The organism is bacterium 336/3 (genome assembly GCA_001281695.1).
Lineage (GTDB): Bacteria > Bacteroidota > Bacteroidia > Cytophagales > Thermonemataceae > Raineya.
Window position 1 is genome coordinate 1 of the sequence record LJIE01000007.1, and the last position, 43,110, is coordinate 43,110.

A 43,110-nucleotide genomic window follows, 5' to 3' on the forward strand; every position below is an offset into this window, starting at 1 on the left:
GATGATATTGCTCATTTATATCAAAAAGATGAACCCCATTTAAAGCAAACTACTCTTCACTGGAGGATTCATCATCTTGTCGAAAAAGGGATATTCAAAATTGGAAAAAATATAGTTTTCAACCCAAACTTAGATAAGAAAACTAAAACGATTTACAATAAAATTAAGTCCTCTTTTCCTTTCATTGAATTTTGTATCTGGAACACTTCTGTATTTAACGAGTTTTCATTACATCAATCCAACAAGAATTTTACACTCATAGAGGTAGAGAAAGATAGTGCTGAATCTGTTTTTCTTTTTCTAAAGGAGCAGAATCATAAAGTTTTTTTCAATCCCAATGCAGAAATATTAGAAAGATATGTTTTTGATGCTTCAAACCCAATTATTGTCAAATTTTTAGTTTCAGAAGCACCTCTTCAAAAGATTAAAAACTACAATACCATTAGCCTTGAAAAATGTTTAGTGGACTTATATTGTGATAAAGAATTATTTAGCTTTTATCAAGGTAAAGAGAAACAAACTATTTTTAAAGAAGCCTATCATAAATATACAATTAATAACACCAAACTCTTGAGATATGCATCAAGAAGAGGAAAGAAAAAAGAAATAGAAAATTACATTCAACAAATCAATATTCAATGATACAAAAAGAGTTGACTAATATAGATTAGATAAATCAGGTAGTTAAATCTAATAACAATACCCTGATAATAAGCAATTTATTTTTAATTATTAGCATATTGTCTGGTTTTTTGTCAAAATTGTTTACCTTCCCTAAATTTCAATAGAGTCTCTTATTCTATTTTATGTTTCTTTAATAATTCTGCAAAATTTTCTCCGCCCCATCCAGTTTGTAAGCTTTTATTTCTTTTATAGATTTCAAGTATTTGTTTGTTAATACTTTTATCTTGAAAAGCAATAAGTGTTTCTGTTGCTTTCAAGTAAATATATGGATTAGTTTCTTTTTCCAGTCTGTCTAAAAGGGATGTGATAAAAACCTTCTCTTTGAGTTGTAAAGCTTTATTAGCAAATATTGGAAAGTGATGAACATTTATACCTCTGATATTTTTGTTGATTAACTCAATAGCAACAAATCTGTTCCTAGCCAAGATAGAATCAAGCATTATCTCCAACAAATCTGGAGATTTTTCATCTGTTTTATCAAGTCTTACTTTGGTATAGTAAAAATCATCTGCATTCTCGATTGTTTTTTTTGCAAGTTCAAATGCTTTTTCTGCATTTTTATAATAAAGTATCTTGAAATTTTGCAAATCTACTAGATTTTCATCCTCCCACATTCTCCAAAGCAATGGTTCATAAATAGGACTATAAAATTTTTCTAAAGCTCCAAAAATAAATTCCATATGATATTTTTGTATATGCTTATGTTTGACTTGAGTAAATGGAATCTGAAGTAATTCAAGGGCTTTATCATTTTTATAACTAGCAATTGTAGCATACATTCCTCTCCAAGCTGAGTCAAAATGATCATCACCTAATGTCTCTATTAACTTATTTTGGAGAAATGGCAGAAAATCAGGGTGAGGGAATAAAGCCATTGCTTGGTAGGTATAATAATCATTTTTGTTATTGAGTATCAAAGAAACATCTTGTTCTCTCTTATATTTGGCTATTGCCACTAAAGCAGACTGATTTTTTTCTTTTATCACCAATTCTCTTACTCTTTTGTAAAAGGATTCTGTTAATTCTGCTCTATCAATTGCATCTTCCTTAGCATATAATTGGTTAGGTGTATAAATAAGAATACTGTCTAAATATTTAGACTCAGATACTGACAACTTTCTTACATCTGAGTTAATACAATTAATAAAAAAGTCTCCTACTTTCTCTTCATCTCTAATACAACCAAATTGAGTTGATACAAATTCATCATCATCAATGTGTTTGATAATAACTGGAAGTAAATCTACAGATTGGATATAAGATAAAGCCCAAAAGGCATAACAGCGAACAACACCATTAGGATGGTTTGTTAGTTCTAATAACTCTTTTTGGGTTGCTTTATTTCTTAGTTCTATGAAGTTATCATACTGTGGAGGCTTTATTCCTTCATAATAAACTGCGTTGCCCATCACTTGATTAACATCTTTAATTCTTTTGATAATTTCTTCTATTTTCTTAGAAATTTTAGTCTTATCAAAATGATATTGCCCAAAACAGCTAGAAGTACATATTAAAGTAATGATGATAAGAATATATTTCATATGTCTATATTGACAAGTTATGAGTGGTTTATTTACAATAGACTTAATTATTTTTTTGAGGATTTAACAAATAGTCCTTACTCATTATTTTTCTTCTTTAAAAAGTTCTTCTAAAATATCCTTATAATTGGTGTATTTGTAGAGTTTTCTTTCTTTCAAAATAGAACCAAGTAATAAATCCTTCATTTCCTTTTCACTTCCATTTTCTTTGTTTAAGCAAATTAGATGTGTTAAAAGTGTTTCGTAATATTTATTCAAATAATAACCTTTGTAACTTTGCTTTCCTTTTCCCTGCTCAATGTTCATTTCAAAGTCCATAAAATAAAAGTCTGTATATTGATAATAAGTGCTTCCATTGAATGTTGGATACTTTTTTATATTATCAAATGCTTTTGTTGTGTTTGGAGGATTCGCAACATTCATATATCCCCAAACAGTCTTACCACAATAATCCATACATCGTAAAAAGAAAATGCCTTTTTCTGTATCATCTTTGAGTTTATAGTCCTTGAGTTGAAAATTAATTTTTGAGAAATCAAATGGCTGATTTTTGTTTCCAACTGCTGTAAATAACATCCCATAATAATTATCCACTAATTCATACATTGGAATATTTGCATTCATCAAACTATCAATAAGTTTATTATTATCTGCCCGATTCTCTTCATTTAGATTCAAATTAATAGCATTGATTATAAAAATTTGTTTCAAAGTTTGGTCATCAGGTCGAGACAAAAACTTTCGAGTTAAAAGTTGGTTTTTTGTTGTAATCGTTTGAATAATAAAGTCTATTCCAACTTTTAAATTTTTCGGAACATTTGCTTTAATATCCTTGAATACTTGCTTCGTTGGCTCATTACGAAACATGAAGTCTTTGTATATCTTGCTAATTTCAATAAGTTTAGTAGTATTTGTCTGACCAAAAGTAAAAACTGTCAAATAAAGTCCTAAAAGTGTTAATATTGTTTTTTTCATTGTAATATCTTGATGATTATAAACTTATTTCTTAATAATTTTAATTGAAAATGACTGCTCTTTGGTATTTGTTATTTTCATAAAATACAATCCAGTAGGCAAAGAACTTATATCAAAAGCTATTGTATTTGAATTGATGATTGTTCTATTCAATAAAGGAATTTCCACTCCTTTTGCATTGATTAGATGAATGTCAACATCCAACTGTTTCAATCCCTGAATATACACTATATCACTAGTAGGGTTTGGATATAAGAATATATCTTTTCCTTTTACTCCATCAATACTAGACAAGATAATAGAAACTGTCTGTTTTGAATTTGCAGCATTATAATTGGTATTTCCGTTTTGAAAAGCTGTAATATCTGCTATCCCTGTTCCCAAAATAGTAGCTGTATTACCTGAAATACTAATCACAGAGGTATTAGAAGAACCAAATTGAACTGGTAAACCCACTGAAGAAGTTGCTTTTAGAGTAAAACTTTCTGGTGTCCCTGAAAATGTTTTTGCTGGAATTACTTCAAAAGTGATGGTTTGATTAGCTTTATTAACCACTAGTGGCTGAATAATGTCTGTAGGATTGTAATTATCATTTTCTACTTTAGATAAAGCATATACTCCAGCATCTGGATCAAAATCCATGGTTTCTCCACCAAATAAACCTGCTATATAAATACTACCATCTGTACCATTCGCTATTGATCTACCAAGATTAGCTATACCCAATGACATAGGTCTCATAGTTTTACCCCATACCAAATTAAGGTCTTGTGCAATGATAATATTAACAGAGAATATCAAGAGAATGAGTAGAAAGATTTTTTTCATAGTGTTCATGGTTTTATAACTGTTCAAAAATAAATAAAAATATACACTTAGTCAATAAATAGCTTATAAACAAATCATTAACAACTTTTAATATTTTATTTGAGAATTTGCACCCAACCTTTGTATTCTTCTCTACTTTCTTCCCTGATAAGTCTATAATAATACAAAGCTACTGGCAATTTACCTCCATTCCAGTCATTTTTATAAGTATTATTTTCATAAACCAATAATCCTCTTCTATCATAAATTTGTAATTGCCAATTTCCTTTCTTGATGCCTTTTATATAAAAAGCATCATTGATACCATCATTATTGGGTGTAAACACATTAGGAATGAAAATACATTTTTCTTCTTTTATCTCAATGGAATCTCTGAAAACACCATAAGGGCTTGTAATTTCAGCCCAATAAATGCCTGCTTCTTTGATGGTTATTTTGTTATTGATTTCCCCTGTACTCCATTTAAGAGGGTAAGAACTCAAAAGTAATGGCAAACGTACTTCCAAAGTGATTTCTTCTTCTGTACAGGCATTAATAAATTCCCCTGTTTGATTGGAAGTGAAAATATCAAATTCACACTGTTCTAGTTTTATCTCAATGGAGTCTCTCAAGACTCCATAAGGACTTGTAACATCAACCCAGTAAATTCCTGCATTTTTTACTATTATTTGACTATTTGTTTCCCCAGTATTCCATTGATAAGTATAAAAAAGTTGAGAAGGCAATGTTTTTGCTTCTAAAGTGATTTCTTTTCCTATACAAGTATTAATATCCTCTCCCAAATCAACGGTTAATGTATTAGGTGTAGCATTAGTGGATGTTAAATCGTATGTTGAAGCAGCTCCAAAAACGATATAATCATAAGACCTAATGAAACCACCAACTTGTCTGTTTTCCATATCCAATTCATAGAGAGAAGATCCTATAAAATCTGTTGAAATTATATATGATTTTGAATAAGAACCATAGTTTATGGAAAATGTACCATACACATTATCTTCTGAAGCCATATAAAAGCGACTTTGAGATGGATTTATCATATCTATTTCTATGATACAGGAAGTAATACTTGAAGTATCCAAGCAGGCTAAAAAGAGTTTTCGGTTATAGAAAAATAAATCTCCTGCTGGAATAAAGTTTGGTGGTAATATTCCAATAGTACTAAAAACACCTGTTGTCAAATCATATTTATAGAATACACCTACATCTACTCCATTAATATATTCTGAGCCACATGCATACAGGAAATTATTGTTATCTGCTACCAAAGCATTCACAGAACCAGTGGTTGGAAATGCTCCCAAGAAACGACAACTACCATTAAATTCTTTGATATACAAATCTCCCCAAGATGACAGATAATATGTGTTACTATCTTTGTCAATTGCCATATCAGTATAAAAATCGTCTGGTATTTGGCCTAAAGAGCAATTATTTTGTAAAATTTCACTATTATTTGAAATGTCGAATTTATATACACCATTGGCAAATACATCTGAGGTGTTTACATAAAATGACTGAGAATAAGACTTAAGGGATAATAATATTAGAATGAGAATTGCTAACTTTTTCATGATTTACATAGTGTACGTATTTATCAATTTTTGACAAAGGTAACTAATAATGAATGATTTATAATTTGTATGTAAGAAAATTAAAAATTTTGAATGTAAAATTTTATAAAAATTTGATATAGTTTACATTAAAGATAGTAGCATTCCTATTAATTATAGAAATTCATTGTAAGATTTACTATATAAAGAAAGATTGTTCTGTTTAAACAGTCTAAAAAAATGGGGATTAGTAAATGTTTCTTGAGAGAAGATGAATAAGAAACAACTTTTTTATATCATCTATAGCATTTATGTACAATAAAAATGTTTCCATCATCCTACCATACATTGCCAAGCTGTTTTTTAATCTATTAATTTCCTAAAAAGTTCATCATTATTTTATTAAACTGACTTGATTGTTCTATATTAGGAAGATGTTTAGACTTTTTTATTACCTCAAGTTTGCTATTTTTTAAATGATTTTTTAATTGAGAACCAATGCTAGTTGGTATAATATCATCATACTCACCCCAAACTAATAATATAGAATGCTCAATTAAATATTCTTTTTGGGCATATAATTCAAGATTTGACTTCAGTTCTACAATTAGCCTTTCCCAATTTTCAATATTAGGCAAACACAAATTGTCATACAAAACTTTATAAATAAAATTTGGAATAAATTGTTTGAGATAATAGGCTGCTTTAAACTGCTTTTTGAAGCCTATATAATTTCTAGGTGCAAATAATTCTTCTATTTTGTTAATCTGATATACTTGACAGATTGTTTCTAAGTCATTTGTAGTGAGGTACTTTATTGGAGAGTCAATTAATATTAATTTGTTTACTATTTCTTTGTTTTGTACACAGAACTCAATTGCTATTAAGCCACCATACGAAAGACCCATCAAATCAAACTTTTGTAATCGTAATCTCTCAACTATAATTTTAACTAGATTAATTTGATCTTGAAGTTGGTATTTATTATTCTGTACCGTTTTTCCAAAATATAAGAGATTTGGAACAATGACTCTGTACTTTTGGGAAAGTATAGCAATTTGTTTATACCACTGATATTCTGTCTGAACACCAAAACCATGTAGTAAAATAATAGCCTCTGAGTCTCTATTATTATCCCAATAATCAATAACTAAATCATCTGCTTTTATATCTCTGTTTTGGAAACCATTGTCTAAAAATCTATTCCAGATAAATTTTTTAGTAAACTTAAAAATCAAACTCATTTATACATTTCTTTTAGGTGTTTTAATTGGGTACCATTTAGCATATATAAGTTTGTATCACATGGTATTTTTTATTTTATTCATTGTTTCTGTGTCAATTCCAGCAGATTCAACATAAATTTCATCAAAGCCTACTGAATCTGTTATTCCAATACCACCATTTGGTTTTAACTCAAACTTGTCCTCAAGAATAATACGAAAATTAAAATTATCAAGGTTAGAAATTCCCTGATTCTCAAAATCTTGTTGGATAGTTGTCTGATACTTTTTGTAGTTATTCTTTGCAATTAAATTACCACCAATGCTACCCATACTTTCATCAATAATTGAGAAATTTACTTCTCCAATGTTATCATTATTTACATATAAAAAACCTTTCATTATCTTAAATCATTTTATTACTTCCAATTATATCTCTTTTTGGTTTCAGTTATGTGAGAAAGATGATGGTTACAATGCCAAGCATACATACCTATATTTTCATCAACTCTAAAAGTTTTTTCATGTTCTGGATGAATAAATGTTCTTACTAATTGTTCATCCATTAAATTGTTAAGTAAAACCGTCCATCTTTCATGAATGCCTTCCATTATTTTTAATGATGATTGAATAGGCATATTTTTGGAATCTAGCAATTCAGCCCAACGTTCTTCAAAATATGGTTTTATTGTAGGTTGTTCTTCTGTTAAGGTAAGTTTTAAACGAATTAAACTGTTCATATGACTATCTGCACAATGATGAACTACTTGTCTTATTGTCCAGCCTTCAGGTCTGTATGGAGTATTGAGTTGCTCTTCTGTTAAATTAATGACTTCTTTTGAGAGTCTTTCAGGAAATGTTGAAATTTCAGCAATCCAATTATTCAATATGTCTCTGGTTATAGTTGTTGGTTTATCAAACTTTCCAATTGGGAATTTTAATTTTTCAATGTCCATTATATTTGTATTTTAGCCTGTTTCGATTAAGTTTAGCTATTCTTTTAATTGAGATTCTGCTTGTCTATAGTTGGCACTTAGCCCTTCTTTATCAACTTGTTGATTATCAAATACTAAAATTCATTGATAGATGTGCTTTGGTGTACTTTCTAAAATTTGGCTTAATACAATCAAACATCATCTTTTAAAATATTTTTGTTTGAGAATCTATTTTCTGTTCCATAATTCACTTCCCAGATAAAGCCGTTTAGTTAATAATTCTTCATAAATAGAGTTTACATTGTCTCCATTTAAAAAAATTAAATAACCATTTTTGGATTTAGGAAACCAAACTGCTAAAGTGCTTACTCCTGGGTCTTTTCCTGAATGTAATAAAGCATACTCCTCATTACTAAAATTAGTTAAAATTTCCCAACCCAGCCCAAAAAAATCATTTTCTTTTAGCTTGACTTGGTGTTTTTTCATTTCTTGATAAAGATTTTCAGAAATACCAGCTCCATTGATTACATATTCTAAAAACTTTCCATAATCTTCAACTGTAGTTAAAAGATTTGCTGCAGCATTAGCTTGATAATACTTTACTGTTTCTATTTTCTCGCCTTTTTCATTAAAGTTTTGTGCATACCTTTTTTCATCCATTTCATTTTCCCACCAAAAACGTGTATCCAACATTTTCAGAGGGTCAAATAAAAGCTCTTTTGCAAGAGTTTCTATACTTTTACCAAGTTTCTTTTCAATGGCTTTTCTTAAGTATTCAAAACCTTCACCTGAGTATTGATATTTTGTTCCAGGGTCAAATTGAAAGGATAATTTATTGGATGGATGCATATAACGCCAATTTGGAAATCCTGTTTGATGTGTTAAGATGATTCTGGGTGTCAGCTTTTTATATCTTTCATCATTTTTAATATCTTGGTCAATCCAGTATTTATGTAAAGGCTCATCTAAACCCAATAATCCTTTGTCAATCAGCTTTAATGTAATTAAAGCAAAAACTGGTTTTGTCAGAGATGCAACTTTAAAAATAGTATTATAGGGTGCTGTTTTTTGTTGATCTAAAGTTCCATAAACTTCTACTTTAGTCAATTTGCCATTTTCAATTACACCAATTCCTAGTGCAGGAACATTATTGTCTTTTAGTAGCTTTTCAATACCACTTATGTTATTCTCAACCTTTGGGTTTTGGTGATCATAACTCAAAACTGTGCTTAATTTCCAAATTTTATCATCCAAAATCCAAACACTTGTGAATTTGGCTGTACTAGTCCATAAATCTTCTTTATTTTTTTCTCTTAAATAGAAATGATGAATTCCATTTTGAATAGCACCATATAATTTACCATTGTTGTAAAGAGGAAATACCTCCAAACTATTTACATCTAACTTGCGAATAGGTTTTTTCTCTGAATTAGAACAAATGTATTTTTGAGTGTTTTCAAAGAAGATCTTTCTATCCTGAAATCCACTTTGGTCGTGGTAAAATTTTAAGTCTTTGGCTATTCTACTTTCTAAATACTGTAAATCACATCAATTAAATCCACGTTCAAAAAAGATACTATCTTCCTTTTTGAGTTCAAGAAATAATTCAGAGTGTTTATCTATTTGTCCAGAAACTTTTAAAATAGATAAAACAAAAATGGCTAGGATGGAAAAAATTTGTTTTGTCATATTGAGCATTTTTTTTCCTGCAAAGATGAGATTGATGATGATTTTATCACAAAAATCTACCCGCCAATATCCTGACAATATGCCGTCACTTTCAAAAAAAACTCATATAAGGCTGAAATTCAACTTAAAAAACAATTTTCCTTTTTTATCAATTTCTGCTGCATTCCAGAGAATGATTAAAATATTTGATAAAGCCAATAAAATCATAACAAGGAGAGTAAAATTGTTTCCAAGTGAAAGCCCTTTCTTTATAAAAATACTGAGCATGAAAATAATCACTGCTGAGATGAGCCATAGAATTTGAACAGAAACAATTTGTTTTGCCAATGGATTAAACTGCTTTTTGACAAACATTATAAGCAGAGGAATCATAATATTGGCAGGAGGGAAAACAATAAAAGGTAATGAGGAAAGATTGATGATTTTAATGAGTGTAGAGTTTATTTCAATTTCTACTTCTGTTTTCTCAAGCAACTCTTCTTCTTTTACTCCTAATGTCTTTGCTAATATTTTAAGTGTTTGACCTTTTGGCTCAATACCTGATTCAATGCGTTGTATGGTTCTTACAGAAATCCCTGATTTATCAGAAAGTTCTTCTTGAGTTAAATTGAGTTTTTCCCTAATCTTTTTCAGTTTTGACATTTGATGTTGCTTTTTTAATATTTCCTAACTTGTAAATATGCAACTAGACTTTTGATTTCTCTAATATTCTTTGATTATATTGAGTGTTGTCCTATTAATTTGTGTTCAAAAAACGGGGTTTCTTGAACTGATTTTTAAGCCCTCAAATAATTTTGTAAGCATTTAATGTTAAATGCTTTTTTCTTTTTATCTTGATTATAGTGGAGAACAATAGGTTGGTATAAAGATTAAAATAATTCAACATATTTTAAAAACAACACTTTAAAAATTACATCTTATCTATCAAATCAATAGTTTTAAACCAATAAAAAAATGCTTCAGGATTAGACTTTTTGAGTTTGTTCAGTTTATTGTACTCTGGATTTTCAATGAGCCAATCTTTCATTTGTAAAGGATTTTCAAATTTCCCAAAGATTGTTGTGTTAGATACTAACAATACTGATAAATAGGCCACTTTGGAAGCAGAAACAATTACTTTATCAATATGGTATGTCTCAGAAAAAATGAAGCCTGTAATTCGTTTAATTCCTAATTGTAACTCCTCAAAATCTCCTTTACCTAATATTCCACGACTGGTGATACAAAGAGCAGTTTGAAAAATATCATCCAATACATCATTTTCTGTTTGATGTTGTGCATTTCTATATATTAACTCTGTTTTAGCAAAGTTTTTAAAGGTTTTTCTTACTATTTCTAAATCTATACAAACATCAAATAAATTCCCAATATCATACAATTGTTTAATGATTTCCATACTCATACTATTTTCTCCCTTGTAATAGGGAATACCTGTTGTATGAGGTGCAAAAGCAGTTAATTTATCTCCCAATAAATCCTCAAAACAAGGTACTTTCACCAAAGTAGCTTGTTCTGTAGTGGGTATAAAAGTAGAGACAATAGGAGTATCCATGATTTTGCTATAAGCAATTTTTTCAAATAGAATGTCCAATAAAATATATTCTTCTTCTTTGGCTGTTTTGTGAAAGGGAGTATAAAAGAATTTGTAATGAGCTTTTTCTATATTGGAAAGATGGCTACGATTTTGTAACTCCATTCGATTAAAACCTTGTTGTTTTACAACTGTTTCCAGTATTTCATCTAAATTTTCATACGTATTTTCCACAATGATGTCAATATCTATGGATAATCGCTTTGTAGAATTGAAAAGTAGCATTAAAGATGTTCCACCCTTGAAAACAAATTCCATTTTAATTTGGGCTAATCCTTCTAAAAGGAGTAAGGCATGAATCACTTTCTCAACCAAGATTTTATCAGCATTTTGATTAGATTTAGCTACCTGATTTATCCAATCTATATTGATCAACTCTTTTTGTATCATTGAATATTGATTTGTTGAATGTAATTCTCTATTTCTTTTTTCTTCCCTCTTCTTGATGCATATCTCAAGAGTTTGGTGTTATTAATTGTATATTTATGATAGGCTTCTTTAAAAATAGTTTGTTTCTCTTTACCTTGATAAAAGCTAAATAATTCTTTATCACAATATAAGTCCACTAAACATTTTTCAAGGCTAATGGTATTGTAGTTTTTAATCTTTTGAAGAGGTGCTTCTGAAACTAAAAATTTAACAATAATTGGGTTAGAAGCATCAAAAACATATCTTTCTAAAATTTCTGCATTGGGATTGAAAAAAACTTTATGATTCTGATCTTTTAGAAAAAGAAAAACAGATTCAGCACTATCTTTCTCTACCTCTATGAGTGTAAAATGTTTGTTGGATTGATGTAATGAAAATTCGTTCAATACAGAAGTATTCCAGATACAAAATTCAATGAAAGGAAAAGAGGACTTAATTTTATTGTAAATCGTTTTAGTTTTCTTATCTAAGTTTGGGTTGAAAACTACATTTTTTCCAATTTTAAATATCCCTTTTCCAATACGTTCCAATATCCCTTTTTCAACAAGATGATGAATCCTCCAATGAAGAGTAGTTTGCTTTAAATGGGGTTCATCTTTTTGATATAAATGAGCAATATCATCTGTTTTGAAGCTTTCAATACCTTCAAAAACTGTTTTTAATTCTTGAGAATGTAATTTATCCATAGCTACTTTTTTAAATACAAATGTAGCTATATTTCGGCAATAAAGTATTTTTATTGCCGATTATTTGATTTTGAAAAACTAATAAGACATAATTTTAAGAGAAATAAATTTCACTACAATATAACACCATAAGCATGAAATGCTAACATTAGTTTGGTTATATGGCAGTTGAAGTGCTAAGAACTCCACTACAAACCTTCAATATTAAACAAAAAAACCTTCCGTAAATTTGTATCATACCTTCCGACTTCTGTATAACTAGAAAAATTACTTGTCCCTCTATCTTTGTTTCATCATTTAACAATAAAAAAATCAGATAATGGGCAAGACAATTTTAATTACAGGAGCATCATCTGGGTTTGGGCTGATGCTTGCCAATGACCTTCATCAGAAAGGTTTTACTGTAATAGGTACAAGCCGAGAACCTCAAAAGTATCAAGGAAAATTTCCTTTCAAATTATTGAAGTTAAATTTAGATGATGATGCTTCTATCAATTCATTTGGTGCAGAGCTTTTTAGTCAAGTTAAAACTTTGGATGTATTGGTAAACAATGCTGGATATATGGTAACTGGTATTGCAGAAGAAACACCCATTGAGTTAGGTAAACAGCAGTTTGAAACTAATTTTTGGGGAACAGTTAAGGTAACAAATGCTTTATTGCCTTACTTCAGAAAGCAACGATTTGGACAAATTATTACTGTTAGTTCTATTGTTGGCTTAATTGGTCATCCCAATCTTTCATTTTATTCAGCTTCAAAACATGCAATAGAGGGTTATTTTAATTCCCTACGTTTCGAATTAAATCAGTTTAATATTAAAGTAAGTATGGTTGAGCCACGTTGGTTTAAAACCAATTTAGGGCAAAGTTCTATTTCTGCTAATGGAAACATGATTGATGATTACAATACTTACCGAAAACAAGTAGATGCATTAATTCAAAATGGATTAAAGGAAGCAGAAGAACCTAATACGGTTGTAGAGAATATTACAAAACTCATCAACTCAAAAGAACCTAAGTTTAGTAATCCAATAGGTAAAATGGCAGGAATGATAGTTTTTCTAAAATCATTTGTTCCCAAAATGTTTGAGGATACAATAATAAAGAGTGTAAATACAGTAAAAATTAACTAAATAAAAAAATGAAAAAAATGAAAAATTTAACAGAAACACATTACGCAGAAATCGATAATCAAAAGATTGCTTATCGTAAAATTGGGTCAGGCTCACCCGTCATTTTAGCCAACCGTTTTCGTGGCACATTAGACACATGGGATCCTCTATTCTTGGAGCTACTTGCCAAAAATAATACAGTCATAACATTCGATTATGCAGGTATTGGATACTCAACGGGTGAATTACCACTTGATATAAAAGACGTAGCAACAGAAGTAACTAAACTGGCTGACTATCTAAAAATTGACAAGTTCAATGTAATGGGCTGGTCGTATGGTGGATGGGTAGCTCAGTATACCATGTTTATGAACCTCGAAAGGGTTTTAAAAACAGTAATTATTGGAAGCAACGCAATGGGTCATAATGAAGTACCTATTCAGCCAGCCTTTTTTGAACGGGCTTTAAAACCTGTTAATGATTTTGATGATGCAGTAGTGTTGTTTTTTGAACCAAAATTTGAAGCAAGCCTTGCAGCGGCACAAGCTTCTATGGGTAGAATTATGGCTCAGGCGGATTGGAGTAAAGTGCCAGCAACTCAAGAAGTTTTCCAACGCTATTTTGCATCAAACACAGCAATTGCTGAAGACAAAGAAAATTTCAGAGGTGCTTATGCTGAACTCAAAACACCTGTATTGGTTTTATCTGGCGATAATGATATATCATTTGCGACTGAAAACTGGTTTTCGCTATTGAAAAATGCTCCAACTGTTCAGCATGTCATTTTTCCAGCATCAGGTCATGCTCCACAATTTCAATATCCTGAGTTATCAACGTCTTACATCAATTCATTTTTAAATCAAAAATAGAAGGATATAAAAATCATAATAATCACTTTAAAAAATAAACCCATGAAAAATTTAAAATTATCAATCGCATTATTCATTGCAGTAATAGCAAACTTCAGTAACATTTTTGCTCAACAAGCAGAATCAAAAAACAAAGCGAAACAAACAATTGTAACGCATTATGCAAAAATCGATAATCAAAAGATTGCTTATCGTAAAATTGGAAAAGGGACACCTATCATTTTAGCCAATCGTTTTCGTGGCACGTTAGACACATGGGATCCTCTTTTCCTAGAATTATTAGCCAAAAATAATATAGTCATAACATTCGATTATGCAGGTATTGGATACTCAACAGGTGAATTGCCTTTAGACATTAAGGATGTCGCAGCAGAAGTAACAAAGTTGGCGGACTATCTGAAAATTGACAAATTTAATGTAATGGGTTGGTCATATGGTGGATGGGTAGCTCAATATACTATGTTTATGAACCCAAATAGAGTTTTGAAAACTGTTTTGATAGGAACCAATCCAATGGGTAAAAATGATGTTCCTTTTGAGTCAGCCTTTTTAGAAAGAGCATTAAAACCAGTAAATGATTTTGAAGATGCTGTTGTGATTTTCTTCGAACCTAAATCTGAAAAAAGTAGAGTTGCAGCAGGTGCTTCTATGGGTAGAATCATGAAACAAACTGATTGGAGCAAAGTACCATCAACACAAGAAGTTTTTCAACGTTATTTTGCATCAAACACAGCTATTGCAGAAGATAAAGAAAATTATAGAGCTGCATATGCTACATTAAAAACACCAGTACTAGTTTTATCTGCTGACCACGATATTTCATTTGCGACTGAAAACTGGTTTCCATTATTGAAAAATGCTCCAACTGTTCAACATGTCATTTTTCCAGCATCAGGACATGCTCCACAATTTCAATACCCTGATTTATCAACTACTTACATTAATTTATTCCTAAATAAATAATAAATGCGAGTTGCTTATTATGAGTGTAACGAACTCTTTAAGGGTGCGTTACACTTGTACTAAGCTACACTATTTTTTACTGTCAGATAATTTATTCTTACTCCTTAATTAACTTTATCAAATAATATAACCCAATTACAATGGAAAATAATAGATTAAAGATGTTAGAAAGCTATGTTGGAAAAACATTTGAAGGGAGTCCTTCACCATTTGCCCTTTGGCTAAAAGGCAAAGTAGTGAGTGCCAACAAGGATTCAGTTGAATTTGAGTTTACTGTTCGAAAAGAAATGACAAATCCTATTGGAATGCTTCATGGTGGCGTTATGGCATCCATGATTGATGATTGCATTGGAGTGAATTTTTTTATATTGGGATTGGAATACTTTTACCCTACTATTAATCTGAATATTGAGTATTTTAGTGGAGCAAAAGAAGGAGAAATAGTTCTAGTTAAAACAAATGTGGTAAAACAAGGTAGAACTATAATTAATTTAAGAGCTGAAGTTACTAATCAGGAAGGTAGATTGCTGGCATTTGCTACTTCTAATTTAGCTGTCAGTAATATAAAAATTTAAAGTCAATAAAGATCCATTGAAATTTATTTATAAATTTCAACATCACAATTAATTTGATTAATTATGAAACAATTCAAAACAATAACGGAACTCTATACTGCAAATGGATTTCCTCCACCAGAAAATCCATTATTGGGCATCGTAACTTATGACGAAATAAGAGGTTGTCAGTTTGCAGAAACAGAATTTACTTTTGGATTTTATAAAATATCTTTAAAGAAAATAAAGTCTGGTACAGTAATGTATGGTAGAACAAAATATGACCATGAAAATGGCTCGATGTTTTACTTAAAACCTAATCAAATTGTTAAAATGGATGACATAGAATTAATTGAAAAAGGTTTTATGATATACATTCATGAAGACTATTTAATTAAACATGATTTGCATAACGCCATTAAACAGTACGGATTCTTTGATTATGAAGCCAACGAAGCCTTGCATTTATCCCCAAATGAAGAGGAAACACTTTGGGAATTATTTAATAAAATTAAGGGAGAATATTATAACAATCAGGATGAGTATAGCAGAGATATTATTTTGACACATATTGACTCTATTTTAAAATATTCTCAACGGTTTTATAAAAGACAATTTTTAAATAGAACGGTATTATCAGGTACAACGGTCTCAAAATTTACTACAATCTTGAAACATTATTTTGAAAGTGGTAATCTTCAAAAAAACGGATTACCAACTGTACAATTCATGGCAGCAGAATTGGCATTGTCATCTAGGTATTTAAGTGACTTACTAAAACAGGAAACAGGTAAAACAGCTTTAGACCACATACATATTGCGTTGGTAAACGAAGCGAAACATATATTGATGAGTACAGATAATACAGTTTCCGAAACAGCATACCAATTGGGATTTGAAAATCCACCTTACTTTACTCGGCTTTTTAAAAAGGAAGTAGGGCTAACTCCAACTGAATATAGAGAACAGTTTTTGAATTAAAGAAAAAAATTAACAATAGCTTTGATTGTGCTGAATTCTAACTGTTTAGAAATTTATTTTACTAGATTTAAATCAACATGAACTAATTTTGAAGGAATAGATTTTAGGTCCAACGTAAATGTTGTTCAAAATGTTAAAAGTTTTTACAGAATAAAAGATGTTAATCCAAAAGTTAAAATAAATCTTGAAGAGCAAAATAACTAGTCCTAAAAAAATTACTTGATTCTTCCAGCTCGATGCACCATATCCTTGACATCATCCTTAGTGTAACCTAAAATTACAGAAATTCAATGTTTAGTATTATTATAAAAAATCATTATGGATGCCTCTAAAAATTGGTAGTTGTCTCATAAATTAGGTTTAATATTGAAAAAATAGCAAAGTAAAAAAACTTTTTATCCAGCCCTTTTTCAAGGCTGGGTTTTTATAGATGAAAAATGAGTTTAAAATTTACCTGCCTCAAAAAGACTAAAAATAGTTCAATAAAAGGAGTATTTTTTTAGACTATTTTTGATTTTTACTTTTCCTAAAATAAAAGTTTAGCAAACTGGTTTATTTTATTTGTTTAGTTATATTTGCAATATCTTTAACTTTTTTAAACTTTTCTCTATGAAAATCGGATATGCAAGAGTTTCCACTCAAGACCAAAACCTCAACCTGCAAACAGATGCTCTTAAACAAGCTGGTTGTGAAAAGATATTTGAAGAAAAAGTGTCTGGTGCCAAACAATCCAGACCTGAATTAGATAGAATGCTTGAACAACTCAGAAAAGGTGATGTTGTCATGGTTTACAAACTTGACAGATTGGGACGCTCCATCAAACATCTTTTAGAACTAGTGGAAGTTTTCAAAAATAAAGAAGTGGAATTGGTAAGTATTTCTGACAATATTGACACCTCCTCTATTCAGGGAAGGCTTGTTTTCAATATTTTTGCCTCTATTGCTGAATTTGAAAGAGATTTAATTAGAGAAAGGACGATGGCTGGGCTTCAGGCAGCCAGAAAAAGAGGAAGAATTGGAGGAAGACCCAAAGGACTTTCAGACAAAGCTCAAAGACTTGCCTTAGTTGCTGAGGCTCTTTACAAAGAAAATACTCTTTCAGTCAATGAAATTGCTAAAAATCTAGGAATCTCGAAAGCCACTCTTTACAAATATCTCAGATTTAGGGGAGTACAGATTGGAAATCCAAGTACTTAATGATAAAAGTAGTGTCCTGAGAATTTTACTTTGGACACTTTAACATCAAATCCTTTTTTAAAAAATTAGAAGAGAATGAAATTAATCACTTGGAATTGCCAAGGAGCTTTCAGAAAAAAAGCTGATATAATTCTTGTTCATGAACCAGATATTGTAGTAGTTCAAGAATGTGAAAACCCTGAAAAGTTAGTTTTTAACTCCAAAACACAAAAACCAAACGATTTTGTATGGTTTGGAGACAATCCACATAAAGGAGTTGGAATATTTTCATATAGTGATTTCAAGTTTGAGCCTCTTGAACATAACACAGACATCAAACAAATATTGCCTGTTTCAGTAAAAAATGAACAAATAGGTTTTACTCTTTTTGCAGTTTGGGCAAATCATCCCAACGACTCAGATGGAAGATATGTAGAACAAGTTTGGAAAGCTGTCAATCATTATGAGGAGCTTCTATCAGAAGGGCAAGTCATCTTAACAGGAGATTTCAATAGCAACAAAATCTGGGACAAAGAACATAAGAAAGGAAGCCACTCTGATGTAGTTAAAAAGTTAGCCGAAAAAAATATTTGGAGTGCTTATCACAAATATTTAGAGCAAGGACAAGGAAAAGAAGAACATCCTACTTTTTTCTTACACCGAAATATGGAAAAACCCTACCATCTTGACTATTGTTTCACTTCAAAAGAGCTTTATGAGAAAATAAAAAGTGTAGAAGTTGGTACTCATGAAGATTGGACTGCCCACAGCGACCATACTCCTTTAATTGTTCATTTTGATTTGTGAGGTTTTATTTCTCATCTTTCTACATCACAAAAAACTAAACTTTGGACACTTCAACATCAAATCAATTAAATGTTATAACATTTAATTTTTAAAATTTATACAATTTTTACACAAAACTTACATGCCATTTTTTATATAAAAACTATTCTATTGCAATTATTCAAACAAAATAATCTCATTTTTATTCAAAAAAATTATTTTATTACACCAACTCAAAATCAGGGATTCCCTGATGCGTAGAAATTTTTTCTTGCTTAGATTGCTAAGAAAAAAACATGAAGAAATACTTTACTCATAATGGCTCAAACGCTGAGGGTCCTTTTAGCTTAGAGGAACTCAAGCTAAAAGATTTTCATAAAGATACTCCTATTTGGTATGAGGGTTTATCCAAATGGGCTTGTGCCTCTAATATAAAAGAACTCAACGATTTTTTAGAACTTCCCTCCCTTCCTATTCACAAAAAAAGCTCAAAAACTTCAGAAAGAAATGGAAGTTTCATAGGTTTATCTATTTTACTCATTGCTCTTGTAGTTCTTGTTGCTGTTTTATACAATCATAACCAAGGAACAAAGCAAAAAAGTATCGCTCTACAAGGTCAGGTGGCTACTTATGAAGAGAAAGTAATGGATATACAAGAACAAGAAGGTGATGAACCTTCCAAATTTTTGAAACTAACATGGACTTCTGAACAAAATTTTTGGGGTGATAAAATAAGAATTACAGGAGCTATCTACAATACTGCCCAAGTAGCCACTTATAAAGATGTGGTTATCAAAGTGTATTATTACACCAAAACAGAAACCTTGCTAAAAGAAGAAAATTATACCATTTATGATTTTTTTAAAGCCAACTCTTCTAAAGATTTTCTTCTTAAAGTTAGGAATTATCAAGATGCACAATCTCTCCAATTAGAAATTGTTTCTGCTTTACCAAACTGATAAATGTATTTGTCATCTTTATGTTAATCCTCAACTACAAGGATTAAAGGGTTTTAAAAAACAGTTTCCTTCTTTATTAGGATAATTAAAAGTATATTAGTGAAGTATTTTTATAAATTTCAAGCTATTTTTTATATAAAAGTAGCCTGAAAACGCTTTTTGTATGTATATTTGCGTACAATCATCCATAGCCGTATGAAGATAATTTCTATTATCAACCACAAAGGAGGCGTAGGCAAGACGACTTCAACACTCAATTTGGGCAAAGCACTCTCTATTCTCAAAAAAAAAGTTTTATTGATAGATTTAGACCCACAAGCCAATTTATCTTTGATATGTAGCACTCATTTGGATAAAAAAAGCCAAACCATTACAGAGTCTATCGTAGACGAAAAGCCTCTGAAACCTGTTAAAGTGTCTGAAAATATGGATGTGGTGGTTTCAGAACTTGATTTAGCTTTTGCAGAAGCGAAAATATCAGGAAAATTAGATAGTTTTTTCAAATTGGATAAAGCCATCAAAAAACTCAATGCAAAATATGATTATATTTTAATAGATTGCCCTCCAAGTGTAGGGATACTGACATCCAATGCCATTATTGCAAGTACAGATATACTCATACCTGTACAAGCTCAGTTTTTGGCAGCCAACGGACTTGGCGAGATTATCAATCTTATCCAAGAAGTCGATAGTAATTTGGGTAAAAAAACGAATATTTTAGGTATTCTGATGACACAGACTCGTCATACAGTCATGTCGAAAGCCTCTGTGGAAACTGTTACTAACAAACATAAGAGCAAGGTATTCAAAACACATATCAGAGAAAATGTAACATTACAAGAGTCTTCGGCTTTGCGTCAGGATATTTTCACATACAACAAAGCTTCAAATGGAGCAGAAGATTATTTAAGTTTAGCCAACGAAATTTTAAGTATATGAGTAAGAAAAAAAGTTTGCTTTCGGGCTTTCTAAACGAAATTGTAGAACAGCAATCAGCCATAGAAAAAGAGAAGGAGATAACCATACTCGATGAACTCAAAATATTTATCAGAAGCCTTACCAAAGAAGAATATGAGCAACTGGAAGCCAATTTGATAGCTGAGGGTTGCCGAGATAACCTCATTGTTTGGAACAATGGCAAACAATTGATTCTTATAGATGGACACAACCGATACGATATTTGTACCAAACATAATATTGCTTACAAAACTACCGAAAAGCAATTTGATAATCTGGAGCAAGTAAAAGACTGGATGATTGCCAATCAGTTGGGTAAGAGGAATTTAAGTGAAGAAGAAAAAAAATATCTGAGAGGCTTACAATACAAGAGAGAAAAGAAAAAAGTAGGCGAAAATCAACATACTGGAGGAGTGGACAATTTGTCCACCCCTAAAAAAACTATCGAAAAACTGGCTGAAATGCACAAAGTTTCAGCAAAAACGATACAGAGAGATGAGAAATTTGCATTGGGTATTGATAAAATAGCCAACAACAATGCTGAAATAAAACAAAAGATTTTAAACAAAAGTGTCAAAGTCCCTCAGGAGCTTATTCAAAAGATTGCGGAAAACGATTATGATAAAAAAGCAGTCGAAAATCTGAGAAAAGCCATTTTGAAACAAGACACAATTAAAGTAAAAGAAATTTCTCAAAATCTTTTAAATATCCCATCTGAGGTTGTAGTAGATGAAGCAAGTAGTATGAAGAAAGAAATTGTAGAGAAACTAAAAAGCGTCCATGATATAAAAGTGCTTCAGAAAATTGCTAAAATTTTGAGCTAATACAAAAAATTAAAAATCAGGAATTTACATATTTAATTACGACAAAAACTCAGCTTAAGCCTAAGAAATATTTTGTAAATTAAACATGTGATTAAAAAGTGGCTAAATTTATGAGTTTAGCCACTTTTTAAATATTTATAGCTTTATAATCAATTTAAAAACAAGTATTTATATGTGTAACTACGACAAAAACTCAGACAAAAATTGATGCAGTTTATCAAAAAAAGATTACTATTTATTTTTGATTTTCAACCTTTTAAATTTATAACTACGACAAAAACTCAGACAAAACAGAAGTTTTTTGTAATTACTCAAAATCAAATATTGAAATATCTGTTAAACCTATAAATAAATGATAATGAATTATTTGAGATATTAATTACGACAAAAACTCAGGCAAGCAGTATAAAATATTTGCTAATATTTAGTCTAACTATTTGATTTGTAATTTTTTAAATAATAAACTACGACAAAAACTCAAGGTTATCCACAAATAATAAAATCAAAAATACTTTTTTAAAAAATCTTCACAATATTTGTATTATTTGTAATATATATTTGTTTATATTTGTAGCCTCCTTTAAATAAAAAACGTATCATATATAAATAAAAGATTTACAGTTTCTTATGTAATAATTTTGAGTATATAAATTTTACTAATTACGACAAAAACTCAGCTAACTACGACAAAAACTCAGCTAAACTACGACAAAAACTCAGCTAATTACGACAAAAACTCAGAGCGACTACGACAAAAACTCAAGATTATCCACATCTCCAAAATACAAGAAAATTATAGAAAGAGAGACAATCTATTACGACATAAATTTTGATTTGTCGTAATTATTTTCTATTTTTCAAAAAAATAAGGATAGTTGAGAGATGGCAAAGAACATTATTTATCAGGCAAATGCAATCACACAAGCCCGTTATGAGCTTTCAGCCTTACAAAAAAATATTCTGTATTTGGTAATGGCTCAGATAAAGAAAGATGATGCTGTGGATAAGAAATATAGAGTTTCAGTAGTTGATATGGAGCGTATTTTGGATAATCAAATTAGACCAGATGATATTCGGAAAGCAACGGCTAGTCTTGTTACGAAACTCATAGAAGTAGAAAATCCTGATGGAGAAGCAGGTTTTTTGCAGATGACTTTTTTTAGTTCTGTTTCCTATATTCAAAAATCAAGAACTATTGAGCTTGAGATTTCCCAAAGACTTAAACCTTATCTTTTTGACCTCAAAGAAAAGTTTACCACTTTTCAGTTGGATATGGCTTTAACTGTAAAGAGTAAGTACTCCAAAAGGCTCTATGAAATGCTTTCCCAGTACAAAGATACCAAAAAGATGTTTATTAAGGTTGAAGACCTTAAATACAAACTTTTTATTTTAGATGAAAAAGGAGGGGATAGTTATCCCAATTGGGCAGATTTTGAAAAAAGAATACTTAAAACGGCTCAAAAAGAGTTGGATGAGTATACTGACATTGCCTTCAGTTACAAAACCAAGAAAACAGGAAGAAAAGTGACTTCTTTAGAGTTTTTTATCTCTAAAAGGCATGTCAAGGCTACAAGTTTAGTATTACCAGAAATTGAAATATTAGGTAAAGAACAACTTTTAGAAAGACTTACTTCGCAGTTTAAACTTCGTAAAGATCAATCTCTCAAAATCTTAGAACTTTACACAGAACAAGAAATTAACAAGCGTCTCTATGAGATTAATATCTTGGTTATCAACAAACAGATTTCAAGTGTAGGAGGGTATACTGCTAAAATTTTTGGTGTGTAATTTGTGTTTATCTGAAAATGGAAGAAGGTCTTTTTCTCAAAAAACTTCTTCTACAATATAATTTTTTTGGTTGAATGAAAAACTATCTCCAATTAATTTATATAGAAGTTCTTTCCCAATGGGAGAATCAGGAGAAATGATAAAGAAAGTTGCATGTTCAATTTTCAATTGCCCCAATCCAATACTAATGAAAAATATTCCTTGATTGGTTTTGACGATAGAACCCAGACCTATTTTAGTATGTGTTTTATGGGTGTCAATACTAACCAAGATATTTTCTAAAGCTTGTGTTTCCAAAAGTCTTTTTTTGTTTGAATCAATTTCTATCTGCATCATGGCTCTAGTGGTTTCATATTTATCCCCAGCACTACTTTTGGTATCATCTCTAGATGCTTCTTGAGCCAATTCTATATTATTTTCCAAAATAGTTTTCTTGTTCTGTAACAGTTCAAGGCACTTTTCTATCAGTATTTCTTTTGTCATGATTTTTTTGTTATCTATTTTCTTGAAGGCATTCATTAAGTTTGCAAGATTACTTTTTTGCAAAACCTGAATCACAATAGAAGCAAATTTATCAGATTTGATAATATTATCCCAAGTTTTTTCTGTGGCTACAACAATATAAAAAACTTTTAATTATAAGAAAGCATTTATTACTTTTTCGTAAAATTCATCTTAAATAGCTTGTGAATGAATTTTAGTTGTATCGAAAACTGGAATTTCAAAGTCATCTTGACTTATCAAAGAAAAAAAAGGCATCAGGCTTTCAATAACATTGCTATTTTTGTTATTGCCATCAATAAATTATGTTAGACAGACTCATATTATAATTTTATACAAATGCATCAACATTTATTAATTGCTCAAATATCTCTATTTACAAAATCTTAGTGAGTCTTGAAGTTTTTGTGATAAAATGTCTATTGGATTTTCGTTATACTTGTCAATATACTTTTGAGTTGCTGACCAACTTCTTAAATAACCTAATATTTCCGAAAGCGTCACGTGCTTTTTAATAAAAAACGCTCTTCGGTTTTCAAAGAACGTTTCTACTATATTTAAGATAATAAAAAAAATAAAATCACGTTATAATTTTTTTGACAAAATTGCGTAAGTTTAAAAAATTACGCAATTAGTCTAAATTCTGCCAGCCTTTTTCAGGATGATATAAGTAAATAATAGGTTATTTTGTATTGTTTTAAGTATCGAAACGCAAATATTTATAAAAACATAGTTCTTATATAAAAATTTAAACGACTGTATTATTGAAAAGTGATTTTTTTACTTGTAACAAATTTATTAAAGACAATACCTATTAAATAATTTTAAACTCATAAAAACATGAAAAAAATAATTTTAAGTCTTGGCTTATTTTTTATTGGAATGCTTTGTCAAGCACAAACAGTAGACCAAATTATCACAAAGTATTTTGAAAATACAGGTGGTAAAGAAAAGTATGAAAAAATAAATGGTATTAAAACTACTGGAAAAGTTAAATATGGAACATTGGAATTACCATTAGAAGATGTCAGGTTAAAAGATGGTAAAACATGGTCAAAAGCAGTATTTCAAGGCATGAATTTTTACCAAAATGTATTTGATGGCTCAGTACTATGGAATACTAACCAAATGACTATGAAACCAGAAAAAGCAAATTCTGAAGCAACAGAAAATTATAAAAACGAAGTTTTATCTTTTCCTGATCCTTTTTTGAATTATAAAAAAAATGGATATTCATTAGAATATATGGGAAAAGAAAAAATTGAAGGAACAGAGTATTTTAAATTAAAATTGATTAGAAAACCGATAAAACAGAATGGTAAAGAAATAGCTAATGTAAGTTATTATTATTTTGATATGGAAAATTATGTACCAATAATTATAGAAAATGAAATAACTGAAGGGGCACAAGCGGGTAAAAAAATGCAATCTTTCCTAGGAGAATATCAAGAAGTTAACGGTATAACTCTTCCATTTTCTATAGATGTAAAAATGGATGGACAAGTTTTATCTAGCATAAAGTTTGAAAAAATGGAAATTAATCCTAAAGTTGATGCAACTATTTTTAAGTTTGTTGAATAATTTAACACAAAAATAAGATGAAAATATTCGCAATAAATAATCTAAAAAATAGAATATCTATTCTCTTTTTTGTTTTGGCAACGTCAATTTATGGACAAAATACAACTAAAGTAGATGAATTATTTGGTTCTTTAAAGGCAAGACAAATAGGTCCTGCAGTTATGAGCGGAAGAGTTACAGATATTGCTTTACATCCTAAAAACACAAATACTATACTAGTAGGAACTGCAGGTGGTGGAGTATGGAAATCTTCTAATGGTGGTTTAAATTTTAATTCTATTTTTGACAAATACAATCAATCTATAGGAGCTGTTGCTTTTGACCCTAATAATCCTGATGCTGTTTTTTGGGTAGGAACAGGAGAAGTATGGACAAGGAATAGTGTTTCTTATGGAGACGGGATTTATAAAACTACTGATGGAGGATTGAATTGGACTAAAATGGGTTTAGAGAATTCAGAAAGAATAGGAAATATTCATATAAATCCTAAGAATTCTGATGAAATCTATGTTTCCGTTTTAGGAAAGTTGTGGGGTGATAGTGAAGATAGGGGAGTATATAAAACTACAGATGGTGGTAAAACTTGGAATAAAATTTTATATGTAAATCCTAAAACAGGTTGTGCCGATTTAGAAATGGATCCTACTAATCCTAATATATTATATGCTAGTATGTGGGAATTTAGAAGAACTGCTTGGTCATTTGAATCGGGTGGTGATAATGGGGCATTATATAAATCTATTGATGGTGGAAAAACTTGGAATAAAATACACAATGGCTTTCCAAAAGGAAAATTGGGAAGATTAGCAATTGCTGTTGCACCTTCTAATACTAACATTTTATATACTGTAGTAGAAAGTGAAAAAGCAGAAACTAATGGTTTATATCGTTCAGATGATGCAGGTAATTCTTGGAAACATTTGAATAAAGATTTTGAATTAACAGTAAGACCATTCTATTTCTCAAGAATAGTAGTCAATCCTAAAAATCCTGATATGGTGGTAAAAGCAGGCTATTCTGGTTCTATAAGTAGAGATGGTGGAAAAACTTTTAAGAACTTGGGTAACATGCACCCAGATATTCATGATATAGTATTTGATTACAGTAATACCGATAAATTAATTGTAGGGAATGATGGTGGTGTAAATATTTCATTAGATGGAGGTACAACAACCTTTTTTGTAGATAATTTACCTGTTTCACAATTTTATCATGTTAGTATTGATAATGAAAAACCTTATAATATCTATGGTGGTTTACAAGATAATGGTTCATGGTATGGTCCTTCTGACAGCCCACAAGGTATTGAAAATAAAGATTGGGTATGTGTAGGTGTCGGCGATGGATTTAGAGTATACCCACACCCTACTAATTCTAATATTGTGTATTCAGAAATGCAAGGAGCAGAAAATATATGGAGATATGATAAAGTAAAAAAACAAACCAAAACAATAAATATTTTACCTGAAAAAGATGAAAAATTAAGATTTAACTGGAATGCTTCTCTTACCACAAGTCCTAATAAACCAGATAGATTATACATAGGAAGTCAATTTTTACATGTTTCAGAAGATATGGGGGATAACTGGAAAAAAATATCTCCAGATTTAACTACAAACAATAAATTAAAATATGATGACATCAATACAGGTGGATTGACAAGAGATAGATCTGGAGCAGAAAAAAATTGTACTATTTTCACTATTGCTGAATCTCCACTAAATGAAAATATTATATGGATAGGTACTGATGACGGTAATGTTCAAATTACTCAAAATGGAGGAAAAACATGGGAAAATTTAACTTTAAATTTTCCAAATTTACCTAAAGCTACATGGTGTTATCATATAGAAGCAAGTGTATTTGATAAAGGAACTGCTTATGCAGTATTTGATGCACATACAAAAAGCGATATGAATTCTTATGTTTATAAAACTACTGATTTTGGAAAAACTTGGAAAAGTATTGTTACTCCTGAGATAAAAGGAAGTTCAAGAAATATACAAGAAGATTTAGTAAATCCTAATTTACTATTTTTAGGAACTGAATTGGGATTATTTATTACTTTAGATGGAGGAAATACTTGGGCTCAATTTACTTCTAATTTTCCAGCTGCTTCTGTTCATTTTTTGACTATGGACAAAGCTACTAGCGATTTAATAGCAGGTACTCATGGAAGAGGAGTCATTATTATTGACGATGTCTCAACATTAAGAAGTTTAACACCTGAAATAGTAAATAAAGATTTTCATTTTTTTGATATAAAAACTATCGAATACAATGAAGAATCTACCTTTGGTGGTGGTGGAAATGTAACGGAATTTATAGGAAACAACCCTACTAAAAATGTTAAAATAAATTATTATTTAAAGAAAAAACCTGTTTTTGGAAAATTTAGTTTAAAAATATTTAATTCAGAAAACCTTGAAGTAGCTGATTTAACTCCTTCTAAAAACAAAGGAATAAATACTGTAACTTGGGACGGAACCATGAAACCACCTAAAATTGCAAAAGCCAAAACTATGACATATGATGGTTTTTCTAGTTTAAGAGTTCCTGAAGGAAGTTATAAAGCAGTTTTTTCTAATGGTAAAGAAAATTTTGAAAAAACCTTTCAATTAAAATATCCATCCAATTCTGTAATAAAGATAGAAGATAGAAAATTACAAGAAAAAACAGCAAAAAGATTGTTTGATATGAATCAAGATTTAGCTTATGTAGTCTATCAAATAGATGAAGTTATAGATCAATTAACTTCCAATACATTGTTAAACAATAAGTTAAAAACTGAAACTTTAAAAAAGTTACAAAGTTTTAAAGAAACTTTAGTAATTACAAAAGGAAATAATTACACAGACACATCAGATCCTGAATTAAGAGAAAAAATTGCAAGTCTTTATGCAAAAGTTAATTCTACATTTGAAAAACCATCTAGTAATCAACTAGATAGATTAAAAGAGCTAGAATTACAATTAGGAAATGCAATGAAAAAGCACAATGATTTTTTAACTAAGGATTTAGTAAAAATAAATCAAGAAATAGTGAAGCTAAAACAAACAGAAATTGTTTTTAAAAGTTTTACGGATTTTGTAAAAGAATAATTCATAAAAAAGAAAGCTGTTTTAATTTTAAAACAGCTTTCTTTTTTATAAGTTTTATATACACCTTTTTTAACTATTTTTTTAATCACTGCTAAATTATCAATTAAAAATTAAACCCAAAATCAAACCCAGGTTGAATAAAGTAGTTAGGCCATCTTTTTTCTACTGCTTTAAAAGATTCTGGAACATTAGTTCTTATAGGCCAATAACTAATTCCAATAGCTGGTTCAAAAAAGAAGCGGTTTTTAAAAAACTTAAACTGGTAACCCAAATAGAAATCCAGATATAAGGTGTAACCATTTCCAATCTTTTTTTTATTCTCATCCACATATTTTTCGAAAGCATTCATTGCGGTAACAGATGTATATACACCTTTCCACCAAAACCGCTGATATCCTATTTGAGGAGCAAGTATGCGTGCATGTCCAGGATAGTTTAGTCCAGGTGCATCAAAATCAGGTCCAAAAGGGATACCAATTGGCCAAGAATAAATGGACCTTTTAAATTTAAAGTGAATAACATCTTTAGGCGTTATCCTGTATCCTGCATTTATTTGTATAAACTCTGGATTATTTGTTTTATCAAAATTACCTAATAAAAATAAGGTACTACCAACAAACCATCTTTTGTAAGTACTGTCTTTTTTTGCATTCTGTGCATTCACCTGTAAACTGCTTGCCAAAACTAAGGTAAGTCCAATCCATAAAATTTTCTTTTGCATATCTTTTTTAATTAATGTTAAACGATGCTGCAAAATAGATTGGTAATAAACTTAAAATCGTTCACTTAAGGTAAGAAATGAAGTTACTCTTTGCTTTTCTCCAAAATTCTTGCTCTTAACCTACTTAATGATTGTGGTGTTATACCTAAAAAACTTGCTAATTGGTGTTGTGGAACACGTTGAACAAGGTCTGGTCTTTTTTCTAGTAAGTTCAGGTATCGTTGTTCAGGTGAAGAAGTCTTAAACTCATCAAAGTCCATTTGTTGTTTGGCTAAAAGTTCTTCAGATAATATTCTGCATAGGTTTTCAAACTTTGGAAATTTACTGTTTATTTCTACTTCCATATCAGAATTTGAAACTGTAAGTATAGTGTCTTCTATACAACTTATATAATATTCGGATGGAGTTTTGCTGATTACACAAGAGGGTGTCAAAACTTCCATTTCTGTGTAGAAAGCAGTAGTTTTTTCTTCACCCTCTAAAACATAATATGTTCGAATACATCCTTTTAGAATAAAGTAGCTATCTTTCGATATTTGTCCTTCTTTGAGTAAAGTGGTCCCTTTCTTTACTGAGCGAAATATGTCCAAAGGAGCAATAGCGTTCTTTTCATCTTCTGTCAGAGAAACGTATTTTGATATAAAGTCAAATAGTATATTTTTCATTGTTTTGTTGTTGTTGTCTATTACACTTGCCACCAACTCATAAATATACTTAATATACGTATTCTTTTAAAGAATTATATCATTAACAATACAAATCGTATATATTGTATTGTTAAATATTCTTTTCCCTAGAAATAAGGTCTATGACTATACAAAAACTGCACATTTTTTAGAGTGATTTGTAGACTCTCAAATAATTTTTTGTCAGGATTTAATGGATATGAAAACAAAAAGTGGAGAAAGATTCAAGCGACAACATTGTTCCAGAGTAATCCCCTTTTCTTGTGTGTTCTGAAGAAATGCAAAGCATTCGTGAATAGCTTAAAAAATAAATAAACAAAATGCCAATGGCTTTTTTTCTGGGGTTTGTTGTAAAATGCTAAGTTAGCACTTCCATTTGCTTGATGAAAAAGTGATAGGCTGAGTAATGAGTTAAAGCCTTAAAGCTCAAGATACCAACATTGTTGCTCTGAGAACGGCTATCAATAATCTATTCTATTACTAAAGTTTTATTTTATTCTAAGAGGGTTTCTCAGTATTCTTGAAAAGAATTTGTACAATTAACTAAATACTGTGAAATACAAAGAAGTATGGAAAAGGCTCTTTAGCCTGATTTGTAGACACTTTTTATAAATTGGTCTTTTTATTTGTTTTTGTTCTCTTAATGAGTTTTACTATTTCAAACCATATTACTGAGATAAAACCAATAATTATACAAATTAACAGTTGCAATATATTTAATGTGTCAAATTGAAAGAATGTTGTTAATGGTTGTAGATAAAGAATAAGTCCTACAATAGCAGTGGTTATGAAAATGATTAATAAAAGCATATTGTTTTTATACTTTAGGGTCGTAAAAATGGAATAATAAAATGAACGGTTAATCAATGTTAGAAAAATGTTTGCTGTAATTAAAACAGTAAAGGTCATTGTTCTAGTAAGTGCCTCATTATAACCATTTATTACTGAATATTGGTAAACAAACAATATTCCTGCTGTGATGAATAATCCTTGGATAATGCTTATGGATAGTTCTCTCCAATTAAAGAAAGTTGTTGTCATTGGTTTTGGTTTCTGCAACATTATATTTGCCTCAATTGGCTCATTTTCATAAACAATAGAACAAGTTGGTCCCATTATTATTTCTAAAAAAATGATGTGAACAGGCGAGAAAATATTTGGATATATCCATCCTAAAGCTAAAGGAACAAAAACTGTTAGAATGATTGGTATATGTATGGATATGATATATTGAATGGCTTTTTTCAGGTTAGCATATATTTTTCTGCCCATAGCAATTGCATCTACCATTTTAGACAAATCATCTTCTAATAAAATGAGTGATGCTGCTTGCTTTGCTATTTCTGTTCCTTTTTTACCCATTGCAATTCCAATATGTGCTGCTTTCAATGCTGGACCATCATTCACACCATCACCTGTCATGGCTACAATCTGGTTGTTGAATTTTAAAGCATTAATTATTTTCAGTTTGGCATTGGGGAACATTCTTGTAAAAATATCTATATCATTTACACAGCTTTGCAACTCTTTTTCAGATAATTCCATTAACTCATCTCCTAAAATTGTTTTGTCGTAACCCTTAAAGCCAATTTGCTTTGCAATTGAGGTGGTAGTGACTGCATTGTCTCCAGTAATAATTTTTACTTTGATTCCTGCTGTGTAAAAATCATTCAAAACGCTTTGGATATTTTTTTTAGGTGGGTCGTAAAAAGCAACAATACCTTTAAATTGAAAAGGTAAATCTTGTTGATTTGCTGGATAGCTATCACCCTTAAAATCAGAAACACCAACACCTAGAACTCTGTAACCCTCGGTTGCTAAAAGCTGAATAGCAGTATGAATGTCTTTTTTCTCTGTTTCTGTAAGTTTTGAAACATTTATTAATGCTTCAGGAGCTCCTTTAGCTGCTATAACTCTGTTGCCATTATTGTCCGAAAATATATGAGTCATCATTGGTGGTTTGCCACCTAATGGATATTCATGAATGAGTTTATAAGCTGGTCGTAAGTCATTTTTTGTTAATTTTTTATAAGTTTGATGCAATGCCACTTCCATTGGGTCAAACGGTATAGGCTCACTTGCCCACATTGCTAATGCTATTAATTCCTTTTCATCATCATTTAATACATCTTCCAAACTAAATATTAAATTGCTTTTTAACACAAATAGTTTTGCCAAACTCATTTTGTTTTCTGTAATCGTTCCTGTTTTATCAATGCATATAACAGTCGCACTGCCTAATGTTTCTACTGTTTTCATTTGTTTTACTATAATGCCCATTTTCATTAAACGCCATGCACCTAATGCCATAAATGTGGTGAAAGCGACAGGTATTTCTTCAGGTAAAATGCTCATTGCTAAAGTAAGCGACTGCAGTAAGCTTTTCAATATATTTTGCGACTGCCAATAGTTAATAGCCCAAACGACTGCAAAAACTACTGCTCCAGCAATAGCCATCCACTTTACAAAGTTGGTAATTTGAATTTCTAAAGGTGTTTTTTCTTCTTTGATTCCTTCTAAGCTTATTCCAATTTTACCTAATTTGGTTTGGTTACCAACATTGGTAATTTCTGCTATGGCTAATCCACTGGCTACTGTTGTTCCACTATAAATAAATTTATCTTCTTTTTCTTTATCCTTAAAAACTGCAAGCGATTCGCCAGTTAGGATAGATTCATTTACTGAAAAGTCATTGGAATGAATAATTGTGCCATCTGCCGTAATTGAAGTACCTTCTTCAACCATCAGGCAGTCGCCTATTACGATGTTTTCACTTTTAATTTCTTTGATTTTACCATTGCGAATGACCTTGCAACTAGGCTGAGAAAAATCTTTTAGCTTTTCTAAAGCATTTTTACTTCTTGAAAATTGATATAAGGAAATGGATGTGATGAAGATAATGGCTAGAACCAAAAAAAATCCGTTTCCTATTTCGCCACTGATAAAATAGATAGTAGAAGCTATCAATAATATTATTATCATTGGGTCTTTAGCAATTTGTTTTATGATATCTAAGAAATGGTTTTCTTTTTTAAAGGTTAATTTGTTTTCACCAAATTTCTCCCTTGCAAGAATTACTTCTTTATCATCTAAACCGTTTATGTCGAACTGATTATCAGGCATGGTTGCAGATAGCTATAATTGCCAGCTTTTGTTATGGATTCAATAAAATATAGAACATTGTTAATCATCTTTATCGTTTTCTGAATTCTGTGTTGGAACTGTCGTACCATTCGAAATTTCGGTATGTCTGATTTGACCTCCGAGATAACCTGTTCTTGCAACAAGACCAAAACTAATTAGGGCAATAAATAAAATTATAAATGCTGTTGATCTTATGAGTGAAGATTTTCTCAAAGTTAAAAACAAACCTGCAACAGACGCAACTCCCAAAATGATTAATGATATTAAAGCAAATAATGCAAATTCCTCATGTATTTTAATAGTAGCTTCAGAAACACCTTGTATTTTTTCTACTGTTTCTTCTGCTACTTCACCAGTAAGATAAGCAATGCCAGCCCCAATTGCAGAAATTATAAAAAGGTTATATGCAGCAATCTTTGTCTGATTACTCTTTGTCCAAAGTCCGTGAACAAGGACGAGTCCACCTAAAATTGAACCAAAAATCGGAAGATGTGTAATGAGTAAATGAATATGTGTTTGGTTCATTTTAATTTATTTTAGTCAAAAATTATAACTATATTTTAATATAAGAATGATAGAAATCATATTAAGCAATGAGTTATTGTTATTTAAACACGATAAATTTTTTCCTTTCTGTTAATGAAAAGTCGCAATGATTGGGTGCTGTGGTATAAGTGTTACCACAAGCAGGACAAACAAAATATATAGAAGGCAAACTGTTTAAAGTGTTATTATTAATGTTGCCCAAGACCTGTTCAAAAAAGAATTTATGTTTTAGTTCGGTTTTCATTGCATAAGTCAGGCTTAAAAATGCAATTTGGTTATCTGCAATTTCTGCTGTTTCTAAAAAGTTAGGATACATGGTTTTAGCTTCATAAGCCTCACCATTTATATCATCAGACAAGTTTTCTTTTGTGGTTTTAACTTTATATTCAGGAGTTATTATAGGAACCGTTGCTCCAGCATTTTCAATCACAGCTTTATGATTTATTGCATGTATATTTTCGGCTGCTGAAACTGCATTGTATAATATTGCAATGTTATGATAGCCTTCTTCTTCAGCTTTTTTTGAAAATGCCTCATATTTAGCTGTTGCTGTTTTCTCTCCTTTATATGCTGATTGCATATTTTCAATAGTTTTAGCTCCTGCATCTATACGTTCTTTGGTTGTTCTTTTTACTTCTGTCTTTTTATTTTTGCAAGAAGTTATTATCAAACAACTAATTGTTGTTATGAGTATGGAATAGATTAGAAATAACTTTTTCATTTTAATTGCTTAAGATTAATTATCATGTAAAGCTAATCTCAAATTCAAACTTAGTTGTTACACAAGTAAGTTTTTAAGTTGTATGATTCACACTTTGTCAAAAGATTAGTCAATGGTTAGGTGGGAGAAAGAGTTAGGAGAACCAGAGGTTGACGTGAGCCAAAAAACTCTTACTTTTGAAAAATGAAACAGAAACTTATCCGTAAAGTGTATGATACAGTATTCAAGATGAAAACTGTAGAATTGGGTAATGAACGTTCCAATATTGCAGAACTGGCACAAGAACTTGGAATTGGAGCGAGACATCTTAAAAAAAGCCATTGGCATTTTGTTGTTGTACAACAGTTATTGATGTTCATACCCATTAAATTAAGAGAAAGGTATATAATATTTAGAGAATTCTCCGACTTTACAAGAAAATCAAAATCATTTTTTTTGAAGATCGTTTCGGAAAAATGAGGCTTTTAGCAAGACACATGCCAGTGTTTTACCTTAATTTAATAGGGGTTGTACTGTGTTATAGGCAGGCAGGCATTTTGTTAAGGTCGTTTTGCAAGCTTTTCAATTGTTAATCCTTGTATGATTATGCTAAACAGTACACAGAAATATGCTGCAATTAAAAGTATATTTTTTGTTTCACTGTCTGGTAACGATAATACCAAAGCCAATGAAAGTCCTCCACGTAAACCACCCCAACTAATTATTTTTACTTCTTTGTTTGTTAGTTTCAGAAGTTTTGGAAATACTAAATGAGGAAGATAAACAATTATTATTCTTGAGAGCAACACTATGAAAACTGAAATTAGTCCGACCCAAATATACTTTGTCTTGAAGTCAATTACAATGAGAACAAAAGCAATTAAGATGAATAAAACCGCATTGAGAATAACGTCAACTAATTCCCAAAATTTATGAACATACTCTTGTGTAGTGTCACTCATTGCAACGTCTTGTCTAAAATTGCCTACCATTAAACCCATTACTACCATTGACAAAGCTCCTGAAAGATGCAAATAATTACACAAAGTATATCCTGCCATTACAAAAGCAAGTGTCAATAAAATTTCTGTTTGATAATGGTCAATTGATTTTAAAAGTAAGTAAAGAAAGTAGCCCAATGCAAGCCCCATTAAAATCCCACCTATGGCTTCTTGTATAAATAAAAGCCCAAAATGTGAAAGGCTAAATTCACCTGTGCTTAATGTGTCTAACAATGCAATAAAAATAACTACGCCAACCCCATCATTAAATAAACTCTCACCAACAATTGTATATTCTGCCCCTTTGGGAACATTAGCTTTTGTCAAAATTCCTAAAACAGCGATTGGGTCAGTAGGTGATATTAACGCTCCAAAAATTAGGCAATAGATAAAGCTAATGTTTAAGTTGAAAATTTGAGTCAATCCATAAAATAGAGTAGCAATAATGATTGTGGAAAGCAAAACGCCACCTAATGCAAAAGTTGCTATTGGTCTTATTTGATGTTTAAGGTTGTTCCAATTGGTATGCAATGCACCTGCAAAAAGTAAAAACCCTAATAAATAGTTGAGTACAATTTTATCAATATTAGCAAGTTCTATATATGTTTTAATTTCTTGTAGAGGAATGTTTAGCCATAATTTTGAGCTGATTACAAAAACAGATAAAACAGTTGATAAAAAGAACAATCCAATTACAAATGGCAGTTTCAAAAATCGTTGGTTCACATAAGCAAAACCTGCTGATAAGCAAATTAGGATTGTAAGAGCAAGGTATATATTCATTTATTTTTCAAAGTTAATCACTCTACTCAATTTTTGTTGGTGTCCAACATGCTCGCCTATAACGTCAATCTGTGAAAAAACTAGGTACTTATTATTCAAATATAGATAAAAAGAGTTTGCAAAGAAGGTTTTAAATATGTATTTTTATATTTTTTGTTCTTAGAAATACAAAAAACAGTATTAAAAAATACTGTTTTTACTCTAACATCAAATAGAGAGCATGAGACTGCTCTATTTTACTAAGGATTTTTATTTAGTTTTAACTGGGGAATTTTTGATTATATTAAGTTTCCTCTGCTTGTTTCTCATCAAGCCTGCCTTTAATTCGCTTTAGCAATTCTTTATATTTTACTTCTTCAAATTTTAAGTTCATGCCTGTATTTTGAAGGTTTCTTGATAATACACCTTTATTTCCTTGTATTTTCAAACCCTTGTTTATTTTAATGATTATATGCATGACTGTTAAAGTTTCTATGAATATACAAAACTGTTAATTCTTTTTGAATATATAATTACAGATATGAATCATAAAATTACACATATCATACTTTTTTAAATGATTCAAGTATTTGAAATATAGTAATATGATATATATACAAGATATAGCAAGGATTGTGTAAGGCTTAGCTTTCAAATTAGACCTACCTTTGTATGGCTATCAAAACCATTATTCTTACGTTGATAGCAATAAACCCTTAAACCAAAAATTTTATGAGCTTCATAGATGAAAAAAGTACTTGGAATAAATTGAAAGGTAAATTGAAACAACAATATGCCATCCTTACTGATGATGATTTACTTTTTGAAGAAGGTAAACAAGATGAGTTGGTGGGAAGACTACAAACCAAACTTGGAAAAACAAAAGAAGAAATTCTTAAACTAATTAGTGGAGTGTAATACCCCTTTACTTTATGAGCCATTATACATAATGGTTTCTATAACATATCACTTCTAAACTTAACATCATGAAAAAGATAGAATTATTAATTATTACATATTTATCTGTATGTATCACTTTTATGAATTGTACTACTCCTTCACAAAAAGTTGAAGATGCTGAAAATAAAGTGGAAAAAGTAGATAAACAACTTGATAAGGCAGATAAAGAGTTGGAAGAAGCCCAAAAAGAATATTTGGAAGATGTAAGAAAAACTAGAACAGCATTTTTGAACGCATTGATTAAAAATGATGAAAAAATTATGGTATTCAAGGAAAAAATAGCTGTTGAAAAGCAGGAAATAAAAGATAAATATACTCAGAAGATAACTGAACTAGAAGAAAAAAATCAAAAAATGAAAGAGAAACTGGAAAGTTATCAAATAGAAGGTGAAAATCAATGGAAAGCATTTAAAAAAGACCTTAGCCATGATATTAATGAGGTTTCAGAAGATATCAATCGTCTTAAAACTACTCAATATTAATTTTTACAAACTTAAACTATAAAAAAATGAAAAAACTATTTTATATAATCGTGTTAATTACTCTTTCAACACACATTAGTGTTGCACAGGATGATGATAGTAGAGAAAAATTCCATTTGGGACTAAAAGCTGGTGCAAATTACGCCAATATTTATGATTCTAAAGGTGAAGAATTTACAGCTGATGGCAGATTTGGGTTTGCTGGAGGTGTTTTCTTTTCTATCCCTATAGGCAAATACTTAGGTGTTCAGCCAGAAGCTTTAATTTCTCAGAAAGGTTTTCAAGGAAAAGGTGTTCTTTTAGGTAGTAATTACGAATTTACTCGTACAACAACCTATTTAGATGTACCCTTATTGATTGCCATAAAACCTGCTCAGTTTATTACCATACTGGCTGGTCCTCAATATTCTTACCTCTTGCGAAGAAAAGAGAAATTTACAAACAATGGAGCAACCATTCTTCAACAACAAGAATTTGAAAATGACGATATCCGTAAAAATACACTTTGTTTTACAGGTGGTGTAGATGTGAATATTCAACAACATATGGTTGTAAGTTTGAGAACTGGTTGGGACTTAAGAAATAATAGTGGTGATGGAAACTCTACAACTCCTCGTTATAAAAATGCTTGGTATCAGGCCACCATTGGATATAGATTCTAGAAAAAACACAAGTTTTTCTAGACTGTTTTTACAAAAATTTTAAGGAAAGTAAATTTTGAAGTCATTTTTAAATACAGCCCTTTTAAAAGGGCTGTATAAGAAATGTTTTTTCTCTATTTTACTATTTGTCATGCTTAAGTCTGAGTTGGGCAAAAATTACTGATGTTATAGGGCGTTTTTTATTCGTCAATGTCTTCAAATGTTAGTTCGTTATTGGTTTTACTTATTGATATTCTTCTGAATGTTGGTGCGTAGCCTTCACGTCCACTTGGTTTAAAATATTCTCGAATATAGGATTCTTTGGTCTCATAATTCTGAACAATTTTTTTACCGAAATACCTGTCAGGAGCAGGTTGATACATTAATATCTCTAAGGAATCATTGTTCGATTTAAAATTGTCTGCACTTTTTATTTTAGTGATTGCATTTTGTTTGTCACGTTCTGATATTTTTAATGTAAATGTGTGGTAGTAGTCGCCAATTGCAGACATAGATTCATTCTTCAATAATTCAAAGTCGTCTGTCATTTTAATGTCCTGTTCTTCAACTAATTCTTTTGCATTATTCTTCGTGAAAAGTTGGTCTTCAAATGCAATACAAAGACCTATTGTCAATACAAAAAGTCTGTATGCAATTGTCAAGTATTTAGCAGTTTTTGGATAGCCGAGTCTTTTAGGAATGAAATAGAACAAGAGTCCAAGTCCAATTGGGATTCCTATGAACACTAAAATTAAAAGTCCTATAAATAGTATTGAGTCCAAATGTTTATTATCTGTTAGTTGTCGTCCTAAAATGCTCCGACCTTTCAGCTACCACTAATGTTTATTTGGAGCCGAAAAGTCTCTGCCACCACGAACGTCCCACTTTTGGCAAGTTGCTGTTAATGCTAGGTTTTTCTTTCAGGTAATTAATCACTGTTTCGTTGTCTGTATGTTTATATGTTTTTTTTAATTTTTCTAAGTCGTAGCCATGAAATCCAAGAGTAACTGGAATCACAGACTGCACTTTCGCTCCTTTCTCTTTGAAATTTCCTGTCTTTGTTATTTTGACATTAATTACTTGAAATGCTATACTATACTCTTCCCAACTTTGCAGATAGATTGTTCCGCAAGATTTACATTTAAAAGAACTATCGCCATCTTTTTCCAAATGCTTTGAGAAAATAAAAAAAATTTCTTCTTGGTCAAGGAAACTAACAGGCTTGTCCCATTGTATAAAGTTTCTAAATCTTTGATATTCGCAGGGGCAACCTTCACTGTAAATTGTTTGAATAAGTTCTTCGGACATTGAAATGAATTGTTTTCGTTTAAGATTAAATTCATTTACTTTATCTAGGTTGTTATTCCATTCTACTGAACCTCCAATTGTCAAAACACCTTCCTTATACTTTTCACCCTCTTTAATTTGAACTTTAACTTCATTGTTTTCAACTGGTCCAATGTGAATGTATTCTTGAGGAACTACAATCTCTCCGAATTTGTCAATAAGTCCATAAGTTTTAGAATCACCAAATTTTGCATAACCATTTTCAAATTTAGTTAGAATACGAAATTGATAGTCGATGATTAATTTTCCTGTTTTGTCAATTGCTCCATGTTTGTCATCAATATTTCTTACTACAGCAATGTCGTTTGAAAACTCCTCTGCAAAATGAAATTGTGGCTCTATTATTTCTTGTCCTGTTTTGTCTATGTATCCCCATTTTTCATTTATTTTAATCCGTGCGAGTCCTTCAGTAAAATTTCCGTATGATTCATATTTATTCTGAAAAGGAAGAACAATTTTTCCGTTAGAGTCAAAATAGGCGTGAGTGTCTGCTTGAGTTACATTAAAAAGTCCACCTGAAAAAGGTTCAATAAAGTCATAAATCGCAGGAATAATTACTCCATTTTCAATGGTCATAATACCCATTTTGTCTCCGTCATAAAATTGAAAATATTCTCTGTCCATTGGTCTGTCTTAAACTTGGCTCTAACGGCAGTCTCTGAAAAAACTCTTTTTTTCTTAGAAAATTATCAAAATCATGCTCATTTTTTACAAATAAAGCCCTTTGAGCGATTCTAATTTTATGCACCTAATTTATAAGTATAAAAAATGAATAAAGTAGATTGTCTTAAAATTAGGCGTTTTTTGGGTATTTCTAAACAGCGTAAGCATAATCTTTCATGGTAAGTTGACAAATACCTGATTATGTATGAGTTATTATTAAAAAAATCCTATTAAAGAATTTTTTTGATAAAATTTTTAATAGGATCATATTTTCCATATTTGTGATGTTTGGAGACAATGTGATTTTGATAGGCACACCTAATGGGTGGTAGTTTTATTTTATCTTATTCAATTCGTACACAAAGCTTTTTGAGTCAACTTTTGAATTTTTTAAATCTGGCTTTTTATCTTTCTCAACAACTAAAGGCATTCCTCCTTCTAAATTTGTAACAATTCCGTTTTTATCAACAAATATGTTTACTGGATAAGCACTTGTAAAATATTCGCAATATTCTCTCGCATTAACGATATGTGTGAAATTAAATTCCTTTTTCTTCAAAAATTTTTTTACTTTCTCTTTTGTTTCAAAAGTGATAGCTAAAAAAATTATTCCTGAATATTCGGGTAATTCTTTAAGTCTATTTAATTCAGGTATTTCAAGTATGCATGGTAAACAAGATGTAAACCAAAGATTTATCACCATTGGTTTTCCTTTAAAATCTTCAAATTTTAAAGTTTTATCATTTATATCTTTTAAAACAAAGTTAGGAAGTGGTTTCCCAATTATTTTCTTTTTATGTTCTTTTTCTTTTATAAAATTATCCAGTGAAGCACTATCAAGAACATGAATTCTAAACTCGTAAATGATACTATCTCCTTTTTCAATTTTGTTTTTGAAGTCTTTATAAGCAATCATTCCCAATTTGCTCATTTTACTTGTCAATGCAGACATAGTGGAATCAATGGTTTTTTCAGAAACAATATTTCCATCAGCATTTTTATAATAAGTTCTTTTTGTTTCTGTTGTTTGTCCATACAAAATATTTATTCCAAAAAACAAAACGAAAATAGTTAAGTTAAATAGCCTCATGTTTGAATCTTTATGTTATACTTACTTAATTGTTTGGGTAATTAATACTAACTCATAAATATACGCAATATATGTGTTTTCTTAAAAAGAATTATATCAAAATGTATACTGCAATATAAAATATTGTTTATTAGTATTTTATATTAAAAATAATACAGAATATGCAATACACTTTTATAAATTATCTAATGGACTTTTTATCTTTTTGATACTTTCTTCACTGACATGAATGTATTGCAAAGTTGTTTTCAAGTGCTGATGACTTTACAATTCTTGTAAAAAAAGTTTGAAAAATTGCAGATAATAGTTTAGAGGCACAAAAATGTAAATTTGTATATCACTCCACCTAATTCAAAATTCATATTGGCAACAGTATTATTCAATTTTTCTAAAAAAATATCTGACAGATTTTGTCCTGATAATGTATAACTCACAATTTCATTTTTTTATTTCGGATAAATAGTACTCTTCCGAAAAAATATTGATTACCATAAAATTCATCATTGTAAAACATACCAGTAAATTCTTTTAAATTTATTTTATCAGGATTTGGAAGAAAAGGAAAACACATTTTCAGCAAAAAATGGAAGTAGCTCTTCTGATTGAAAACTCAGGTATTTGAAAAACAGTGTATTATTTTTTGCAACCAATGAGAAAAAATTTCCAAGGCGTATCTCATAATCACCATCCATTTTTTTAAATCATTATTTGTGTAATTAGGTGTGATTTTTTTCTCTTGCATACGTTGTAAGATATAAATCCAGAATACCATAAGATAGTTTCAATGAATTAAACAATTCTAAATTTCCTATTACAATTATCGAAAATTTATGCTCTGGAACTCTCAACAAATAAGTTCGATAACCAACTTCTAAACCTTTGTGAATTTTACTCTTCTGACTCAGTCCGTAGGCGATTTTTTCTCCAGAATTTAAATAACTTGGGCTTCATCCTCTTAAATATTTTTTGTTTTCCAATAAATTGGATTGTCAAAATTCATAGCCAAAGGCTAAGATTATATGCTGTCATATAAATACCTGTGGAGAAGTTCTTAAGGAAGGCAACCATTCAAATAGAATGAAATATGTTCACCATTGTTTTTCAAAACTATTAACTTTGTTTTTTTTGTAGAACATATTTGATAGACACATGACAGCAATGGCTATTTTTGCAATTTGTTTGCTCATCACAATCATCCTTATTGTGGCCTTTTTGATGATCTCAGGCACAGGAGTCATGATGCTTATTGTTATTTTCCCAGCTATTATAGCAGAGACCATCACAGGAGAACGTGGTATGTTTTCTCCCAATGGTAGCGACTCCAAGTCTACTTTATTTAATGCTATTATTTGTATCTTTGTCTTGATTGAAGTAGTCCTAGTTGCTAGTATATTCTTTGGCATCTACTGCCTGTTTTGTGGCTTTCCTCATACCGAAACTTCCTCAAAAATAGAAAATTCTCTTTCAATATCTGCCCAAATTGGTCACTTAGTGATTATAAATAAAATATTACTCGCCTTAAACGCCTATTTTGTAATCATGTATATCTATTACACTTATAAGTTTAGAGATACCTTTAAAGAAATGAGGGGACTTACACTGTTTAGCAATCGAATTATGCCTATAATCTCATTTCTATGGGCTATTATTTATTTAATTGGGTGTCTAAATTATCTGCAAAGTTATCCAGAGACAAGTAGTCTGAGTTTCACATTTAAATTAATAGGTGCCATTTATATACTTCATATTCTTTATTCTATAGGCAAAACCATTTACGTATTATCATTCACTTTGCGTTCACACATTTCTGAATTAAAATTCGGATATTGGCTTGGACTCGCTCAAAGTATAGTTTACAACATTTTATTCTTCTATTTTTTCTTGCAACTCTAGTTCCCACTCTGGATTAAGTCTTAACTCATACATTAGATGGAGCAAGTTTGCAACTTATTTCATCTAAATCAAAAAACATTTCTGATTGTCACTAATACCATCCACGTTTTTATGAACTATAAATAGAGATTTTTTGAAGGTATTGAAAGCTTCAAAACAGATGATATTGCTCATTTATATCAAAAAGAT

Annotated in this window: 35 protein-coding genes and 5 pseudogenes; 18 read left to right on the forward strand and 22 right to left on the reverse strand. The window is 30.1% G+C overall.

The genetic code is table 11. The features are described 5' to 3' along the window. The coding region (locus tag AD998_21450; GenBank protein ID KOY84317.1) for a hypothetical protein at positions 1-642 on the forward strand (642 nt) is incomplete at its 5' end. Between the two features lie 152 nt (positions 643-794). Here AD998_21450 and AD998_21455 read toward each other — a convergent pair. The 11 genes and pseudogenes from AD998_21455 to AD998_21505 form a co-directional block, all read right to left on the reverse strand. Then, entirely contained in the window at positions 795-2,225 is a 1,431-nt protein-coding gene (locus AD998_21455) for a hypothetical protein (GenBank protein KOY84318.1), read from the reverse strand. An 84-nt stretch (positions 2,226-2,309) separates the two neighbouring features. Then, positions 2,310-3,200 (reverse strand): hypothetical protein, encoded by an 891-nt coding sequence (locus tag AD998_21460; GenBank protein ID KOY84319.1) that lies wholly within the window; start codon positions 3,198-3,200, stop codon positions 2,310-2,312. A gap of 24 nt (positions 3,201-3,224) precedes the next feature. Further along, complete coding sequence (locus AD998_21465; protein KOY84320.1) at positions 3,225-4,028, reverse strand: hypothetical protein; 804 nt, start codon at positions 4,026-4,028, stop codon at positions 3,225-3,227. 95 nt (positions 4,029-4,123) lie between these two features. After that, entirely contained in the window at positions 4,124-5,602 is a 1,479-nt protein-coding gene (locus tag AD998_21470) for a hypothetical protein (GenBank protein KOY84321.1), read from the reverse strand. A 350-nt stretch (positions 5,603-5,952) separates the two neighbouring features. After that, a complete protein-coding gene (locus AD998_21475) occupies positions 5,953-6,825 on the reverse strand; it encodes a hypothetical protein (protein ID KOY84322.1) in 873 nt (290 codons plus the stop codon). 57 nt (positions 6,826-6,882) lie between these two features. After that, positions 6,883-7,206, reverse strand: coding sequence for a hypothetical protein (locus AD998_21480; protein KOY84323.1), 324 nt, complete (start codon positions 7,204-7,206; stop codon positions 6,883-6,885). Positions 7,207-7,223: 17 nt separating this feature from the next. After that, entirely contained in the window at positions 7,224-7,760 is a 537-nt protein-coding gene (locus AD998_21485; protein ID KOY84324.1) for a hypothetical protein, read from the reverse strand. A 207-nt stretch (positions 7,761-7,967) separates the two neighbouring features. Next, a pseudogene (locus tag AD998_21490) lies at positions 7,968-9,428 on the reverse strand (serine hydrolase). A 102-nt stretch (positions 9,429-9,530) separates the two neighbouring features. After that, entirely contained in the window at positions 9,531-10,070 is a 540-nt protein-coding gene (locus AD998_21495; protein KOY84325.1) for a DNA-binding protein, read from the reverse strand. A 268-nt stretch (positions 10,071-10,338) separates the two neighbouring features. Continuing rightward, on the reverse strand, positions 10,339-11,409 hold the full coding sequence (locus AD998_21500; protein ID KOY84326.1) for a hypothetical protein: 1,071 nt from the start codon (positions 11,407-11,409) through the stop codon (positions 10,339-10,341). After that, positions 11,406-12,005: a hypothetical protein gene (locus AD998_21505; GenBank protein KOY84348.1), complete on the reverse strand. Its 600-nt coding sequence runs from the start codon at positions 12,003-12,005 to the stop codon at positions 11,406-11,408. Before AD998_21505 ends, AD998_21500 begins: the two co-directional genes overlap by 4 nt. Before the next feature lie 448 nt (positions 12,006-12,453). Here AD998_21505 and AD998_21510 point away from each other — a divergent pair, with 448 nt between their 5' ends. From AD998_21510 to AD998_21560, 11 genes and pseudogenes are all read left to right on the forward strand, one after another. After that, a complete protein-coding gene (locus AD998_21510; protein ID KOY84327.1) occupies positions 12,454-13,266 on the forward strand; it encodes a short-chain dehydrogenase in 813 nt (270 codons plus the stop codon). An 8-nt stretch (positions 13,267-13,274) separates the two neighbouring features. After that, entirely contained in the window at positions 13,275-14,114 is an 840-nt protein-coding gene (locus tag AD998_21515) for an alpha/beta hydrolase (GenBank protein ID KOY84328.1), read from the forward strand. Between the two features lie 147 nt (positions 14,115-14,261). Then, a complete protein-coding gene (locus AD998_21520; GenBank protein KOY84349.1) occupies positions 14,262-15,077 on the forward strand; it encodes an alpha/beta hydrolase in 816 nt (271 codons plus the stop codon). A 140-nt stretch (positions 15,078-15,217) separates the two neighbouring features. Further along, complete coding sequence (locus AD998_21525; protein ID KOY84329.1) at positions 15,218-15,652, forward strand: hypothetical protein; 435 nt, start codon at positions 15,218-15,220, stop codon at positions 15,650-15,652. Between the two features lie 63 nt (positions 15,653-15,715). Next, entirely contained in the window at positions 15,716-16,612 is an 897-nt protein-coding gene (locus AD998_21530) for an AraC family transcriptional regulator (protein ID KOY84330.1), read from the forward strand. A gap of 609 nt (positions 16,613-17,221) precedes the next feature. Continuing rightward, entirely contained in the window at positions 17,222-17,809 is a 588-nt protein-coding gene (locus tag AD998_21535; protein ID KOY84331.1) for a resolvase, read from the forward strand. 75 nt (positions 17,810-17,884) lie between these two features. Then, positions 17,885-18,595, forward strand: coding sequence for an exonuclease (locus AD998_21540; GenBank protein KOY84332.1), 711 nt, complete (start codon positions 17,885-17,887; stop codon positions 18,593-18,595). A 275-nt stretch (positions 18,596-18,870) separates the two neighbouring features. Continuing rightward, the gene (locus tag AD998_21545) at positions 18,871-19,533 is read left to right on the forward strand and encodes a hypothetical protein (GenBank protein ID KOY84333.1); all 663 of its coding nucleotides are present in this window, start codon (positions 18,871-18,873) and stop codon (positions 19,531-19,533) included. A gap of 195 nt (positions 19,534-19,728) precedes the next feature. Then, the gene (locus tag AD998_21550; protein KOY84350.1) at positions 19,729-20,472 is read left to right on the forward strand and encodes a hypothetical protein; all 744 of its coding nucleotides are present in this window, start codon (positions 19,729-19,731) and stop codon (positions 20,470-20,472) included. A gap of 77 nt (positions 20,473-20,549) precedes the next feature. Continuing rightward, positions 20,550-20,993 (forward strand): annotated as a pseudogene (locus AD998_21555) (hypothetical protein). Between the two features lie 1,203 nt (positions 20,994-22,196). Beyond that, a complete protein-coding gene (locus AD998_21560) occupies positions 22,197-23,102 on the forward strand; it encodes a hypothetical protein (GenBank protein ID KOY84334.1) in 906 nt (301 codons plus the stop codon). Positions 23,103-23,138: 36 nt separating this feature from the next. Here the strand turns inward: AD998_21560 and AD998_21565 are convergent, their stop codons facing one another. Next, complete coding sequence (locus tag AD998_21565; GenBank protein KOY84351.1) at positions 23,139-23,585, reverse strand: hypothetical protein; 447 nt, start codon at positions 23,583-23,585, stop codon at positions 23,139-23,141. Positions 23,586-24,443: 858 nt separating this feature from the next. Here AD998_21565 and AD998_21570 point away from each other — a divergent pair. Then, complete coding sequence (locus AD998_21570; GenBank protein KOY84335.1) at positions 24,444-25,184, forward strand: hypothetical protein; 741 nt, start codon at positions 24,444-24,446, stop codon at positions 25,182-25,184. Between the two features lie 17 nt (positions 25,185-25,201). Beyond that, complete coding sequence (locus tag AD998_21575; protein KOY84336.1) at positions 25,202-28,285, forward strand: hypothetical protein; 3,084 nt, start codon at positions 25,202-25,204, stop codon at positions 28,283-28,285. Between the two features lie 103 nt (positions 28,286-28,388). Here AD998_21575 and AD998_21580 read toward each other — a convergent pair whose 3' ends face one another. From AD998_21580 to AD998_21600, 5 genes and pseudogenes are all read right to left on the reverse strand, one after another. Beyond that, positions 28,389-29,006: a hypothetical protein gene (locus AD998_21580; protein ID KOY84337.1), complete on the reverse strand. Its 618-nt coding sequence runs from the start codon at positions 29,004-29,006 to the stop codon at positions 28,389-28,391. Between the two features lie 83 nt (positions 29,007-29,089). Further along, positions 29,090-29,671, reverse strand: a complete 582-nt coding sequence (locus AD998_21585; GenBank protein ID KOY84338.1) for a cyclic nucleotide-binding protein — start codon at positions 29,669-29,671, stop codon at positions 29,090-29,092. Between the two features lie 627 nt (positions 29,672-30,298). Beyond that, positions 30,299-32,815 (reverse strand): haloacid dehalogenase, encoded by a 2,517-nt coding sequence (locus AD998_21590; protein ID KOY84339.1) that lies wholly within the window; start codon positions 32,813-32,815, stop codon positions 30,299-30,301. Positions 32,816-32,875: 60 nt separating this feature from the next. Beyond that, the gene (locus tag AD998_21595) at positions 32,876-33,361 is read right to left on the reverse strand and encodes a hypothetical protein (protein KOY84340.1); all 486 of its coding nucleotides are present in this window, start codon (positions 33,359-33,361) and stop codon (positions 32,876-32,878) included. Between the two features lie 151 nt (positions 33,362-33,512). Further along, a pseudogene (locus AD998_21600) lies at positions 33,513-33,962 on the reverse strand (hypothetical protein). Between the two features lie 324 nt (positions 33,963-34,286). Here AD998_21600 and AD998_21605 point away from each other — a divergent pair. Beyond that, positions 34,287-34,562 carry a hypothetical protein gene (locus AD998_21605; GenBank protein KOY84341.1) on the forward strand — a complete coding sequence of 92 codons (276 nt, stop codon included), beginning with the start codon at positions 34,287-34,289 and terminating at the stop codon, positions 34,560-34,562. Positions 34,563-34,642: 80 nt separating this feature from the next. Here AD998_21605 and AD998_21610 read toward each other — a convergent pair whose 3' ends face one another. Further along, entirely contained in the window at positions 34,643-35,866 is a 1,224-nt protein-coding gene (locus AD998_21610; protein ID KOY84342.1) for a hypothetical protein, read from the reverse strand. A 711-nt stretch (positions 35,867-36,577) separates the two neighbouring features. Between AD998_21610 and AD998_21615 the strand changes: the two genes are divergently transcribed. The 3 genes from AD998_21615 (at position 36,578) to AD998_21625 (ending at position 37,949) form a co-directional block, all read left to right on the forward strand. Further along, positions 36,578-36,763, forward strand: a complete 186-nt coding sequence (locus AD998_21615) for a general stress protein CsbD (protein KOY84343.1) — start codon at positions 36,578-36,580, stop codon at positions 36,761-36,763. 68 nt (positions 36,764-36,831) lie between these two features. Beyond that, on the forward strand, positions 36,832-37,287 hold the full coding sequence (locus AD998_21620) for a hypothetical protein (GenBank protein ID KOY84344.1): 456 nt from the start codon (positions 36,832-36,834) through the stop codon (positions 37,285-37,287). A gap of 26 nt (positions 37,288-37,313) precedes the next feature. After that, positions 37,314-37,949 (forward strand): hypothetical protein, encoded by a 636-nt coding sequence (locus AD998_21625; protein ID KOY84345.1) that lies wholly within the window; start codon positions 37,314-37,316, stop codon positions 37,947-37,949. 179 nt (positions 37,950-38,128) lie between these two features. Here the strand turns inward: AD998_21625 and AD998_21630 are convergent, their stop codons facing one another. The 4 genes and pseudogenes from AD998_21630 to AD998_21645 form a co-directional block, all read right to left on the reverse strand. Further along, positions 38,129-38,710 carry a hypothetical protein gene (locus AD998_21630; GenBank protein KOY84346.1) on the reverse strand — a complete coding sequence of 194 codons (582 nt, stop codon included), beginning with the start codon at positions 38,708-38,710 and terminating at the stop codon, positions 38,129-38,131. A 700-nt stretch (positions 38,711-39,410) separates the two neighbouring features. Continuing rightward, positions 39,411-39,830, reverse strand: a pseudogene (locus tag AD998_21635) (hypothetical protein). 442 nt (positions 39,831-40,272) lie between these two features. Next, a pseudogene (locus AD998_21640) lies at positions 40,273-40,707 on the reverse strand (hypothetical protein). Positions 40,708-42,116: 1,409 nt separating this feature from the next. Next, entirely contained in the window at positions 42,117-42,431 is a 315-nt protein-coding gene (locus AD998_21645; GenBank protein ID KOY84347.1) for a hypothetical protein, read from the reverse strand. Between the last annotated feature and the right edge of the window lie 679 nt (positions 42,432-43,110).

Excerpts from the sequence above, each read along its gene's own strand:
- AD998_21455 (KOY84318.1), bottom strand. The coding sequence starts at position 2,225 with ATGAAATATATTCTTATCATCATTACTTTAATATGTACTTCTAGCTGT.
- AD998_21460 (KOY84319.1), bottom strand. The coding sequence starts at position 3,200 with ATGAAAAAAACAATATTAACACTTTTAGGACTTTATTTGACAGTTTTT.
- AD998_21465 (KOY84320.1), bottom strand. The coding sequence starts at position 4,028 with ATGAAAAAAATCTTTCTACTCATTCTCTTGATATTCTCTGTTAATATT.
- AD998_21470 (KOY84321.1), bottom strand. The coding sequence starts at position 5,602 with ATGAAAAAGTTAGCAATTCTCATTCTAATATTATTATCCCTTAAGTCT.
- AD998_21475 (KOY84322.1), bottom strand. The coding sequence starts at position 6,825 with ATGAGTTTGATTTTTAAGTTTACTAAAAAATTTATCTGGAATAGATTT.
- AD998_21480 (KOY84323.1), bottom strand. The coding sequence starts at position 7,206 with ATGAAAGGTTTTTTATATGTAAATAATGATAACATTGGAGAAGTAAAT.
- AD998_21485 (KOY84324.1), bottom strand. The coding sequence starts at position 7,760 with ATGGACATTGAAAAATTAAAATTCCCAATTGGAAAGTTTGATAAACCA.
- AD998_21495 (KOY84325.1), bottom strand. The coding sequence starts at position 10,070 with ATGTCAAAACTGAAAAAGATTAGGGAAAAACTCAATTTAACTCAAGAA.
- AD998_21500 (KOY84326.1), bottom strand. The coding sequence starts at position 11,409 with ATGATACAAAAAGAGTTGATCAATATAGATTGGATAAATCAGGTAGCT.
- AD998_21510 (KOY84327.1), top strand. The coding sequence starts at position 12,454 with ATGGGCAAGACAATTTTAATTACAGGAGCATCATCTGGGTTTGGGCTG.
- AD998_21515 (KOY84328.1), top strand. The coding sequence starts at position 13,275 with ATGAAAAAAATGAAAAATTTAACAGAAACACATTACGCAGAAATCGAT.
- AD998_21525 (KOY84329.1), top strand. The coding sequence starts at position 15,218 with ATGGAAAATAATAGATTAAAGATGTTAGAAAGCTATGTTGGAAAAACA.
- AD998_21530 (KOY84330.1), top strand. The coding sequence starts at position 15,716 with ATGAAACAATTCAAAACAATAACGGAACTCTATACTGCAAATGGATTT.
- AD998_21535 (KOY84331.1), top strand. The coding sequence starts at position 17,222 with ATGAAAATCGGATATGCAAGAGTTTCCACTCAAGACCAAAACCTCAAC.
- AD998_21540 (KOY84332.1), top strand. The coding sequence starts at position 17,885 with ATGAAATTAATCACTTGGAATTGCCAAGGAGCTTTCAGAAAAAAAGCT.
- AD998_21545 (KOY84333.1), top strand. The coding sequence starts at position 18,871 with ATGAAGAAATACTTTACTCATAATGGCTCAAACGCTGAGGGTCCTTTT.
- AD998_21550 (KOY84350.1), top strand. The coding sequence starts at position 19,729 with ATGAAGATAATTTCTATTATCAACCACAAAGGAGGCGTAGGCAAGACG.
- AD998_21560 (KOY84334.1), top strand. The coding sequence starts at position 22,197 with ATGGCAAAGAACATTATTTATCAGGCAAATGCAATCACACAAGCCCGT.
- AD998_21565 (KOY84351.1), bottom strand. The coding sequence starts at position 23,585 with ATGACAAAAGAAATACTGATAGAAAAGTGCCTTGAACTGTTACAGAAC.
- AD998_21570 (KOY84335.1), top strand. The coding sequence starts at position 24,444 with ATGAAAAAAATAATTTTAAGTCTTGGCTTATTTTTTATTGGAATGCTT.
- AD998_21575 (KOY84336.1), top strand. The coding sequence starts at position 25,202 with ATGAAAATATTCGCAATAAATAATCTAAAAAATAGAATATCTATTCTC.
- AD998_21580 (KOY84337.1), bottom strand. The coding sequence starts at position 29,006 with ATGCAAAAGAAAATTTTATGGATTGGACTTACCTTAGTTTTGGCAAGC.
- AD998_21585 (KOY84338.1), bottom strand. The coding sequence starts at position 29,671 with ATGAAAAATATACTATTTGACTTTATATCAAAATACGTTTCTCTGACA.
- AD998_21590 (KOY84339.1), bottom strand. The coding sequence starts at position 32,815 with ATGCCTGATAATCAGTTCGACATAAACGGTTTAGATGATAAAGAAGTA.
- AD998_21595 (KOY84340.1), bottom strand. The coding sequence starts at position 33,361 with ATGAACCAAACACATATTCATTTACTCATTACACATCTTCCGATTTTT.
- AD998_21605 (KOY84341.1), top strand. The coding sequence starts at position 34,287 with ATGAAACAGAAACTTATCCGTAAAGTGTATGATACAGTATTCAAGATG.
- AD998_21610 (KOY84342.1), bottom strand. The coding sequence starts at position 35,866 with ATGAATATATACCTTGCTCTTACAATCCTAATTTGCTTATCAGCAGGT.
- AD998_21615 (KOY84343.1), top strand. The coding sequence starts at position 36,578 with ATGAGCTTCATAGATGAAAAAAGTACTTGGAATAAATTGAAAGGTAAA.
- AD998_21620 (KOY84344.1), top strand. The coding sequence starts at position 36,832 with ATGAAAAAGATAGAATTATTAATTATTACATATTTATCTGTATGTATC.
- AD998_21625 (KOY84345.1), top strand. The coding sequence starts at position 37,314 with ATGAAAAAACTATTTTATATAATCGTGTTAATTACTCTTTCAACACAC.
- AD998_21645 (KOY84347.1), bottom strand. The coding sequence starts at position 42,431 with ATGCCAAAGAATATACTAGCAACTAGGACTACTTCAATCAAGACAAAG.